Origin of the sequence: Streptomyces sp. NPDC001549 (assembly GCF_042894025.1) — a bacterium.
GTDB classification, from domain to species: Bacteria; Actinomycetota; Actinomycetes; order Streptomycetales; family Streptomycetaceae; genus Streptomyces; species Streptomyces kutzneri.
This window is the reverse complement of the sequence record NZ_JBIAVJ010000002.1, coordinates 171,854-226,468: the sequence shown is the minus strand read 5'-3', so window position 1 is coordinate 226,468 and position 54,615 is coordinate 171,854. Positions and strand designations below refer to the sequence as shown.

Sequence of the window (54,615 nt, the reverse complement as noted above, 5' to 3'; positions counted from 1 at the left end):
AGGGGGGGGGGGGGGGGGGGCGGGGGGGGGGGGGGCGGGGGGGGGGGGGGGGGGGGGGGGGGGGGGGGGGGGGGGGGGGCCCCCCCCCCCCCCCCCCACCACCCTGGGCCGAGCGGCCGTACGGGTCAGGCGATCGAGAAGGTCACGACCGTCTGGTAGGTGTCCGCGAACATGAAGGGCGGGAGCTGGATCATTCCGGCGCCGCCGACGGCGAACTCACCGCCGGTCAGCTCGTCCCCGCCGGCGGCCTGGGAGGCCACCTTCATCGGGACGTCGGAGATCGCGCCGGGCGTGCCCGCGGTGCAGGTGCTCGGGCTGTCCGGGTTGGTCACGGTGCAGGACGGCTGGATGCCGATCTGCGCCTTCGCCATCGAGTGGCCGGTGGTCTGGTTCAGGAACGGCGTACGCGTCGCCGTCACGTCCCAGCCGAGCGAACCGCCGCGGAAGTCCTGGACGGTCGCGGCGTTGAAGACGCCGACCACCGACTGGGCCTTGCCGTTGATGGTGACCGCGCCGAAGCTGACGGCCGGCTGGCCGTCCTTCGGGCCGAGGGCCAGCGGGCCGGGCAGGACCTCGACGTCGACCGGGTTCTTCACACCGGCCTGCTCCTCCAGGAACACGAAGGCCTTGTACGGGGTGATCGAACCGTCGATCCTGATCGCGTCGGCCTTCTTGGTGACCGTGATGTTGCAGGTGGCCGCGCCGGACGCGTCGGCCGTGCCCGCACCGGTGTCACCGGTCACCGCGCCCGCGAGCAGGGCGGAGCAGGTGACGGCACCGGCCGGGAAGTTGGCGCCGGTCACGGCGACGGCGGTGCCCGCCGGGCCGCTGTTGGGCGTCAGCTTCGTGGTGACCGGGTCCTTGGGCAGGGCCTCGACCGCGACCGAGCCGAGCGAGGCGCTCGGGCGCGGCGCCGGGGTGCAGGTGGTGGTGAAGACCGAACCGGAGAGGTCCGCATCGGTCACCGCCAGGTCGAGGGCGACCTGGACGGTCGTGCCCTCGGTGCCGTCCGGGATCTTGACGGTGCCGGAGAACGCCTTGGGATCGAGCGGCTGCCCGGCGATGACCGAGACGGTCTCCGGCGGGCTGGTGACCACCTGGGTGGTGGTCCCGACCTTGAGCGTGATCTTGGAGGTGTTCACCGTGGTGACGGAGAACCCGGGGATCAGCGGGCTCGCGCCCGGGTCGATCGTGATCGGGACGACGTCACCGGCCTTGGCGCCGTCGGGCAGGGTGACCGTCCAGTTCTGGTTGCCCGAGCCGTCGGGCTGCGGCGCCGGGGCGTCGCAGTTCTCGAAGACAGCCGTGGTCTTGGTCGCGGCCTGCGCGGATCCCGTCAGGGCCACCACGCCGCCCGTCAGGGCCAGAGACAGGGCTCCCGCCCCGGCCAGCACTCTTCGTCTGAGCGTTCTCGTACTCACTGGGTCGCGACTCCTTCGTCATGACGAACCCCTCCCCCCACCCGCTGTGTGGGGGAGGCCGAGCCGGTGCGGTGGCCGATATTGACGCGTCGCCGTGATGAGAAGTCAATGACTTGCTTTCGCCCGAAGCACACAGAAATTGATGGGCCATCAGGGAGAGTCTGATGACCCATCGGATACCGACTGGTCGGGGTGGCCGGGGAAGGGGGGACTAGCGCCTGGTGGGGGTGTGGAGCAGCAGGTTCGGGGTGCCGGCCGGGAGCCCGGTGATCCGGTCGGACACGGCGCTGTGCAGCAGTTCCTCGGACACCTGCGCCGGGGTGCGCGCCGTGCCGCGCGCCAGGATGAGAGCGGCGACCCCGGCCACGTGCGGGGCGGCCATCGAGGTGCCGGAGGCGCGGGCCGTGGCGGTGGTGGAGTCCTTCCAGGCCGAGGTGATGCCCACGCCCGGAGCCGAGAGGTCCACGCAGGGGCCGTGGTTGGAGAACGGCGCCCGCCGGTCCTCGGCGTCGGTCGCGCCGACCGTGATGGCCTGGGGAACGGAGGCCGGGGATCCGCCGCAGGCGTCCTTGCCGTCGTTCCCGGCGGCCGCGGTGAAGGTGATCCCGGCGGCCACGGCCCGGACCACGGCCGTTTCGAGGGCGTAGCTGCGGGTGCCGCCCATGCTCATGTTGGCCACGGCCGGCGTGGCGGGAGCCTTGGCGGCGTCCTTCACCACCCAGTCGAGACCCTTGAGGATCGCCGACAGGGACGCGGAACCATGGCAGTCGGCCACCTTCACCCCGACGAGCGAGACGCCCTTGGCCACCCCGTACGTCTCCCCGCCCACGGTCGCCGCGACGTGCGTGCCGTGGCCGCTGCAGTCGCGGGAGCTGCCGAGGAACACCGCGTTGTAGCCGAAACGGGCGCGGCCGCCGAATTCCTGGTGGCTGGTGTTGATGCCGGTGTCGACGACGTAGACGGTGACGCCCTCGGCCCTGCCGGGGTACGTGTACGAGCCGTCGAGCGGGAGTTCGCGCTGGTCGATGCGGTCCAGGGACCAGGGCGCGGGAGCCTGTGGTGCCATCTGCGGTGCGGGGGTGTCGGTGGCTGCGGGGGTGTCGGTGGCTCCGGGGGTGTCGGTGGTGTGGAACTCCGCGTCCGGCTCCACCGAGGCCACCCGGGGGTCGGCGGCCAGGGCGGCGGCCCGGGCGGCCGTGGTGCGGACGGCGAAGCCGTTGAGGGCGGCGTCGTAGACGGGGCCGACCTCGTCGCCGGCGTCCACGGCCTCGGCGGCCAGGGCGCGGGTCGGGGCGCGGGAGGTGGTGTCCTTGAGGACGACGACGTAGGGGGCGGTGCCGGAGCGGGGAGCCGGAGAGGCGCTCGTGACGGGCGTGGTGGCCGTGGTGGCCGCCGCGAGGAGGGCGGCGGCGGGGAGGAGGGCGGCGAGTGCGGTCATGGGGCCGATGCTCCGCGAGCGGGCGCGCGGGCGCGCGGAGGGTGCGCCGGGTGGGCGCACGACACGCCGCCGCGGGGGCGGATCCCGGCCTCGGCCCGGGCCCGCGCGGCCTACCGTTCCGTCAGGCCGCGCGCCAGACCGTCATGTCCGCCATCAGGAAGCTCGGCAGTTCCTTCACCCATGGGGTCGACTTGAGTGTGAGCACGAGCAGCGCGATGTCCCCCGACTGGTGCTTGATGCAGAACTCGCTGCCGGCCGCCGCCGCGGACAGTGTCTGGCTTCTCGTGGGACTGCCTCCGAGGGCGGTCCGGCAGGAGGCGAGGGAGCCGTTCGGCTCGCCCGACAGGAGGGTGATCACACTGGTGTCGCTCTCCAGCGTGCAGCCCACCTGCTCGCAGTCGAGGCGGAGGTCCCCGGCGCGAGTAGCACGCAGAACCGGATCCTTGATGCCGATCGAGTTCTCCTCGTCCAGGCGCAACGAGGGGTAGGGGATGGCCTTCGGGGGTGCGCTCGCGGACGGGCTCGGACTCGGGCTCTGGCTCGGCTTCGGAGCGGATTCGGCGGCTCTCCGGGTCGGGTCGCCGCTCGCCGGGCGGGCCCCACCCGCCGGTGTTCCCTCGGCCGTCGGGGACTTCGCCCGGTCGCGCAGGCCGTCCGCCGTTTGGTCGGCGACCACCCAGAGCGTGCCCAGCAGCACGGCGACGGCCGTCACCGACGCGGCGGTGAGCAGCGCGTTGCGCCGCCGGCGTTTGCGCCGTTGCCCCGGTCCTTCCGGAGTCGCCGGCTCCGGAGGCTGCCACACCTGGCGCATCGTGTGCGGAGAGACGGGACCCGGGGTGGGCGACGGAGCGGGTGCCGGTTCCGGTACCAGCTGCGGGGTCGGCTCGGGTAGGGGCTCGGGTATGGGCTCCGGGACCGTCAGCTCCGGTCCGGTCACCTCGCGCCAGAGCGCCGGGCCGCCGTCCGCGTCGGCGTCCTCGCCCAGTTGCGTCCGGCACCACGCCACGATCTCCGCAGGGGTGGCCCGCTCCTGCGGATCGGTGGCCAGGCACCGGGCGATCAGCCGACGCAGCTCCCGCGGCAGCCGGGACAGGTCGGGCTCGGAGTGCACGATCCGGTACAGCACGGTCGCGGAGGGGCCGGTGCCGTACAGCGGCTCGCCCAGCGCGGCGAACGCCGCCGTCTGACCCAGCGCGAAGACGTCGGCGGCAGCCGTGACCTCACCCGCCGACGCCTGCTCGGGGGACATGTACTGCGGCGTGCCGATGGTGGCGCCCGTGGCGGTGTGCGCGGTGGTGTCGGACGCCAGCGAGATGCCGAAGTCGATGACCCGGGGCCCGTCGGCGGCCAGGAGCACGTTCGACGGCTTCAGGTCGCGGTGCACGATGCCCGCGCCGTGGATGGCCTGCAGGGCCTCGGCCACGCCCGCCATCAGCCACAGCACGGCGGGCACGGGCAGCGGTCCCCGCCGGGCCACGGCCTGCGACAGCGAGGGCCCGGGTACGTAGAGGGTCGCCAGCCAGGGCGGCGTCCCGTCCGCGTCGGCGTCGATCAGTTCGGCGGTGTACGCGCCCCGGACCCGCCGGGCGGCCTCCACCTCACGGCGGAACCGCCGCCGGAACGCCGGGTCCTCGGCCAGTTCCGGGCGTACGGCCTTGATCGCCACCGGCCGCCCGCCCTGGGTGTGCGACAGGTAGACCCGGCCCATGCCGCCCGCGCCGAGCCGGGCCGCGATGCGGTATCCGGCCACGGTGGACGGATCGTCCGCCCGCAGCGGCTCGAACACTTCGGTCGCGCTGTTCATCGGCCTCCCCCGATCCCCCGGTCAACCGATGGGCCGACCAGCGAACACCCTAAGCGCCTGGCAGGGGCCGGAGGTTGCCGGGGAGGCGGCGCGGGGAACGGCCGAGCGGGGCGGCGTGCGGACAGGGCGTGGGGCGGGGTGCGGGTGGGGTGCCCCGGCTACGGGGCGAGGGGCCAGCCGCGCATCGAGAAGACACCCTCGTCGCGGGCACCGGCGGCGTCGTAGGTGGCCAGAGCGGCCTCGTTGTCGGTGTCGACCCCCACCCACATGCCGTAGCAGCCGCGCGCCTTCGCCTCCTCGGCGAGGGCCAGCGTCAGGTCCCGGCCGATACCGCGACGGCGGTACCCCTCGTCCACGGAGAGCTCGTACAGGCACATCTCGGTGCCCTTGTCGGGGTGGCTCATCTCGATGCCGGAGACCATCCCGGCGGGCACGCCGTCGACGTAGGCGATGAGCATCACGTGTCCCGGGGCGGCGAGGAAGCGCTCGGACCACTCCGTGCGGGCAGGCCCGTCGAAGAGGGACTCGGCGGCTGTGAGCTCGGCGGGGGTGAGGGCCCGGCGGATGTCCATGGCGGCCACGATAGTGCGCGCATGACGGATGGTCAGCCGATGCGCGGCACGGCGTGGCGGCTGCGGCACCCCCCTGCGCCTGGGACAGCACTTAGCCTGTTCCGGCTGTCGGACAGCGCTGTCGAACAACTTGAGGGGGAGCATCGTGAGGAACGCCGTGGTCACGCCCGAGGGCGACCGGATCCGCTGGGTCGAGCTGGCGGGGGAGGAGCCGGCCCGGGTGTACGTGCACGGGCTCGGGTCCACCTCGCCCGCCTACTTCGCGGCGAGCGCCACCCATCCGCTGCTGGCGGGACGGCGTTCGCTGCTGGTCGATCTGCTGGGCCACGGGCACAGCGACCGGCCCGAGGGGTTCGGCTACACCCTCGAAGCGCATGCCGACGCGCTGGCGGCCGCCCTCACCGAGGCCGGTGTGGAGGGCGCCGAGCTGATCGCCCACAGCATGGGCGGGGCCGTGGCCATCGTGCTCGCGGACCGGCACCCCCACCTGGTGTCCCGGCTGGTGCTCGTCGACGCCAACCTGGATCCGCAGCAGCCCGGTCCCGTCATGCCGGGCAGCAGCGGGATCGCCTCCTACACCGAGGAGGAGTTCCTGGCCGGGGGCTGGGCCGAGGTACGGGACAGGGTCGGCGCGCACTGGTGGTCCACCATGCGGCTGGCCGGGCGAACCGCCCTGTACCGCACGGCCGTCCACCTGGCCGCCGGCACCACGCCCACCATGCGTGAGCTGCTGCTGGAGTCGAAGATCCCGCGCACCTACCTGCTGCCCGAGGCGGACGGCCCGCTCCCCGGCGCCGAAGCACTCCAGGCCTCGGGCGTGGCCGTGGTGTCCGTTCCCGGCTGCGGGCACAACATCATGCTCGACAACCCGGACGGCTTCGCCCGGGCCACCGCGGAGGCGTTGGCCCGCGACTGAGCGGTCCCGGCCTGCCCGGCCTGCCCGGCCTGCCTGTTCCGCTGGGCGTGCGGAGTGGTCAGCCCTGGGTCCGGGGCGTGGAGGCGGCGCCGTCCCGGGGCCCCGCGGAGCCCGGGGACGGGGTGCCGTCCGTCCAGGCGTAGACCCGCTTGCCACGCACCACGACCTGGTACTGGTGGGCACCCCGGCACTCGGACCGCACACCGTCCCGCAGGCTGCCCGGCCACCATCTGGCGTGCAGATCCGGGGCGTCCACCGGCTTCGGCGTGCCCGCGCCGCACTGAGGGCCGTCCAGCGGGGTCGTGCCGAGGGTGAACCGGATCAGCCGGGCCTCGCCGCTCGTGCGCACCCGTATGCGGACGTCGGTGGCGTCCTTGGGTATCCAGGAGGGCAGGGCGAACGGCGCCTTCTCCCGGGTGGGGGCATCGGCGGCGCTCGCGAAGCGCTTGCCCTTCTCCTTGTACACCTTGCTGTCGATCGTGTCGGTCACAGGGTTGGGCGGCAGATTGGGCAGCGCGAAGGCGGCGGTGGCGAGGACTCCCACGGTGGCTGCGGCGACGACGAGCGGGCGGCGGTTCATGCCTACCAGTCTCGGTGGGCGGGCCCCCGCCGCGCGTCCCTCCTCAGGACGAACCGGGAGTGCGCCGCAAGTCCCATACGGACTCATACCTCGGAGGGTGTCGGGTCCGGTTCCGCCGACGCGCAGTAACCGCGCGGTGCCCGGGGGAGTTGGCCGGAGGTGACCCGTCCGCCCAGGCACCGAGGAACCCCATGCGCCGTCGCCGCCTCGTCCCCGCTCTCGCCACCGCCACCGCAACCGCGGTGTTCGCCCTCGCCCCGGCGGCCTGGGCGACGCCGCAGGTCCCGGCCGACAAGCCGCAGGTGCTGAGCCGCTGGACGCAGACCAGCGCCGCCAGCCACCACGAATGGGCCGAGGCCCGCGAGCACCGGGAGGCCTGGGCCGCGTACGGCTTCGACTGGTCGACGGACCACTGCACCTCGTCCCCCGACAACCCCTTCGGCTTCCCCTTCGCGGACGCCTGCGCACGCCACGACTTCGGTTACCGCAACCACCGCGCGGCAGGACTGTTCCCGGCCGCCAAGGCCCGGCTGGACCTGGCGTTCCACGCGGACCTGAAGCGGGTCTGCGCGCAGTACTCGGGCTCCCGCAGGAGCTCCTGCGACGGCACCGCGTGGACCTACTACCAAGCGGTGCGACTTCTCGGAATTTCCTAGAGGTCACACGGCCGATGCCGCCGCTGACGGGGACGCCCGCTCAGCAGCACAGGACCGGGACGTGCTGGACCAGGTTGTTGCCGAAACCGCCCCGGTTCCAGGGCTGTTCGAGGGGCTGCGTGCCGCCCTCGGCGTCCGTGGCGCGGACGGTGAGCGTGTGGCGGCCCGGCGCCGCCGCCCAGACACAGGACCAGGCCTGCCAAGCCCACCGGTGCGGCCCCGGCGGCGCGACCTCGGCCCGGGTCCAGGAGCGGCCCCCGTCGGCGCTCACGTCCACCCGTGCGACGGCCCCGTGGCCGGACCAGGCCCGCCCCTCCAGCGGTACGGGGCCGGGGTGCACGACACGGGTGCGGGACATGAAGTCGGGGAATCCGGGCGGGACCATCAGGGCGCGCGGCGCGATCCGGGTGACCGGCTCGCCGGGGTCGTCCGGATCGTCGGCGGCCCGCCGGTAGCGGTAGGCCACGGCCTGCTGGAATCCGGTGAACGGCGCGTCGACGAGGGTGATCTCGCGCAGCCACTTGACGTGCGCCATGCCGTACCAGCCGGGGACGACCAGCCGCAGCGGACACCCGTGCTGCGGGGGCAGGGGCAGGCCGTTCATGGCGTAGGCGATCAGCACCTCGGGGTCGTCCCCGGTGGCGGCGGCCACCGGCAGGCTGCGCCGGTAGTCCTGCTCGACGCCGCGTTCGACGCCGTGGTCGGCGCCCGTGAACACGGCCTCGACGGCGTCCGGCCGCACCCCGGCCCCGGCGAGCACCAGACGCAGCGGTACGCCCGTCCAGTCGGCGGTGCCCACCGCCTCGACCAGCCACGGCTGGCTGACCGGCCGGGGCGTCAGGCGGGCCCGGCCGTTGCCCGCGCACTCCATGGTGACGCGGTGGGTGACCGCGGGGAACGCGCGCAGGGCGGCGAGGTCCAGGGTCAGCGGGGTACGGACCCGGCCGCCGACGGTGAGGGACCAGCCGGCCGGGTCGGCGGCGGGTATGTCGTAGTGGACCAGGACGTAGTGCAGTCCGGGCGGTGTGACCTCGTAGCGCAGGGCCTCCAGCGGAAGCCCGTGGTTGCGGGCCGCGAGCGCCAGCTCCTCCGGGCCGATGCCCTCACCGGGCGACGCGATGCGGCCCGGGGTGCTGACATCCTGCACCGACGCCTGCTCCATCTCCTCATGGTCGCGCGTGCTGCCGCTGCCGCGCCACCGCTGCCGTGCCGCCGCCGTGCCCCGCCGCGCGCCACCGCTGCCGTCACCGTGCGACCGGTCAGGCCTACGGCGGCACCAGGTGGCGGGTGAACCAGTCGCGGGCCAGGCCGGCCACCTCCTCCAGGGCTCCCGGCTCCTCGAAGAGGTGGGTGGCCCCCGGGACGATCTCCAGCCGGCTCTCGCAGCGCAGCTCGCGCTGGGCCCGGCGATTGAGGTCGAGCACCGTCGAGTCCCGGCTTCCCACGATCAGCAGCGTGGGGGCCCGTACGGCGGCGAGCCGCGCACCGGCCAGGTCCGGCCGGCCGCCGCGGGACACCACGGCGCCGATCTCGGCGCCCGTCTCCCCGGCCGCCCACAGCGCTGCCGCGGCCCCGGTGCTCGCTCCGAACCAGCCCGTCGGGAGGGACTCTCGGCGGCGCAGCCAGGCGGTGGCGTCCGCGAGCCGCCCGGCCAGGGTCTCTATGTCGAAGACATTGGCCCGGTCGGCCTCCTCGTCGGGCGTGAGCAGGTCGAGGAGCAGGGTGGCGAGGCCCGCCCGGTTGAGGTCCGCCGCCACCGACCGGTTGCGCGGGCTGTGGCGGCTGCTGCCGGAGCCGTGCGCGAACACCACGACCGCCCCGGCATCCTCCGGCAGGGCGAGGTCCCCGGCCAGGACGAGGCCGCCGGCGTCCACCTCCACCTCGGCGGCCCGGACGGGCGGGCGGGTGACGGGGTCGGCCGCCGCCCGCGCCAGCAGGAAGACGACCTCCTCGTCGGGGGTCTGGGAGAAGTCCTGGTACCACTCGCCGACGGCACGGAAGGCGTGCGGTGTGGCCAGGCACACCACCTCGTCGGCCGCCGAGCCCAGCCGGGCGACCGCGTCCGGCGGGGCCACCGGAACGGCCAGCACCACGCGGGCCGCGCCCAGCGCCCGTACGACCTCGCACGCGGCGGCGGCCGTGGCCCCGGTCGCGATCCCGTCGTCCACGACGATCACGGTCCGGCCGTCCAGGGGCACCCGCGGCCGGTCCCCGCGGAACCTCGTGGCCTGCCGGGTGAGCTCCGCCTCCTCGGCGTGCTCGACCGCCTCGATGTCCTGCGGTCCCAGGCGGCTGCCGCGGACGATGTCCTCGTTGATGACGCGTACGCCGCCCTCGCCGATGGCGCCGAAGCCCAGCTCACGGTGGTGGGGGACGCCGAGCTTGCGCACCACGATCACATCGAGCGGGGCGCCGAGCGCGCGGGCCACCCGGTAGGCGACCGGGACTCCGCCGCGGGGCAGGCCCAGTACGACGGGATCTTCCGCCTTCAGGTGCCGGAGCGCTTCGGCGAGCTTCTCGCCGGCCTCCGCGCGATGGGTGAACAGCACGATGGCTCACCCCCAACCCAGGGGAGACGGAAACCACGTACCCATCTCCTTCGACGCAACCGCATCCCCGGCCTTCCCGCAAGTCGGTCGGGGTACGGAGGTCGGGACGAGGTCAGGACGAGGTCAGTACGCGGCCGGGACCCGGCCGAGGAGCCGACCCGCCAGGTCGATGCCCACGACCGCGCCCCCGCCGGGGCTGTTGCCGCGCGCGCCCGCCCGCCAGGAGGCCCACGGCCGGGCGGGGCGCGGCTGCTCGTCGTGGCCGCCGGGGGGTGTGACCGACGGCGAACCGCCGGACCGTGATCTCGTCGAGGCCGAAGAAGGTGTTCGTCAGCCCGGCGGGCTCCAGCAGCGGCTGGTCCATGGCCTTCTCGAAGGACAGGCCGGTGACCGTCTCGGTGATCCGGCCGAGCAGGTTGTAGCCGGCCTGGCTGCAGGAGGCGCGGGTACCGGGCGGGGCGATCAGCGGCAGCTGGGGCAGGTGTGCCACGAAGCCGGCCAGGGTGTCGGCCTCGTCGCCGGTGAAGACGAGGTTCCATTCCAGGCCCGCGGTGTGGTTGAGCAGGTTCAGCACGGTGATCCGCTCCGCGGCGCGCCCGTCGGCGAGCTCCAGCTCGGGAACGTACCGGCGTACCGGGGCGTCCAGCTCCACCCGGCCCTCCGCGACCAGGCGCGTCAGCGCGGCGGCGGTGAAGGTCTTGGTCACCGACGCCAGGTGGAAGAGCGTGTGGTCGTCGACCGGCTGCGGGTGGTCGAGGTTGGTCACCCCGTGCGAGGCGCAGGCCTCCTGACCGTCCATCAGTACTCCGACGCAGGCCCCGGTAATGCCGAACTCCTCTGTGGTCACCTCGACGAACGTGGACAGTTCGCCCCGCCTCATCTCAGGTCTCTCCTGGGGGTGCGTGCCTGGTCCTGCCCGACAGGAGGACGATTCAGCCACCCGCTGACGACCCGCTGACGGCTCGCTGACACCGGTCCACGGCGGCTGTCGGCGGCGGCGGCTGTCGGCGGTCGGCGTTCGGCCGACGGTCGGACGAGCCGTGCGGTGGTGAGCGGTTCGGCGAGTTCGCGCAACTCGGCCTGCCGGCCCGTGAAGCCGGTCATCTGCAACGGGAACCGGCCCGGTACGACGGTCGGTGTCCGGCCGAACTCGCCGCGGAGCAGTGCGAGATGGGCGCACGGTGTCTCGAACGAGGGGCCGGCGCGCGCATCCGCGGCTCGGCCGGCGGCTCGCTCGGCGGATACCCGGCCACGGCGGTCGGCAGCCCGCTGCGGCCGGTTCGACCGCCGCGGCCTCGACCGGGCCGAGCGGAGCGATGCGCGCCGGGATCTCTTCGGCCGAGGCGGGGCGCCCAGCCCACCCCCGTGGGGCTCGGCGCGTTCGAACTGTACAGGTCGGTTCATATGAACTGAACTGATCAGTTCAGGGGCTGCTAGGCTGGCGCCCGACCGGTGGGGGACGGGTCGTGGATGTGAAGGCGAGCGGAGCGGTGATGGAAGAGACCCCGCGGGTGCCGACGGGCGACCGGGCCGCCCGCAAGCGGCTGGCGATCGTCAGGGCCGCGCGAACGGCCTTCGTGCGGGACGGCTTCAAGGTCGGCATGGACACGATCGCCGCGGAGGCCGGAGTCTCCAAGGTGACCGTCTACAACCACTTCGGCAACAAGGATGCGCTCTTCCTGGCCGTCATCGGGGACGCCCTCGAAGAGGCCCTGGGCGCGGCCGTCGAAGGCACCGCCGCCCGCCTGCAGGACATCGACGACCTCCGCACCGCGCTGGTGTGGACCGCCGAGGCCTGGGTGAAGGGCATGATCCGGCCCGACGTGATGGCGCTGCGCCATCTGGTGGTCAACGAGACCATCCGCTTCCCCGAACTGGGCCTGGCCTGGAAGCGGAGCGGCCCCGACCGGGTCCGTCCGGCCCTGCTCGACACCTTCGAGCGGCTCATCGCGGAGGGCCGCCTCGACATGCCGGACGTCGAAGTCGCCATCATCCAGTTCTACTCACTGGTGCTCTACCCGCACCTGATCCACAGCGCCTACGGCGTGGGTCTGCCCCAGGAGACCACCGCGGCCCTGAGCGAGACCGGGGTGGACATGTTCCTGACGTACTACAAGTACCGCCCGGCGCGGGACGCCTAGGGGGTGTCCTGCCGGTCAGGCCGGGCTCCGGGGCGGGTCCGGCGGAGCCGGCCCGCACGAAAGCCCTCCCCGGAGGGAGGGCTTGAGGTGGGACGTGAAGAGTGCCCCCGGCAGGACTCGAACCTGCGGCCAAGTGCTTAGAAGGCACCTGCTCTATCCACTGAGCTACGGGGGCCGGAAGGCGGCCTTGGTGGGCCTGGAGCCCCCGGTGGGGGTGGGGCTGAGGTCCTTGCCGGGTCAAGGATAGGGCTCCGATTGCCTTGTCCCGGCTGCTTCACTCGCGTGCCACGATGTGGAGGTTCGGTGAAGCGGTCCCGATAATCGCAGGCAGGTGCGATTCTCGCATCGCTTTTGCGCCGCGGCGCCCCTGGTGTTGTGCACTCGTTATGCCTGCGCCCCACTCGTCCGCCGTGCCCAGAATGTCCCACTGGAGTCGCGGTCGGCGCGCAGAGGACGTATAAGCTTCAAAAATGGTCCCAAATTGGGCATTCTTCGCATGTGGTGACCTTGGATGTTCGGCCTCAGCTGCTCGATGCCCTGTCCGCCCTGCGCGACCGGGTCGCGTCCGTGCGTCTGCCGCTGCCCCTGCCCGGCGCTCCGCGCGCCCGCCAGACCAGAGCCGAGCTGCTCGCGCAGCTCGACGACTACCTCGTACCCCGGCTGAAGGCGCCCGAGGCGCCGATGCTCGCCGTCGTCGGCGGGTCCACCGGGGCCGGTAAGTCCACCCTCGTCAACTCCCTCGTCGGCCGACAGGTCAGCGAAGCCGGGGTGCTGCGCCCGACCACGCGCACACCGGTGCTCGTCTGCCATCCGGATGACCACCACTGGTTCGCCGGAATGCGCGTACTGCCCGACCTGATGCGGGTCTGGGTGCCGCACGGGGAGGAGGAGGTGCCCCCCGCCGCCAGACCCCGGGCCCGCGACCGCAGACCGGCCGACACCCACGCGACCCGCGAGATGCGGATCGAGACCGTTTCCAGCCTGCCGCGCGGGCTCGCCATCCTCGACGCCCCCGACATCGACTCCCTGGTGGTCGAGAACCGGACCCTCGCCGCCCAACTCATCTGCGCCGCCGACGTCTGGGTGATGGTCACCACCGCCTCGCGGTACGCCGACGCCGTCCCCTGGCACCTGCTGCGCACCGCCAAGCAGTACAGAGCCACCCTCATCACCGTCCTCGACCGGGTCCCGCACCAGGTGCTCGCCGAGGTCTCGCGGCAGTACGGGGCCCTGCTCACCAAGGCCGGACTGGGCGACGTACCGCGGTTCACCGTCCCGGAGCTGCCCGAGTCCGCCGGCGGGGGCGGGCTGCTGCCGGCCAGTGCCGTCGCCCCGCTGTTCGCCTGGCTCGCCCACCACGCGCAGGACCCGGCCGCCCGGCAGTACGCCGTCGGGCGCACCGCGCTCGGCGCGCTGGACTCACTCAAGCGCCGGATGCCGGAGCTCGCCTCCGCCGTCGCCGCCCAGCACGCCGCCGCCGTACGGCTGACCTCGGCCGTCCAGGACGCGTACAAACGGGAGGGCAAGCGGGTCCGGGGCCGCCTCGACCACGGCGCCGTACTGTCCGGGGACGCGCTGACCCGGTGGCGCGGCTACCCGCTCGACACGAGCGCCGACGAACTGCTGGACTCGCTCGCCGAATCCCTCGCCGCGCTCCTCCAGTGCGCCGTCGCCGCCGCCGACGAGCGCATCGCCGAGGCCTGGCGGCGCGAGCCGGCCGCCGGCGCGGTCGCGCTGCCCGCGCCCGACCGGGAGGCGGGCGAGCGCATCGGCATGGCCGTACGCCGCTGGCGGCGGGTCCTGGAGGAACTCGCCGAGGAGGAGGTGGCCAAGAGCGACCGGCAGCCCGCACCCGACCCCGACGGCGTGGCCGCCCTGCTCGTCGCCGCCCTCCTCGGTGGCAAACGGGCCCGGCCCGCGGGGGAGAAGCTCGCCGAACGGATCGGCGCGCAGGCCGCCCTGCGGCTGCGCGACCGGGGCGGGGAACTGGTCGGAGACCACCTCGACCAGGTGCTGCGCGCCGAACGCGACCGCCGGCTCGCCCCGCTGGAAGCGCTCGAAGTGACCCCGGAACCACAGGCCGAGCTGATTGCCGCGCTGTCCGTACTGCAGAAGGAGAGGTGACGCGGTGACCGCCCTGACCGACCGCACCGACGACCGCTGGGACGACGGACTCATCGCGCGCTCGCGCCCCCGGGCCGTGGGCGGGAACCAGGACGAGGAGGGGGACGAGGGGTACGAGGGCGACGAGGGGGACGAGGCCCTCGTGCGGGCCGTCTCCGGCGCGGGCAGTGACGGCGGCAAGTCGACCGCGCCCCCGCTCAGCCCCGAGGGACAGGCCCTGCGGCTGCGCCTCGACGCGCTGCGCCAGCTGGTCGGGCTGTCCCGGACCAGGCTCGACGGAAAGACCCTCGCCGAGGCCGGGCGGGTACTGGACGAGGCGGCCGCGCGCCGGGGGCTGTCGCCCCAGCACACGGTCGTCGCGATCGCCGGAGCCACCGGAAGCGGCAAGTCCACTCTCTTCAATTCACTCGCCGGTGTGCAGATCTCCGAGATGGGGCTGCGCCGCCCGACCACCGCCGCTCCCATCGCGTGCAGCTGGTCGGACGGAGCCGCCGGACTGCTCGACCGGCTGGAGATCCCCGGGCGGCTGCGGCGCCGGCCACGCGAGACCTCGGAGGCGGAGGCGCTGCGCGGGATGGTCCTCGTCGACCTGCCCGACCTGGACTCGGCGGTCGGCGCGCACCGGGACCACGTGGACCGGGTGCTGGCGCTGGTCGACGCCGTGGTGTGGGTGGTGGATCCGGAGAAGTACGCGGACGCCGTGCTGCACGAGCGGTACCTGCGGCCGCTCGCCGGGCACGCGGAGGTGACCTTCATCGTCCTGAACCAGGTGGACCGGCTGCCCGGGGAGGCCGCCGACCTCGTACTGGACGACCTGCGCCGGCTCCTCGACGACGACGGCATCGCCCTCGGCGAGCACGGCGAGCCCGGCGCCACCGTCCTCGGGCTGTCCGCACTCACCGGGGAGGGCGTCGGGGAACTGCGCGAGCTCCTCGGCCAGTTCACCCAGGAGAAGGGCGCGGCCACCCGGCGGATCTCCGCCGACGTCGACCGCGCGGCCGTGCGTCTGCGACCGCTGTACGTGGCCGACGGGCACGCCGGGCCGGAGATCGGGGAAGCGGCGCGCGCCGAGTTCGAGGACCGGCTCGCCGAGGCGGTCGGGGCGTACGCGGCCGGGCTCGCCGCCGAGCGCGCGTGGCGCCGCAATGCCGGAAAGGCGTGCGGGACGCCGTGGCTGCGGCTGTGGCGCTGGTACGAGGGCCGCCGCGCGCCCCGCACCCTGGCGGGTCTGGCCGCCCTCGCGGCGATCGGCGGGCGCGGCCAGGCGGTCGCCGAGGCCCCGGTCGAGGAGGAGGTGACCGCACGTCAGCGGGTGGAGCAGGCCGTGCGGGCGGTCGCCGACGAGGCGGTGTCCGGGCTGCCCGACCCGTGGGCGCAGGCGGTCCGGGAGACCGCGGTGCGCGGCGCGGAGCGGCTCCCGGAGGCGCTGGACGAGATCGCGGTGACCCTCGGGGCGGCGGTCGCGGTGCCGAGCGTCAAACCGCCGCGGCCCACGTGGTGGCCGGCGGCCGTGCTGGGTCAGGCGGCCATGACCCTGCTGCAGATCTTCGGCGGGCTGTGGCTGGTCGGGCAGATCGTCGGGGTCCTGGAGCCGCGGCTGCTGCCGCCGGTGCTGCTGATGGTGGCGGGCATCATCGGCGGGCCGCTCGTGGAATGGTCCTGCTCGATCGCGGCCCGGGGCCCGGCGCGCAGGTACGGGCAGGACGCGGAGCGCAGACTGCGGCAGGCGGCGGCCGGGTGCGGCCGGGCCCGGGTGCTGGAACCGGTGGCGGCGGAGCTGCTGCGCTACCGGGAGGTGCGGGAGCAGTACGCCACGGTGGCCGCAGGGGGGAGCAGGTTGTCCACAACCCGGCAGTAATCCACAGGCCGGAGCGGGGACCGGCGGCCTGCCCCAGCATGGTTCGTACCTCGTACGGACGGTCCGTACGGATGGTCCGTACGAATCCGTACGGACCGGAACCATGGGGGAGGGCGGCCGGGATGTACGACACCCAGGTGACGCTGGTGGGCTATGTGGCGACGCAGATCGACTACAAGGAGACGGTGAACGGTCCGGCGGCGCGCTTCCGCCTCGCGGTGACGCCGAGGTACTTCGACCGGCGCAAGGACGCCTGGACGGACGGGACCACCAGCTTCTACACGGTGTGGGCGCGGCGGGCGCTCGCCGTGAATCTCGCCGGTTCCGTATCCGTCGGCGAGCCGCTGGTGGTGCACGGGCGGCTGCGGGTGCGGGAGGACCCGCCCGACGGAGAGGGCGGCAACCGGTGGTTCTCCGCGGAGATCGACGCGATGGCCATCGGACATGACCTGAACCGCGGTACCGCCGCCTTCCGGCGCGTGGTAAAGACGGAGACACCGCTGATGGGTACTCAGAAGGCGGCGGTGGTCTGAGTGTTCGAGACGGATAGGATTCCCCGGTACTCACGGGCACCTGGGTCTTTGGCCCGAAGGGGAAGACTGTGTCGATTGCCGTTCCCGCATCCTCCGCTCCTGATCCCACTCCTGCGTCCGCACCCGACCCTGTTCCCGCTCCCGCTCCAGATCCTGCTCCTGCTCCTGCCCCGGTTTCTCTCGAACCTCCCGCCGCGGTACGGAATTCCGCGCGGCGGCCGCTGGCGGTGGCCCTGCTGGCCGCGGCCCTCGCCACCGCGCCCGCGGCGCGGGCGGCCGCCGACTCCGGCCCGGTGGCGCCCAGGTCACCCGAGGGTGCGAGGGCCGTGCTGGACGGGCTGAAGACGTTCGGGCAGGCGGTCCTGCGGTCCGGGGACGGCTCGGTCCGGCAGATCCCGGCCGGGCTCTACGAGATGCGGGTCGACGGCGGCGGGATGCTCCAGACGTACGGGGTCGGCGTGACGGGCAACGCCCAGCCCCAGGCCCGGTACACGGAGAGCGGCTGGAGCGGCAGCCCGCTCGCCGGGAACCGGGAGGCGGGCCGGGTCCGCTGGGTCCTGGAACATTCCTACCCGCAGCACAACGATCTGGCCGGGCTCGCCAAGGCGGCCGGGGCCGGGGCCCTCACGGCGCAGAGCGCGGCCGCCGGGACCCAGGTGGCGATCTGGCGGCTGGCGGAGGGGGCGCAGGTCGAGGCCGCGGACCCGGCGGCCGAGAAACTGGCCGACTACCTGCAGCGGGCCGCCGGGCAGCTGCCGGAGCCACCGGCCTCGCTCGGGCTGGATCCGGGCGACGTGTCGGGGGCCGTGGGCACCCGGCTCGGCCCGGTGACCGTGCGGACCGGGGCGCCGAGCGTGTCGGTCATCCCGGACGCGGCGGCGGTCGCGATGGGGGTGCGGGTGGTGGACGCCGAGGGGCAGCCGCTGACCACCGCCGTCAACGGGAGCCGGCTGTACTTCGAGGTGCCCGCGGGCACCCCCGACGGGACCGCATCGGTCACCGTCCAGGGCGCGACCAAGGTGCCGGTCGGGCGGGTCTTCACCGGCGAGCTGCCGGCCCACGCCCAGATCGTGGCCGGCTCCAGCGAGTCCGCGGCCGCCGCCACGGCCACGGCGGTCTGGCCGCAGCCCCCGGTGCCGGCGCCGGGAGGTACCTCGGGCGATGCCTCGGGAGCGGGTTCCGGCTCGGCGGCCGAGGTGCTGGGCGAGCGGTCCGCGGCCCTCGCGACGACCTCCCCGGACGAGGAGCGGCTGGCGACCAGCGGCAGCTCGGCGGCCACCCCGGTCATCGCCTCCCTGGCGGTGGGCCTGGTGGTCCTCGGCGGCCTGGTGGTGCTGCTGCTCCGCAAGCGCCCGCTGGACGAGGAGGACACGCCCTGAGGTCCTGAGGGGTGTCCTGACGGTCGGACCGCGCAGCCGACCGGATGGGCCCGATGGGCCGGGTGGCCGCGCGGACCGGTTCGGATCCGCCGCCCGGGGTAAGGGCAGAAGATGGCTGATCAAGAGCTGACCTGGTCCGGCACCTTCGCCCGGTGGGACCGCCGGCTGTTCGACGCGGTGGCCCGGCGGCACTGGCCCGGGGCCGACCGGGTGCTGCCGCGGCTCGGCCGGGCCGCGAACCACGGGGTGCTGTGGGGCGGGGCCGCCGCGGCGATCGCGGTCTTCGGATCGAACGGCGCCCGCAAGGCCGCCGTGCGCGGGGTCGCCTCGCTCGCGCTGGCCTCCGCGACCATCAACACCGTCGGCAAGTGGTCCGTACGCCGGCCCCGGCCGCTGCTGGAAGGCGTGCCCCTGACCCGGCAGCTGGCCACACAGCCGCAGACCACCTCCTTCCCGTCCGGGCACTCCGCGTCGGCCTTCGCCTTCGCCACCGGGGTGGCGCTGGCCTCCCCGGGCTGGGGGGCCGTCCTCGCCCCGGTCGCCGCGTCCGTGGCGTTCTCCCGGGTCTACACCGGGGTGCACTACCCCTCCGACGTGCTCGTGGGAGCGTCACTGGGGGTGGCCGCCGGGTTCGTCGTACGCCGCCTCGCGCGCGACGCGCAGGAGGCCCGGGTCGTGCCGGGCGACGAGCGGACGGCCGCCGGGGCCCCCGCGCTGCCCGACGGGGCCGGGCTCACCGTGGTGGTCAACACCGGGTCGGGGACGGCCGCCGCCGGGGGTCTCGACATACTGCGCACCCGCCTGCCCGCGGCCGAGGTGATCGAGTGCGAGGGCCCGGAACTGTCCGCCACGCTCGCCAAGGCGGCCTCGCGGGCCACCGTGCTCGGGGTCTGCGGCGGCGACGGCACGCTCAACGCGGCCGCCACCGCCGCACTGCGGGCCGGGGTGCCGCTGGCCGTGTTCCCCGGCGGCACCCTCAACCACTTCGCGATGGACTTCGGCCTCGCCGGAGCCGAGGCGACCTGCGAGGCCGTGGCGCAGGGCCAGGCCGTCCGCGTCGGCGTGGGCCGTTTCTCCCCGGGGCCCGGGGGAGAGCCCGGCTACTTCCTGAACAACTTCAGCATCGGCGCCTATCCGGAACTGCTCGGCCACCGGCTGCGCTGGGCCCCGCGCATCGGCGGCGGCCCGGCCGCGCTGCTGGCGGCCTGGCGGGTGCTGCGCTCCCAGCGGCCCGTGCGGCTGCGGCTGGCCGGACGGCCCCGGAGCGTATGGCTGCTCTTCGCGGGCAACGGCACCTACCACGGCACCGGTCCCACGCCCCGCCGCCGCGACCATCTCGGCGAGGGCCTGCTGGACCTGCGGCTCGTCCACGGCGGTGGCCGCCCCGGCCCGCGGCTCCTGGCCGCCGCCTTCACCGGGCCGCTGAGCCGCTCCCCGATCCACGTGGCCACCCGCCTGCGCAGCCTGCGCATCGGGGACATCCCCGCGGGCACCCCGCTCGCGTACGACGGCGAGTACGCCGACGCCCCGACCGACCTCGTCCTCGACGAGCTCCCCGACGCCCTGACCGTCTACCGCCCCCGCTGACGGGTCAGGTGTCGGTCAGGCGTCGGCGCCGGTCGGGCCCGGACTCACCCCCAGGTCGGCCCGCATGAGGCCGCGCATGTTCTTCCATTGGTTCCCCAGCTGCAGCAGCTCGGTCTGTATCTCCTCGAACGACCAGCCGGGGTGCGGGATGCCGTCCTCCAGGTGCAGGGTGCGGCTGTACACGCCGGCCAGGGTCGCCGTCATCGCGTCCAGCTCCTGCAGCACCGCGTCCGAAGCGACCATCTGGGCCTCCGCGAAGGCGGTGTGCATGGCGTGCCGCGTCTCCTCCAGATCGGCCCGCGCCTGCGCGGTGGCCTCGCCCTTGTGGACGAGCCACAGGTACTTCATGAGCTCGATGCGGTAGCGGCGGTAGCCGGAGTTCGCCGTGACGTAGCAGGCCCGCCGCTTCTCCACCCCCGCCACGCGCTGCTCGCGCACCCACTGGGCGTCGGCCGCCCGCTCCTGCCGTTCGAACTGCTCCGTCTGCACGCGCGCGAGCACGCGCTGGGAGAGGATCGGCGCGAGCAGGGTGCCGGTCACCGCGACGATCGCGCCGGCGAGCGCCAGCAGCGCGTTGTTCACATGTACCTCCGTGTACGGCTGACGGAGGCCGCGCCCCCGCACTCCCCGCCATCCTGCCCGGCCCCGGCCCCGGGCGGCGCGGGGGCCCGTCCCGCGGGGCGTGCGTCCTGGGCTCGCGCACCGACGATGACCGACAGTGACCGGACTCGGAGGCTCCCCCTCCGGTCGCGTCGCAGGTCAGGGACCCCTGACCTACCCATTCGCCCGAGGGTATGGACGTACGGCAAGATGGGGTGTATCTGCCCACCATCGATCTGCCGGACGGTTTCTCTTGGCTGAGTTCATCTACACCATGCGCAAGACGCGCAAGGCGCACGGCGACAAGGTGATTCTTGATGACGTCTCCTTGAACTTCCTGCCCGGCGCGAAGATCGGTGTGGTCGGCCCCAACGGCGCCGGTAAGTCCACCGTTCTGAAGATCATGGCGGGCCTGGAGCAGCCGTCCAACGGTGACGCCTTCCTGTCGCCCGGCTTCACCGTCGGCATCCTCATGCAGGAGCCCAAGCTCGACGAGTCGAAGTCGGTCCTGGAGAACGTCCAGGACGGCGCCGCCGACGTCATGAAGAAGCTCAAGCGCTTCAACGAGGTCGCCGAGCTGATGGGCGTCGAGTACACCGACGCCCTCATGGACGAGATGGGCAAGCTCCAGGAGGACCTGGACCACGCCAACGCGTGGGACCTGGACGCCCAGCTGGAGCAGGCCATGGACGCCCTGGGCTGCCCGCCCGGCGACTGGCCGGTCACCACCCTCTCCGGTGGCGAGAAGCGCCGCGTGGCGCTCTGCAAGCTGCTGATCGAGGCCCCGGACCTGCTCCTCCTCGACGAGCCCACCAACCACCTCGACGCCGAGTCGGTGAACTGGCTGGAGCAGCACCTCTCGCAGTACAAGGGCGCCGTCGTGGCCGTCACCCACGACCGGTACTTCCTGAACAACGTCGCCGAGTGGATCCTTGAGCTCGACCGCGGCCGCGCGCACCCCTACGAGGGCAACTACTCCACCTACCTGGAGAAGAAGGCCACCCGCCTCAAGGTCGAGGGCCGCAAGGACGAGAAGCGCCAGAAGCGCCTCAAGGAAGAGCTGGAGTGGGTCCGCTCCAACGCCAAGGGCCGCCAGACCAAGTCCAAGGCACGCCTCGCCCGCTACGAGGAGATGGCCGCCGAGGCGGACAAGATGCGGAAGCTGGACTTCGAGGAGATCCAGATCCCGCCGGGCCCGCGTCTGGGCTCGATCGTGGTCGAGGTCAACAACCTCTCCAAGGCGTTCGGCGACAAGGTCCTCATCGACGACCTGTCCTTCACGCTGCCGCGCAACGGCATCGTCGGCATCATCGGCCCGAACGGCGCCGGCAAGACCACGCTCTTCAAGATGATCCAGGGCCTGGAGGCGCCGGACTCCGGCTCCGTCAAGGTCGGCGAGACCGTCAAGATCAGCTACGTCGACCAGTCCCGCGCCAACATCGACCCCAAGAAGACCCTCTGGGCGGTCGTGTCGGACGAGCTCGACTACATCAACGTGGGCCAGGTCGAGATGCCGTCCCGCGCGTACGTCAGCGCCTTCGGCTTCAAGGGCCCGGACCAGCAGAAGCCGGCCGGCGTCCTGTCCGGTGGTGAGCGCAACCGCCTCAACCTGGCGCTGACGCTCAAGGAGGGCGGCAACCTGCTGCTCCTCGACGAGCCCACCAACGACCTCGACGTCGAGACCCTGTCCTCGCTCGAGAACGCGCTGCTGGAGTTCCCCGGTGCGGCCGTGGTCATCTCCCACGACCGCTGGTTCCTCGACCGGGTCGCCACGCACATCCTGGCGTACGAGGGCGAGTCCAAGTGGTACTGGTTCGAGGGCAACTTCGAGTCGTACGAGAAGAACAAGGTCGAGCGGCTCGGCGCGGACGCGACCCGTCCGCACCGTGCCACCTACAAGAAGCTCACCCGAGGCTGAGGTCGCGGTCATGGCCAGACACCACTACCGGTGCCCCCTGCGCTGGGCGGACATGGATGCCTTCGGGCACGTCAACAACGTCGTCTTCCTCCGCTATCTGGAGGAGGCGCGGATCGACTTCATGTTCCGCCTCGCGCCGGGGGAGGGCAGTGAGTCCTTCACGGGCGGGTCCGTCGTGGCCCGTCACGAGATCGACTACAAGCTGCCCCTCGTGCACCGCCACGAGCCGGTCCTCATCGAGTCCTGGGTGACCCGGATAGGCGCCGCGTCCCTGACCATCCGCTACGAGGTCAAGGACGAGGCGACCGAGGACGCGCCCGAGACGGTCTACGTACGCGCCGAGACCGTGGTCGTGCCCTACAACCTCGCCGCGGGGCGGCCCCGCCGCATCACGGCCGAGGAGAGGCACTTCCTCGAGGAGTACCTCGACGAACCCGCGACCGGGTCCGAGTCCGGCACCGGCCGGGAAGGGCCCCTCGCGGCATGAACGACCAGCTGCGCTTCGCCGATTCCGGGGAGGCGGCGGACCTCGCCGCCTTCCTGGGCCGGCTGGTGCACTACGACCGCGCCGCCGCCGTACGCCTCCAGGCGGGCGGCGGCGCGCTCGCCGTCTTCGGACGGCCGCCGTCCTTCGACATCCTGGCCATCCGCACGGTGCGGCTCGCCGCACCCGTCGCGATGCCGCTGGACCTGACGGTGTCCGCGGGTGAGCTGCTGGAGTCCGTGGACGAGGCCTCGGCCGAGGCCACCGTGCCCGGGCCGGTCACCGGACCGCCCTGGGCCGGCGTGCTTCCGCCCCGCGGCGGCTGGCGGCAGGTTCCGGGGCTGCCCGGCCCCGAGGCGATGGGAGCGGCCGTGGCCGCCGCCGTCGCCGAGTTCCGGGCCCGGGACGAGGCCCTGCCCGTGCAGCACCGGACCCGGTCCGAGCGCGACCGCATCGGCCGCGAGATCTGGTCCCGCACCCTGGGCGACACCGAGCTCCCGCTGCGCGCCGTGCACGCCGCGCAGTCCCTGGGCTTCCTACGGCCGGTACGGGCCGCCGTGCCCGCCCCCGCCCCCCTGCCCGGCGCCCCCGCCTCCGACCCCGTGGCGCTGCTCGCCGCCGGGACCTGGCTGCGGCTGCGCACCCCGTACGGATCCGTCGCCATGCGCCGCCCCGGCGTCACCGGCGGCCTGGGCGCCCTCCAGGTCCGGCCGGTCTAGTGCTGTGACCCGGTGAACCTTTCCGGTCACAGCACCAGCTCGCGCCTCCGCCGGGGCTGATTGATCCGGGACTACCCGTTGAAGCTGTGGACGTGGTTCGGGCGGCTCACGACGAACTCGTTCATGAGGATCGTCCGCGAGGTCGAGTCCGAGGTGTTCGAGCACCACTCGAAGGCGCGGTGCGGGACCACCTCCTGATAGCGGTCCCGCCATTCGGCGCCGTCGGGCGCGTAGGCGTAGCAGTACCAGATCGGGTTGAAGTTGACGTCGCCGCCGAAGACCGTGGAGCTCTGCCCGGGGCCGATCCTCCACCAGCCCTTCTTCACCCAGCTGCTGCCGTCGGAGCAGTTGGGCTGGTGCCACTCGACCATCGTCCAGATTTCCGTGTGGTAGTTGTTCTGGAGCCTCAATGACATGACGCGCCTCCTACTCGGATTCCGGCTGCCTGCGGGCGGCCGGGCTGCCGTCGGACCGGACCGGGGTCGCCGGCCCCAGACTGGGACTCGATGCGCTCGTGCTCACCGCTTGTGCCTGGCCGGAGCCGGCAGCAGGCCGGCCCGAGGTGAGCACGCGTTCCAGTGCCTCTTCGTCCGCATCGGTAGTCGGATCCGCACCGTCGGTAGTGTCGTGGGACATGAGTCTCCTGCTCTCCGTGGGTTGGTTGGTGCGCAGGAGAGGTTCCCGGCAGGAGAGCCGTGTATCGCGAAGAGCGCACTCTTGCCCCGTACGGGCCCCAGGGGGGGTGTCTTGCCGATCAGGCCGGGCTCGTGCTCTAGCCGGCCGTGTTGATCATCGACGCGGCGGCGTACGTCAGGTACTTCCACAGCTGCGCCTCGTGCTCCGGCGCCAGACCCAGCTCGTCCAGCGCGACCCGCATGTGCGTCAGCCACGCGTCGTGGGCGGCCGCGTCCACCTGGAACGGCGCGTGCCGCATCCGCAGGCGCGGGTGGCCGCGGTGCTGGCTGTAGGTGGTCGGACCACCCCAGTACTGCATCAGGAACAGCGCGAACCGCTCCTCGGCGGGGCCCAGGTCCTCCTCCGGGTACATCGGGCGCAGCAGCGGGTCCTCCGCGACCCCCTGGTAGAAGCGCCGGACGAGGCGGCGGAAGGTGTCCTCGCCGCCCACCTGCTCGTAGAAGGTCTGCTCCTGAAGCGTGCCCCGCGGAATCTCATTCACCCGACCATCGTCTCAGACGCCCGGATCCAGGACCGAGGTCCTAGGACCATCCCCCGAAGCCCTCGCAGGCCCCCTCAAGCCCCTCAGCCCCCTCAAGACCCCCGTGCCCCCTCGCGTTCGCACCCGGCGGCCCGGCGCAGGACAGTGGAGGCATGGCCGCACACACCGCGCACACCGAGACACGGGACCTGCGGGAGACCGCGCACGCCGCCCAGGTGCGGGAGCTGACCGCCGCCGGCGTGCTGGAGGACCCGCGCTGGCGGGCGGCCTTCGCCGCCGTGCCCCGGCACGTGTTCGTCCCCTACTTCTGGACCGGCCGCGGCGCCGGCCACGAGCGGCTCTGGGCGCAGGACCCCGACCCCGAACGCCGGGCCCGCTGGCTGCGCGGGGTCTACGTCGACACCCCGCTGGCCACGCGGATGCGCGACGGCCTGCAGGTCTCCTCCAGCAGCCAGCCGTCCCTGATGGCGAAGATGCTGGCCGCCCTGGACGTGCGCGACGGCGACGACGTCCTGGAGATCGGCGCGGGCACCGGCTACAACGCGGCCCTGCTCTGCCACCGGCTCGGCGAGGAGCACGTCACCACCGTGGACCTGGACGAGGAGATCACCGAGTCCGCGCGGGCGCACCTGGCCGAGCTCGGCTACCACCCGGTGGTGGTCACCGGGGACGGGGCGCGCGGCTGCCCCGCCCGGGCCCCGTTCGACCGGATCATCGTGACCTGCACGCTGCCGCTGATCCCGCACGCCTGGCTCGGCCAGTGCCGGCCCGGGGCACGGATCCTGGCGCCGCTGTCGACCGGCCTGATCGCGCTGACCGTCCAGGACGCCGGCTTCGCCGAAGGCAACTTCCTGCACACCTCGGCGTACTTCGTCCCGCTGCGCGGTGCCACGGCCGCCCCACCGCCCTACCCGGCCGGTACGGAGTACGGGCTCCCGTACGAGCTGGTGGAGAACGAGCGCTTCCAGTTCATGCTCGTGCTGACCGCGGGCGTACTGCACCCCCGCGAGGCGCTGGACCTGTGGCGCCGCGAGGGCCGCCCGGCCCGGGAGCGCTTCGGGGTCTCGGTCAGCACCGAGGGCCAGTGGTCGTGGCTCGACGATCCCCAGGGGCCGTACGTGTGGCCCCTGGGGGAGGGGTGAATCAGCCGCGGCGGATCGTGATCGTCGTCCAGGCGCCCACGTGGACCCGGTCGCCGTCGGCGAGGGGGACCGGGACGTAGGGCTGGATCGGCTCCTCGCCGCCGTTGATCGTGGTGCCGTTGGTGGAGTTCTGGTCCACCACCGCCCAGCTGAGGTCGGGCTGCTGGACGAGCACCGCGTGCTGGTGGGAGACGCCCGGGTCCTCCGGGGGCACCGACAGGTCGATGTCGGGGGACTCGCCCGTGGAGGCGCGGCGGCGGCCGATGGTGATCTGGCCGCCGGACAGCGGAAGGTGCTGCTCCGGGGAGTAGGCGGGCAGGTTCAGCCCGGCGGCCTCGGGGCCGCTGCGCTGCATCATCGCCATGAAGTACGAGCGGTCGGGCGCGATCGTCGCGCTCCAGGCGCCCCCGCCCTGGGGCGGGAAGGGCTGGTGCTGCGGCGGAGGCTGCTGCTGGTACTGCTGCTGGGGCGGCGGTCCCTGCTGCTGGTACTCCTGCTGGTACTCCCGCTGTTGCTGCGGCGGGGGCTGCTGCTGGTACTGGGGCTGCGGGGCCCGCTGGTACTCCAGCGGCGACTCGTGCGCGGGCGGCGGCAGCAGCCAGTCGTCCTCGCGCTGCAGCGGCTCGGCCGGCCGGTTGACCCGGGACGGCCGCGAGCCCTGGTATTCGAAGTGGTCCTGGGCGTAGGTCCCGGGAGCGGGCACGGGCGGCGGAGGCGTACCGCGGCCTCCGGCACCGCCACCGACGCCGGCACCCGTCGCCTGGGGTCCCGGTTCCGGGGCCGGCGGGGCGTACGCAGTCGGCGTACGGGTGAGGAAGTTGTAGCGGCATTCCTCGCAGAACGGGGCCATGGCCTCGCGCGGGGTCCGGCACTGCGGGCAGAGCTCGGCCTGGGCGGTCGGTTCACTGGCGGTCGGGGGGAAGCCGTAGCCGTAGGACGGCACCGGGGGCGGGCCCTGGGAGGCAGCCATGCGGTGGCCGCAGACCTCGCACCAGTCGTCGGACGCGGACTGGTGCCCGTTCGGGCAGGTCGGCATGGCGGCGCTTCCCCCTTCTTCTCCCTGCGTCATCACGTCAGGTCTTCTCAGGTCTTCTTCACTCGGACGGTCTGCGTCGAACGCGTGTCAAGAGTCATCTCGTCGGCATCGGCAACCTTCGCTTTCAGCCGCACAGTACCCGCCACCGCGTCCACCACATCCACCACCTTCGCCAGGAGTCGCGCTGTGTCGGCGTTTCCGGAGGAACTCGCCAGCTGTACCGCACGCCCCAGCTTGGCCGTGGCACCACCGACATCGCCCATTTTGCGGGCTTCCAAACCTTGCTGGATAGCCTCTGCCAGCTCCGCCTGTCCGGTGTAGTGGGCGACCTGCGCGTTGATGGCGGTGGACGCCGCCAGATCGTCCGTCCACACCGCGCGCACCAGGCCCTGGGCCAGGACGGTCGGTTTCTCGTCCGGCCCGCCCGCCGTGGCCGGCAGCACGAGCGTGGCGCGGGCGGCGAGCATCTCCTGGCCCACGGTGGCCGTCGGGACGCGGACGCACACGTGGTACTCGCGGGACTCGTCGCCCCACGACCCGGTCGGGTAGTCGCCGGCGCGCGGGCCCGCCTCGGTGCGGCGGTCGGTCAGGTCCTGGAGGACGGGAGCCACCTGCTTGACGTACTGGATCTCCACGCCGACCGGGGTCCACAGGCGCAGCGCGACGTCCGCGACCTCCTTGCCCATGACGTTCTCCATCATGCGCGTGAAGTCCTCGGCGAGATGGGCCGGGTCGGCCACGATGTCGGCGGAGCCGAGCAGCGCGTTCGCGATCCCGGTGACCTCCTTGACGTCCCAGTCGGTGCCCACCCCGCGGGCGTCGCAGGTGAAGCGGCCCGCGCAGGCGTCGAGGGTGGCGCGGAGCACGGCCGGCTCCTCGTGCTCGTTGCGGCCGTCGGTGAGCAGGACGCCGTGCCGGATGGCGGCGGTGGAGCCGCGCAGCAGGCCGTCGGCGAGGCGCAGCCAGGTGCCGATGGCGGTGCCGCCGCCGGAGCTCAGCCCGCGCAGGGCCTCCTTGGCCTGGGCGCGGGTGGTCGCGTCCGCGACCGCGAGGCGCCCCTGGCCGGGGTAGACCTCCTTGGCCACGTGCGTACCGGCGATCACGGCGAAGGCGGTGCCGTCGCGCAGGGTGTCGACGGCGGCCGCCGTGGCCTCACGGGCGCCGCGCATCTTCTCCGGCGGGTACTCCATGGACCCCGAGCAGTCGACCATGAGCACCACGGCCGCCGTGCCGTCGGCGACCGGCGTGCGCGTGGCGGCGGCACCGCCGGTGGCGGTCACCGTGACGATCGCGTGGACGTCCCGTCCGCCCTCGGGGAGAAACTCGTTCTGGTACACCTCCACGCTGAACCGCGGGGCACTCGGCTTGGCGAAATTCGCCATCGGTTGGACTCCTAGGGGGCTCGGGCAGGCGGGTCAGACCTGCGGGCGCGCTTCCACTTCCTATTCCGGTCCTGCCGCCGGGCCCGGCTCCGCATCCGGTCCCGGTTCCTGCTCGGGGTGCGTGGCGAACGGCACGACCGCCACGGTGACGTTGTCGTGGCCGCCGCCGTCGAGTGCGTACCCCACCAGTACCTGGGCGCTGTGCAGCGGGCGGGTCGCGGCGTCGGCGGGTACCACCTGGGCCATCTCCCGCGCGGATTCCGCGTAGTTCCACAGTCCGTCGGTGCAGACCACCACCACCCCGGGGTGGTCGGGCTTGAAGATCGCGGTGTGCGGTTCGAGGTCGTACGCGTCGGCCCCCAGCCAGCCGGTGATGGCGTGCGCGCGGACGTCCGCGTAGGCCTCGGCCTCGCCCATCAGACCGGCGGCGACCATCTGGGCGGCCCAGGAGTCGTCCTCGGTGAGGCGGCGGGGCAGGGCGGCGCGGTCGTCGGGGACCCAGTAGGCACGGCTGTCGCCCACCCAGCCGATGGTCAGCAGGCCGCCGCTCACGACGGCGCCGACCAGGGTGCAGGCGGGGGCGTTCTGCGCGCCGGGGGTCTCCGGGGCCAGGGCGTTCACCGCTTCGGCGGCGGCCAGGATCGCCTCGTGCATGGCCTCCTGGGGGTGGGCGCCGCGCGGGAGCGCTTCGAGCAGTGCCTCGTTGGCGGCGACGGCCGCGGCGGCCGACGCCTCGTCGGGGCGGCTGGCGGAGGAGACGCCGTCGCAGACGATGGCCACGGTGGCGGCGGAGCCGTCGGGCAGGGCGGTGGCCGACACGGCGAACGAGTCCTCGTTGCGGTGGTGGCGCAGGCCCCGGTCGGTGACGGCGGCGACGCTCCCGAGCTCCTCCTCGATGTGGTCGCGCTCGCGGGGCTGCGCGTGCCCGCAGTGCTCGCAGTACCCGTCGGTGTCGACGTGCCCGGCGCGGCAGGCGACGCAGGTCTTCCCGCCGGCCGGTCCGCCGGCCGGTCCGCCGGCCGGTCCGCCGGCCGGTCCGCCGGGATGGGGCGGATTCTCGTACGGGGCCTCGCCCGTGCCCCAGGGCGTCCCCTCCCCAGGTGTGCCGGGGTCGCCGCCGGGCCGGTCGTGGCGGGTCTCGGGGCCGTCCGCCGCGCCGTACGGGTGCTCGGCCGCGCCCCACGGGGTACCTTCCGGCGGGGTGCCGGTGCCGTACGGGTTCCCGTGGCCCGAGGCCGCGTAGGTGACCCCGGCCGGACCCTGCCGCGGCTCCGGTTCCGGCTCCGGCTCCGGTTCCGCCGGGGCGGTGACCCAGGCGGCCGGGTCGCCGACCAGCGTCGGCGCGGCCGCGGCCACGCTGCCCCAGCCCGGGGCGGGCCCGGCGGCGGCATGCGGGACGCCGGGAGCCTGAGCGGGGGCCGGACTCCCGTAACCGCCCGCCGTGCCGCCCGCGGCGGCCGACCGGGCTGGCGGCGCTGGTGGGATGGGGATGGTCGGGTGGTCCACGGCGGCCGGGGGAGGAGCGCTCACGGCGTGGCCGCAGACGCCGCAGAAACGGTCACCCTCCTCCAGGGGTTCCGCGCAGCTGGGGCAGCCCGACAGCCGATGCATCGACATCACTCACACCCACGTCCGGGGACGGAAACGGTTTGCCCGCTCCACCAGTTCGATCCTCTCCTCGCCACGCCGCGCCAGCCGTGCGAGGACGCGGTACGAGCGCTCCAGTCCGAAGCGCAGGCCCCGCTCGTCCAGTTGACTGCCGAGCAGCGAGGTCCGACCGGGGTCGGAACCCCGGCTACCCGACAGTACCCAGTCCAGGGCCGAGCCCAGAACCTCCGTCGCCAGCCGCTCCTGCCGCTCCGGGTCCAGTCCGAACCGCCGCAGGGCTTCCACCTGGTCCGCGGCGGCCGCCAGGTCGGCCAGCAGCGGCTCCTGCGGGGACCGGTCGCGCAGACGTGCGCGTACGGCCGCCACCCGCGCGGCGGTGTAGTGGATGGACGCCTCGGGTACGGACTCCAGGGTGCGCACGGCCGCGTCCCGGTCCCCGGCGGCCAGCTGGACGCGGGCCAGCCCGAAGGCCGCGCTCACGAATCCCGGGTCGGTGATCCACACGAGCCGGTAGTACTCGGCGGCGTTGTCCAGCTGGCCCAGCACCTCCGCGCACAGTCCCAGCGCCAGCTTCGGCGCGGGCTCGCCCGGGAAGGCGTCGTAGATCGCGTCGAAGGACAGAGCCGCTATCTCGTCGTCACCGGTGGCCAGCGAGGCGATGCCACGGGCCCACACCACCCGCCAGTCGTCCGGATGCCGGGCCTCCAGATCCGCCAGAGTGTGTCCGGCCTCGGGCAGTTCGCCGAGCTCCAGGCGGGCCCGCAGCTCCCGCAGCCGCAACTCGGCCGAATCGGCCGGCGCCGCGCTCAGGGCGCCCAGCAGGTCGCCCGGCGCGGAGGCCAGCAGACCCGTCAGGAAACCGGCGTTCGGGTCCGCCGCGTCCACCAGCGGTACGGGCAGGGCCAGCGCGGTGTCGCGCCCGTCGAGGGCCGTCGCTCTCGCGGAGGCCGGCTCCGGGGACAGGAGTACGGGTACGGGTGCGGCCCCCGCGCCCTGGACCGCAGCGGGCGGCGCGGGTCGCGGACCCGGCACGCCCGTCACCCGCGTGGCGGTGGTCCCGAGCCCGGTCACGCCCGCGCCCGATCCGCCGGTCGCGGGTGCCCACGTACCCGGCATACCGCCGCCGGCCGCCCCGGACACGGGCGTGCCGCCGGGCGGGGTGCCGCCGACGGGTGTGCGCCCCTGCGGGCCGAGCGCCCCGGTGGCCGCCGCCCCGGGCAGGGCGGTGCCACCGGCCGCGTGCGCTCCGGCCGCCGCCCGGCCGCGGCCGGCGAGCCCGAACAGTCTGCCGCCCCGCCGCGAGGCGATCGGCCGGTGGCCCAGCCGGGAGACGACGGTGTCGGCCGCGTCGGCGAACAGCTGGGTGTCCGGAACTCGAAGTTCCGGTCCGAAGAGGGTCGACAGCTGCGGCCGCGGCCGGCCCGTCTGCAGGGCGACCACTTCCCGCAGCACGCCCGTCAGCTGGTCCGCCATCTCCTGCGCCGACGAGAACCGCCGCCCCGGGTCCGGATCGGTGGCCCGGACCAGCAGCCGGTAGAAGGACTCGTACCGCCGGAACACCTCGATGTGCTCCGGATCCGGCAGCGAATCCACGAACACATTGGTGTAGCCCTGGAAGTCGAAGGTCAGCACGGCCAGCGTCCGCGCCACCGTGTAGAGGTCGGAGGCGACCGAGGGGCCCAGCTCCGCGACCTCGGGAGCCTGGTAGCCCACCGTGCCGTAGATGGCCGACTCGGCGTCGTCCATCCGCCGTACCGCGCCCATGTCGATCAGCTTCAGCTGGTCCTGCTGCTGGATCGCGTTGTCGACCTTGAAGTCGCAGTACAGGAGGTTCCTGCTGTGCAGGTGGCCGAGCGCCTCCAGCGCCTCGATGCCGTAGGCGCACGCCTGCTCCACCGGCAGCGGGTCGCGCCGCCCGTCCGGCCGGCGCCGCTCGTTCGCGATCTCCTTCAGCGATTTGCCGCCGACGTACTCCATGACGATGTACCCGTCCAGCGAACCGGTCCGCTGGTCCAGGTGCTCCACGAAGTTGTAGATCCGCACGATGTTGGAGTGCTCGATCTCCGCGAGGAAGCGCCGCTCCGAGATCGCGGCCTCCATCGCGTCCTGGTCCCCGGTGTCCAGCAGGCCCTTGAGCACCACCCACCGGTCCGCGACCGCCCGGTCCACCGCCAGGTACACCCAGCCGAGGCCGCCGTGCGCGAGGCAGCCCGCCACCTCGTACTGGCCGCGCACCACATCACCGGAGCGCAGCTTGGGCACGAAGGAGTACGGGTGCCCGCACTTGGTGCAGAACCCTTCCGTCCGGCCCGGCCGGTCGCCCCGGGAGCGGCCCACCGGGGCCCCGCAGTCCGAGCGCGAGCAGAACCGCTTGCGCTCCGGCACCTCCGGGTTCTCCAGGACCGCGGTCGAGGGATTCGGACGCGGCACCTCCGGCACGTTGACCAGCCCGGCACCCAGCCGGCTGCGGCCCGAGGCCGCCGAGCCCGAACTGCGCACCGACACCGAACGGGTGGACGTCGTCCCCGACACCGAGCGCGACAGCCGTCCGGACACCGAGCGGCGCGAGGAGGAGGACCGGGAGGACCGTGCCGAGGCCGAGGACCGCGCCGAGCCGTGGGAGCCCTGCGAGCCCATCGAGCCACGGGACCCGCCGGAGCCCAGGGAGCCCCGGGCCGCGCTCGTCATCCCCGTCGGCGGCGACACCAGCTCGTCCGCGCCCGCCGCGACCGAGCCGATGGGCGCCAGCCCGCACGTGTCGCAGTAGACCTCGCCGCCGCCCATGTCCTCGTACGCCCCCGGGCAGCCGGGACGAACGCAGGCGGTTCCGATCAGGCTCATGCGTCCTCCTCCCCGGGCCCGTCGGGCCGCTGTTCCTGGTGTCGTGCTGGGTCGGGCCGGTCCTGGGGCGGCATCAGCGACTCCGCCGTCGCCTGCTGGTAGCGCAGGACGGCCTGTTCGGCGGCCCGCAGGTCGCAGGGCGCGCTCCACAGCATCCGCCGGGCGGTGTCGTACCGCTCGATCAGCAGGGGGTCCTCCGCCATTCCGTGGCGGGCCACCTTCGCCTTGTACGCGTCGAGCCGCCCGCGCAGCTCGGCCCGTACGGCCAGGGGCGCCGTCACCGCGGTCAACGATTCACGGGCCCGCCGCAGTTCCTCCTCGGCGCGCTCCTCCAGCGATTCCAGCAGCGGCGAGAGCCGGTGCCAGCGCGCCTGGCGCCGGTGCTCGGCCGCCGCCGCGAGCTGCTCCTGGAGCACCGTGGGCGGGCCGCTCACCGCGGGCACCTCGGACGCGGCGATCTTCGCCAGCACCTCGCCGCGTGCGGTCCGCGCCTCCGCCAGGGTCCGGTCGGCCCGCGAGAGCACGTCCCGCAGGGCGATCAGCCGCTGCTCGGCGTCCTGCCGTACGTCCAGCACCGCCTCGATCTCGCGGCGTACGTCCTCCAGCGCGAGCGCGGCCCGGTCGTAGCGCCCGGTGTCCGGACGGCCGCCGCCGGGCGCCGAGCTGCCCGTCGCCGGGAGCCAGAAGGCCAGCGGGTCCGCGATCACCTGGGTGCGCAGCTCCGTCAGCTCGGCGGTGATGTACTCCAGGTCGTCGCCGGAGGGGTGCTCGCCCGGCCGCACGCCCACCGAGTGGGCCAGCGAGCGGGTGCGGTGCAGCTCGGCGGCGAGCAGGTCGATCCGGGCGGGCAGCGCCGACCACACGGCGTCGGCGGCGACCACCACGTCGAGCGAGCGCGCGTACAGGCCGTTCATCCGGGCCACCAGCTCGGCGAGCGAGAGCCGCTCCGCCAGCGCGACACCCTCGGCGCCGGCCCCGGCGATCAGCACTCCGGGCCCGCGCAGCCGCTCGGTCAGCTCGATCAGGTCCTCGCGGTTCGGCCAGCGGCGCCGCTCCCGTACCTCCCGGGCGGCGGTCAGGGCCCCGCTGTAGGCGTCGAAGTACGTCCACAGCCGGGTGATGTCCGCGTCGGCGGCCGTCCACCGCTCCTTGGTGGTCCCGCTCAGCGCGGCGCCCTCCAGCAGCCGGCGCCCGGCGTGGTCCTGGAGGGCGAGCAGCGAGGTCTCGACGGCCTCGTGCTCCGCGCCCAGCCGGGCCAGGGCGCGGTCGACGTCGTCCCGGTCCATCACTGCAGACCCCACCTCCACCGGCTGTGCCTCCGCTTCCGCCGCCTCCGTGTCCGTCCTCGTATCCTGCCCCGTGCCCGGTCCCGTGTCCGAAACCGTCACGGGCCTCAGCCGTCCCGGTACTTGGGTGCGGGGGGCGCCGTCACGCCGGGCAGCACGGGCTGCAGGTGCTTGAGGTACGCCTTCATCCACGGGCTGTCACCGCCGCCCGCGCGGTAGTTCTCCAGCACCCTGTTGACCCGGCGGACCAGGTCCGAGGCGTCCTTGTTCATCGCCACCCCGTAGAACTCGCGGGTGAAGGGCGAGCCCACCAGCTGCACCGACGGGTCCTGGGCGGCCTGACCGGCCGCGAGGGCGTTGTCCGTGATGATGCCGTCGACCTCGCCGAGCTGCAGCCGGACCAGGCAGTCCAGCTGGTTGGCGACGGTGACCGGCACGGAGCCGTACGACTGGGCCTTCAGGGCCGCCTCCGCCGTGGAACCGGCCGCGAAACAGATCCGCCGGTCCTTCAGCGAGGGGTCGTACCCGGTGATCGGCGATCCCTTGGGCGCCAGCACCTGCTGCCCGGCCTCGAAGTAGGCCGTCGAGAAGGCGACGTCCTCCAGCCGCTTGCAGTTGATGGTCATGGTCCGTACGACGATGTCGACGCGCCCCTCCTGGAGGGCGGGGATGCGCTGACTGGTGGGGATGGCCCGGTAGATGACCGCGTTCTCGTCGCCCAGGATGTCCTTGGCGATGGCCTTGACCAGGTCGATGTCGAAGCCGTCCAGGCGGCTGCCCTCGGCGGTCTGGTTGCGGTAGCCCCAGCGGAAGCTGTTCTGGTCCACGCCGGCGACGAGCTTGCCGGCCGCCTTGATCCGCGCGATGGTCGCCCCGTCCACGTCGGAGGGGCGCAGGCTGGCCTCGGGGTCCTGGCAGGTGTCGGTGAGGGCCCAGGGCGCGGCCGGGGCCGCCGCCATCGACGCGGGCCGGCGGACCACCGGCCGGCCGGTGTCGGGCGTCGCGTGGGCCAGCGGCAGCAGCACGACGGCGGCGGTCGTCGCGCAGGCGACGGCCATCGCGCTCACCCCGCCCCAGCCGCGCAGCCGGCCCGCGGCGCGGCGGATGCCGGAGGCCGCGCCCGCGGTCGCCGCCCGCCCGGTCCGGCCCGCCCGGCTCTCCCGGCCCTCGTGGCTCTCGTGACCTTCGGCGGCCCGCCTCGCCCGTATCCGCATCGCGCTCACCTGTACTCCGAAAGCCTGCGGCCGATGCCGAGCAGGGCCGCCGCCGCACCGATGACCACCAGGGCCGCGGCCCCCGTCACCAGACCGCCCAGCGCGCCGAGCCCGTTCTGGGCGGCCCGGGTGAACTCCCGCTGCTCGTGTGCGACGGCCTGTTCCAGGGAGGTGTCCACCGTGTCGAAGGCGGCGCCGCTGCTCTCCTTGTGCTCCTGGTCCCCGACGACCTGGGGCAGCGCGGCCTCGTAGTCCCCCTTCAAGTCCGCCTCCCGGGCCGCCGTGTGCCGCTGCTTCCACTGCTTCACGCCGTCCGCGGCCCGGCTGACGGGGTCCCGGCCGGCCGCGTCGTCGGCAAGCCGCAGCGCGGTCGCCAGTCCGGCGTCCAGCTGCTTCATGTTGTTCGTGAAGTCCACGTCGTACTTGTCGGACTTCTTGTCCTCGGCCAGTACGGCGCCCCGCGCGATCAGGGTCAGGTTCTCGCCGGCCCGCGCCTGCAGGGAGGCGATCCGCGCGTCGTTGAGCACCTTCATCGACTCCTGCCCGTCCGCCCGGGCCTCGCTCAGCGAGGACCGCGCCACCGTGTGCCCCACGGTCAGCCACAGCAGGACCACCACCGACGCGGCCGTCGCGGCCACCAGTCCGTGGTTGAGGACCCGGTTCGTGTGCCGGTAGTTGCGCCGCTGCGCCCAGACCAGGGCGGCGACTGCGAGCAGGCCCAGACCGATCGAGGCCAGCGGCCAGGACCGGGCGTCGTCGTGGTCCGTGTAGAGCCGCTTGGTCTCCGACTCGTACAGCCGCTGGGCGGCGGGCAGCAGCTGGGTGGTCATCTGCTCGTTGGCGTAGCGGAGGTAGGCGCCGCCCAGCGGCAGGCCCTGCCGGTTGGTGGCCCGGGCCTGCTCGATCAGGCCGGTGTAGCGCGGGAGCTGCTCGCTCAGCACGGTGATCTGCCGGCGGGAGTCCTCGTTGCCTTCGGTGTTGGCGGCCGCGCTCACCAGCAGCTTGGAGGCGTTGGCGATGTCCTTCTCGTACCGCTGGCGGACCTCGCGCGGCTCCTGGGCGCCCAGCAGGAACCCGCTGGAGGAGGTCGTGTCGGCATCCGCCAGGGAGCGGTAGATGCTCGCCGCCTCCGCGCTCAGCGGCTGGCTGCGGCCCACCACGTCGTCGGCGGCCGCGGCCCGGTCGGAGATCTCCCAGACGCTCGCCGTGCCGAACAGCACGATCAGGGCGGCCAGTACCGCGCCGATGATCCGCAGCCGGCCCGGCTCGGTGGTCGCCGCCTCGCGCAGCCGCTCCACGCCCTCGGCCCAGGCGGTGCCCCGCCCCGGCGGCCCGTCGGGCGGTGGCGCCGTCGGCCCGGCGGACGGCACGGAAGCACCGCCCCCGGGCGCGGGCGCGCGTGATGTGATCGCCACCGTGACCTCCCCCTCGGTCCTGTCGTCCTCCAGCCGACGCTGGGAGGTACCCCCTGCGCAGCAGTATGGCCGTAGTGCCGGTCGACCACAGCACCCGGTGCTGGATCCAGGGCGATCCGTCCCCGAGGGCCCCCTTCGTCGCCCCTTCACCGTCAATACGTCCGTATGGGCGCCACGGTTCCAGACCGGAGGACTTCCGGGGCGGGTTCACCCGAAATGGGTACGGAGTTTTTCATATGCCTCGGGCGGGGACCCGAGCGCGTCCAGGCCCAGCAGCCCGGCACCCAGCACCGGCGGCGCCGTGATCACGGAGATCCGGGCGCGCGGGGCCCGTTCGGCGAGGCCCGCCGCGATCCGGTCGTTGAGCTGCGGGTGTCCGGCCGCCAGCACACTGCCGCCCAGCACCACCGGTACCTCCTGCTCCAGCAGACCCAGGCGACCCAGCGCCACCGACGCCATGGCCACCACCTCGTCCGCCTGCCGGTGTACCAGCGACAGCGCCACCGGGTCCCCGGCGGCCGCCACCGCGAACAGCACCGGTGTCAGCTCGTGCCGCCGCGCCTGCGGCACCCGGCCCAGGTGCATCGCCTCGATCAGCGAGGCCATCGACGCGTGGCCGAGGTAGGCGGGCAGGGCCCGGGCCAGCTCCGTCGGCCCGCCCCGCCCATCCTCGGCCCGGGCCGCGAACCACAGGGCCTCCTCGGCCAGTCCGCCCCCGCCGCCCCAGTCGCCGGAGATCCGCCCGACCGCGGGGAAGCGCGCGGTCCGCCCGTCCGGGGCCATCCCGACACAGTTGATGCCCGCCCCGCACACCACCGCGACCCCGCACGGATCGGCGCCCGTCGGCAGCCCGGAGCGCAGCAGCGCGAAGGTGTCGTTGTGCACCGCCGTCGCACGGCCCCAGCCGCGGCGCTCGATCTCCCGCGCCAGCTCCCGCTCCTCCACCGCGAAGTCGGCGTTGGCCAGGCACGCCGACACCCGCTCGGCCCACGGCCCGGCCGCCGGGTCCGCGCGCAGCCCGGCGTCGGCCATCGCCTCGGCCAGCACGTCGACGGCCGCGGCCACCCCCGTGCGCGGCGGCTGGAAGCCCCCGGCCTGGCCGGAGCACAGCACCGAGCCGTCCGGGGCGAGGAGCGCCACGTCCGTCTTGCTGTTGCCCGCGTCGATCGCCAGCACCGAGGGGAGGGTCACGCCCATGGCAGGTGCTCCTTGTTGTGCGCGAGGAGCCGGTCGGTCAGCCCTTCGGCCAGGTCGAACTGCCCGATGAGCGGATGCGCCAGCAGTGCCTTGAAGACCCGCTCGCGCCCGCCGCGCAGAGCCGCGTCCAGCGCGAGGTCCTCGTACGCGCTCACGTGCGAGATCAGCCCGGAGAACAGCGGGTCCAGCCGGGGCACCGCGAGCGGAACGGGGCCGGATCCGTCGACGCGGGCCTGCACCTCGATCACCGCGTCGTCCGGCAGGAAGGGCAGCGTGCCGTTGTTGTACGTGTTGACCACCTGCACGGCCGGCCCGCCGTCGCCCAGCAGGGAGGCGGCCAGGTCCACGGCGGCCTCGGAGTAGAAGGCGCCGCCCCGTTTCGCCAGCAGCGCCGGCTTCTCGTCGAGCGCGGGATCCCCGTACAGGGCGAGCAGTTCGCGTTCCATCGCCGCGACCTCGGCGGCCCGTGAGGGCTTGGTGCCGAGCTCCCGGACGACCTCGTCGTGGGCGTAGAAGTAGCGCAGGTAGTACGAGGGCACGACACCGAGCCGGTCCAGCACCGCCCGCGGCAGCCGCAGGTCCCCGGCGACGGCCTCGCCGTGCGCGGCGAGCAGGGTCTCCAGCAGGTCCTCGCCGTCCGGGCCGCCCCGGCGCACGCCGAGCTCCCAGGTGAGGTGGTTGAGGCCCACGTGGTCCAGGTGGATGTCGGCCGGCGCCAGGTCCAGCAGGGCCGCGAACTTCCGCTGGAGGCCGATGGCGACGTTGCACAGCCCGACGGCCTTGTGCCCGGCCTGCAGGAGGGCCCGGGTGACGATCCCGACCGGGTTGGTGAAGTCGATGATCCACGCGTCCGGGTTGGTCCGCCGGACCCGCTCGGCGATGTCGAGGACCACCGGGACCGTGCGCAGCGCCTTGGCGAGCCCGCCCGCGCCCGTGGTCTCCTGGCCGACGCAGCCGCACTCCAGCGGCCAAGTCTCGTCCTGCAGCCGGGCGGCCTGTCCGCCGACGCGCAGCTGGAGCAGGACCGCGTCGGCCCCGGTGATGCCCGCATCGAGGTCGGTGGTGGTGGTGACGCGGCCCGGGTGGCCCTGCCGGGCGAAGATCCGCCGGGCCAGGCCGCCGATCAGCTCCAGCCGTTCGGCGGCCGGGTCGATCAGCACGAGCTCGCTGACGGGCAGGGTGTCGCGCAGCCGTGCGAACCCGTCGATCAGTTCGGGGGTGTAGGTGGAACCGCCGCCCACCACTGCGAGTTTCATCGTCGTCAGCCTTTCACTCCGGTCAGGGTGACTCCCTCGACGAACGCCTTCTGAGCGAAGAAGAAGAGGACGATCACCGGTGCCATGACCAGTACGGTCGCGGCCATGGTCAGGTTCCAGTTGGTGTGGTGCGCCCCCTTGAAGGACTCCAGTCCGTAACTGAGGGTCCAGGCGGCGGGGTTGTCGGAGGCGTAGATCTGCGGGCCGAAGTAGTCGTTCCAGGCGGAGAAGAACTGGAAGAGCGCGACGGCGGCGATTCCGGGCCGGGCCATCGGCAGGACCACCCGCAGCAGGGTGCGCACCTCGCCGCAGCCGTCGACGCGGGCCGCGTCCAGGTACTCGTCGGGGATGGTCAGCAGGAACTGGCGGAGCAGGAAGATGGAGAAGGCGTCGCCGAACGCCATCGGGACGATCAGCGGCCACAGGGTGCCCGACAGGTCGAGCTGCTTGGCCCAGAAGAGGTACATGGGGATGACCACCACCTGCGGCGGCAGCATCATCATGGCGATCACGAGGAGCAGCGCGAGCCGCTGCCCGCGGAAGCGGAACTTGGCGAGGGCGTACGCGACGGGCACGGAGGAGACCACGGTCAACAGGGTGCCGAGTCCGGCGTACAGGAGCGTGTTGCGCCACCAGGTCAGGAAGCCCGGGGTGTGCCACACCTTCGCGTAGTTGCCCCATTCCCAGGTGTCGGGCCACAGGTCGCGGGTCAGCGCCTGCCGGTCGCCCATCAGGGAGGTGAGCAGGAGGAAGACGAAGGGAAGGACGAAGAAGAGGGCGGCGGCCACGCCGAGCGAGTGCACCCCGACCCAGTGCAGTACGGCCTTGGAGGATCTCCGGCCGCCGGTGTGCGCGCTGCTCATCGACCTGCTCCGATCAGACCGCCACGGCGCCGCATCAGGAGCGCGGTGAAGGCCATGGAGAGGGCGAACAGGACGAGCGCGACGACACACGCGGTGCCGTAGTCGAAGCGCTGGAACCCGAGGTTGTAGACGAGCTGGGGCAGCGTCAGGGTGGACTTGTCGGGGTAGCCCGGCTCGAACTGCTGGCCCGAGCCGCCGATCACCCCGGCCGCGACCTTCCCCGCCACCAGCGGCTGGGCGTAGTACTGCATGGCCTGGATGACCCCGGTGACGACGGCGAACATGATGATCGGCGAGATGTTGGGCAGGGTGATGTGCCGGAACCGCGCCCAGGCGCCGGCCCCGTCCAGCTCCGCGGCCTCGTACTGCTCCTTGGGTACGTCGAGCAGCGCGGCCATGAAGATGACCATCAGGTCGCCGACCCCCCACAGGGCGAGGGCGGTCAGGGCCGGCTTGGACCAGTCGGCGTCGGTGAACCAGCCGGGGGTGGGCAGTCCCACCGTGTCCAGCAGGGTGTTGACGGGTCCGGTGCCGGGGTTGAGCAGGAAGACGAAGGCCAGGGTCGCGGCGACCGGCGGGGCCAGGTAGGGCAGGTAGAACAGGGTCCGGAAGATCCCGGTCCCCGTCTTGATCTTCGTGATGAGCAGGCCGATGCCGAGGCCGAAGGCGACCCGGCAGGTCACCATCACCAGGACCAGCCACAGCGTGTTGCGCATCGCCGGCCAGAAGAGCGGATAGTCCGTGAAGACGTAGCTCCAGTTGTCCAGGCCGTTGAAGGCGGGCCGGCGGAAGCCGTCGTACCGGGTGAAGGAGAAGTACAGGGTGGACAGCAGCGGGTAGACGAAGAAGACGGCGAAGCCGAGCAGCCAGGGGGACAGGAATGCCGCGGTCCGCAGGGCGGAGCGCCGCCGCTTCGACCGCAGGGGGTGGGCGCCGGTCATCGGGCTACTTCGCCTTCGCGATGTCCGTGTCGATCTGCTGGCCGGTCCTGGCGAGACCGGCCGGGATGTCGGCCACGTCTCCCTTCTCGACCCCGTACGCGAAGTCCTCGAAGGTCAGCTGGTAGGTGCCGCCGTCGGCCCGGGCCGGGGTGGTGCTGGACTTCGGGTGCCGGGCGATGTCGAGGAAGGTCTTGAACTCCGGGGTCACCTGCAGGTTCGGGGACTCCAGGGCGGCCAGGGTGGAGGGCACGTTGTGGATGGCGTTGGCGAAGGCCACGACCGCCTCGGTGTCGCTGGTCATGTACTTGACCAGCTCCCAGGCGGCGTTCTGCTTCTTGCTGCCGGAGGCGATGCCCATGATCGTGCCGGAGAGGTAGCCCTTGCCGTAGTCGGCGGCCTGCTCGTCGGGGACGGGCAGCGGGGCGGTGCCGATCTCGAAGGCGACGCCGGCCTCCTTCGCCATCGGGGCCCGCCACTCGCCGTCGATCTGCATGGCCACCTGGCCGGTGTGGAAGGGGTGCTCGGCGCTCCACTCGTCACCGAAGGTGTTGCGGAACCTCTCCAGCTTCTCGTAGCCGCCGAGCTTGTCCACCAGGTCCTTCTGCGCGGTCAGCATCTTGGCGAAGGCCGGGTCCCCGGCCAGGTTGGACTTGCCGTCGGCGCCGAAGTACGTGGCGCCCCACTGCGCCGCGAGCCGCGTCGGCTTGGTCTCGTAGCCGTGGAAGGTGGGCATCAGGCCGACCTGCTCGTACGAGTGGCCCGACGAATCCGCCTTGGTGAGCCTCTGTGCGACCTCGGTGAACTGGCTCCAGGTCTTCGGGGGTTCGGTGATGCCGGCGGCCGCGAAGGCGGTCTTGTTGTAGACGAGGCCGTACGCGTCGTGCAGCAGCGGCAGCGTGCACTGGTTGCCGTCGAACTGTGTGTACTCCAGCAGGGTCTTGGGGAAGACCTTCGTCTTGTCCATCCCGGACTTCGCGAGGAAGGGGTTCAGGTCGGCGAAGGCGCGGGAGTTGCAGAACTTGCCGACGCTGTCGGTGGTGAAGGAGGAGACCACGTCGGGGGCCTTGTCCCCGCCCGCCCGCAGCGCCTGGTTGATCTTGTCGTCGGTCATGTTGCCGGTGACCTGGACCTTGATGTTCGGGTGCGCCTTCTCGAACCGGGCGATGTTCTCCTCGATCGCCTTGGCCTCGCTCGGCGCGGACCAGCCGTGCCAGAAGTTGAGGGTGACGTCCGCCTTGGGATCGTCGGAGGCGGTGTCCGCGCCCTGGCCCGTACAGGCCGTGGCGAGGGCGGATATCGCCGCGAGGACGGCGGTCGCGGTGGTCAGGCGTCCGGTTCTGGGCATGGCGGGGCTCGCTCTCTCGGGAGGAACTTCCGTGGGGGGTGCCGGTGGGGGTGGCGGTGGGGTGTGCGGGCGTGCGGGGGTGCGGGGGTACGGGGTGGCGGGGGAGGGTGCGGACGGCGGGCGCCGGGCGGTTCAGCCCGAGGTGTCGAACACTTCGTCCCGGGTGGCGGCCAGCGCGCTCTCCAGCGCGCCGTGCAGGACAGGCCGCTCCCGCACCTCACCGGGGACCAGCCGGGGCCGGGAGGGGGCCAGTTCGGCGAGTTCGGCCTCCAGCAGAGCGCGCAGCGGCTCGCCGCCCGCACTGATCGCCGCGCCGGACAGGACCACGATCTCCGGGTCCAGCACGGCGACGACCGAGGCGAGACCGGTGGCCAGCGCGGTGGCGTACGACTGGAGGAACCGCAGGTGCGCCCCCTCGGGCGCGGCGGCGGCCCGCGTGAGCAGGGCGACGGCGGCGGCGACCTCCGGTCCGTGCGGGGCGCCGACGGCCTCGGGCGCACCGGGGACGTCCGCAGGCTCCACGCCCAGCTCCGCGGCGAGCCGGGGCAGTCCCTCCACACCGGCCAGCTCCTGGTAGCCGCCGGAGTTGGCCCGGGTGACCTGCCGGACCAGGGGCCGGCCCGGCACGGGCAGGAAGCCCACCTCGCCGGCGCCGCCGGTCCAGCCGCGGTGCAGCCGGCCGCCCAATACCAGTGCGGCGCCGAGGCCTTCCTCGTTCCACAGCAGGACGAAGTCCTCGTGGCCGCGGGCGGCGCCGAGCCGCTGTTCGGCGACGGCGGCGAGGTTGACGTCGTTCTCGTACTCGACGGGCATCGGCAGGGCCGCCGCCAGCTCCTCCAGGAGGGTGGGGGAGTGCCAGCCGGGGAGGTGGCTGGCGTAGCGCAGGCGGCCCGTCTGGGGGTCGAAGGCGCCCGGTGTGCCGATGACCACCCGGCGCAGGTCGGTGCGGTGCAGTCCGGCGGCCTCGACGGCCCCGCCGAGTGCCTTGGTCACCTGGTCGACGGCCTCCGCGCCCTCGGTGTAGGGGACCTCGTGGGTGGCGACCACCGTGCCGGTGAGGTCGGCGACGGCCGCCAGCACCCGCTCCGGGGTGACGTCGAGACCGCCGACGTGGGCGGCCCGCGGGTTGATCGCGTAGAGCTGGGCGCTGGGGCCGGGGCGTCCTCCGTCCGTGCCGGTGGCCACGACGAGCCCGACCGCTTCGAGGCGGGCGAGCAGTTGGGAGGCGGTGGGCTTGGACAGCCCGGTCAGGTGCCCGATGCGGGTCCGGGACAGCGGGCCGTGCGTCAGCAGGAGTTCGAGTGCGGCCCGGTCGTTCATGGCGCGCAACAGGCTGGGCGTTCCGGGCGTGGCGGCGGGCATCGAGCGGCTCTCCCTCACCGAGGTGATCTGTTAGGTAAGTTTCCTATCACCTGTTGAAGTGTGTCAATGCCGCTGCCCCGCAGGCTGTGTCATTTCACGGATGACCTGCGGGGCAGTGGGGCGAGCGGGACTCGTGCGACGTGCGGGTACGCGGCTGCGCGGCTGCGCGGCCACCCGGTTACCGGGCTACGCGGCTACTTCGTGATCCGCGGGCCGGCCGGCGGCGGGATCGGGGCCGTGGCCAGCGACTGCGGGGAGGCCGGGTTCGCGAGGGCGGACGGCGGGGCGACCGAGGCCGACGGGTCCGCCGGGGCCTCCTCGTCCTCGTCGGGAGCCGGCATGCCGCCGATGATCCGGATGCCCGCGGCGTCGAAGGCCTCCTTGATCCGCCAGCGCACCTCCCGCTCCACCGCGAACTGCTGGCCGGGCATGGTCTTTGCGGACACCCTCACGGTCATCGAGGCGAGCAGCACCTCGTCCAGGCCCAGCACCTCCACCGGACCCCACAGGCGTTCGTCCCACGGGGACTCCTTGGCCATGGCGTCGGCGACCTCCTTGACCACCGCGCGGATCCGGGACAGGTTCTCCGAGGGCTTGACCTGGACGTCCACGCCCGCGGTCGCCCAGCCCTGGCTGAGGTTGCCGATCCGCTTGATCTCGCCGTTGCGCACGTACCAGATCTCGCCGTTGTCCCCGCGGAGTTTGGTCACGCGCAGTCCGACCTCGATGACCTCGCCCGAGGCCACACCCGCGTCGATCTTGTCGCCGACGCCGTACTGGTCCTCCATGATCATGAAGACGCCGGACAGGAAGTCCGTCACCAGGTTCCGGGCGCCGAAACCGATCGCCACGCCGGCCACACCGGCACTCGCCAGCAGCGGGGCCAGATCGATCTTCAGGGCGGCCAGGACCATCAGCGCGGCCGTGCCGAGGATCAGGAACGAGGCCACCGACCGGAGCACCGAGCCGATCGCCTCCGAACGCTGGCGCCGCCGCTCCGCATTGACCAGCAGTCCGCCCAGGGCGGTACCCTCCACGGCCTCGGCGCTGGTGTTCATCCGGGTTATGAGCTTGGTCAGCGCCTTGCGGACCGCCGAGCGGATCACCGCCGCTATCACGACGATCAGCAGGATCCGCAGGCCGATGCTCAGCCAGGTGGCCCAGTTCTGTTCGATGAAGCTGGCGGCCTCGGTGACGCTCTCCTGCGCCTCCTTGACCGATGCGGGCGCGTCCGGAACGTCGGCTGCCAGCGGCAGCAGAGCGGCGGGCCAGGGCACGACGGGAACCTCCAGGTGTAGCGGTCTGCCCGCGGAACCGGGGGACCCCCGGACGGATCCGGGGATATGCGGGACAGACCAACCACACTAACGGGGCAATCCCTTCACCTTGGTGCCGTGTTCGAGGGAGAGACCAGACTCACCTGGGGATGACTGACTGTGGTTGAAAACACCTCGGACCCGTTACGGGCGAGTGGTGGCGTTTCGACCAGCCGTAAGGAGAGACTGGAGAGCAGATCGTCCCGGCGCGAGCCACGCGCCGCCGACGTACAAGGAGGCAGTCCGTGCCGCACGTCCTGGTCCTCAACGCGTCGTACGAGCCCCTCGGCGTCGTACCGCTCCGCCGCGCGCTCGTCCTCGTCCTGGAGAACAAAGCAGTCTCCCTGGAGGAATCCGGCGCCTATCTGCACAGCGCGACAAGGGTCGTCCCCGCGCCCAGCGTGGTACGGCTCAAGCGCTTCGTGCGGGTCCCCTACCGGGGGCCCGTTCCACTCACCCGGCGCGCCCTGTTCGCGCGGGACGGCGGTCGCTGCATGTACTGCGGAGCCGTCGCCACCAGCGTCGACCACGTCATTCCGCGCAGCCGGGGCGGCCAGCACGCCTGGGACAACGTCGTCGCCGCATGCCGCCGCTGCAACCACGTCAAGGCCGACCGGCACCTGCTGGAACTCGGCTGGCGGCTGCGCCACCAGCCGGCCCCGCCGTCCGGGCTGGCGTGGCGGATCATCGGCACGGGGCACCGGGATCCGCGGTGGATGCCGTATCTCCAGCCGTACGGGGCCGAGGATGCGCTGGACCGGATCGGGGTCGCCGCCAGCTAGCTCCGCAGGGCCGCCGGTTCCGTGTGGGGCTGCGCCCGCCGTGGACCTGCGGCCCGGCCGTCCGGGGCGCCGCCCCGGACCCCGCGCCTCAAACGCCGGCGGGGCTGGAGTTGCGGGGCGCCGCCCCGGACCCCGCGCCTCAAACGCCGGCGGGGCTGGAGTTGCGGGGTGCCGTCCCGGACCCCGCGCCTCAGACGTCGGCGCGGCTGGGTTGTGCCGGCGGGGCTGGGGTGCCCGCGCAGCCGGGAGAGCGGGGCTGGAACGGCGGGGCTACGGGGTGACCGCGTAGGCCTCAGCCGACCAGAGGGAGCAGCCGTACCGCGTCGCGCGGGTCTCGCACGTGATCCGCAGGAAACGGGTGTCCGGGACGTCCATCCGCAGCGACTCGTGGCCGCCCCGGGAGGCCGTCACGGCCGCCGCCGGGCGCCAGGTCACCCCGTCTGCGGAGGTCTCCACCCGGTATGCCGACGGGTACGCGTCCTGCCAGTGCAGTTCCAGCCGCCCCACCCGCGCCGGGGCGGGCAGTTCCGCCCGCCACCACGCGCCGTCCACCGCCGGCGACGACCAGCGGGTGGCCGGGGAACCGTCCACGGCCGCCGAGGCCGGGAAGTCGGGGGTCTCGTTCGCCGAGGAGGTCGCCCGCGCGGTCCGCAGCAGATCGGGGCCGCCGGTACGGGCCACCGCACGCACCGTCAGGGTGCGTGACTCCCCGTCGAAGGTCACCGGCACCTGGTAGCTGCCCGGCCGGGTGCCCGCGGCGACGCTGACCTCCAGCGGGATCGACACCTGGCCGCCCCGCGGGGCCACCGCCGTCGACGGAAGGCGGACCTCGATGCCCGCCGGCGGCCGCGCCGACAGCGGTCCGCGGACCTCTGTCGGACCCAGCGCGGACAACTGCGCCGAGACCCGCTGCGCGGCGCCGCCGATCTCGGCGTCGGCCGCGGCCCCGTCCGCCAGCTCGAAGCGGGCTCGCGGGCCGTCCCCGAACCACGGCACGACCTGGTGCACCGCGGGCGCGGACCCGGCCCAGGACAGGCGCACCGCGTCCGCGTTCAGCCCCGCCGTCTCCACCTGGGTCCAGCCCGAGGCAGCGGCGTCGGCGACCTTGCGCCAGCCCTCGCCGGGTACGTGTGCCTCCACCACGGCGCCCCGCGCCCCGGCGGGGAGCGGGTCGGTCATCACGGTCACCGCCGACACCGGGCGCGGGGCGTCCAGCCGTACGGTCCAGGCCCCGGCCTCCTTCGTCACCGTGCCGGTCTCACGGGTGGCACCGGTCCAGGCGTCGGCCTCGGCCACCGCCTTCGTCAGGAAGGGGTCCAGGACGGCCTTGTCCACCCGGGCCGGTCCGGGCTGCGCCAGCGCCGCCCGGACCTCGGTCAGGGCCCGGGAGGCCTGCCACGCGGCCGTCCCGTCCCCGCGGGCCTGGGCCTGCAGGACGTCCACCGCCAGCTCGCCCGCCGTCCCGTAGCGCGCCAGGCGCTCCAGCCAGGGACCCGCCTCGCCCGACAGGGCCGGCAGCCGGTCCTTGGCCTCGCGCAGGACCGTGAACGCCTTGCGCAGTTCGGTTCCGGCCGCCGGATCACCCGCGGCGCGGGCCTTCCAGAACTGCTCGACGAGTGGCTTCAGATACGCCGACTCCTCCTGCTTGAGCCCGGACGACGCGGTGTTCCCGGCGAGCGCCGCCACCGCCTGGCGCGTGCGCGGGTCGGCGCCCGTCAGCTCGCGCACCGCCGCCGCCCAGGACTCGCCGGCCCGGTAGCCGCGCGGGTTCCACGCGAAGTCCGCCGCCGTGAAGAGCGGGATCCGCGACAGGGTGCCCTGCGGCATGGCGTTGGCCATCAGTGCCGCCGAACCGCCCGCCACCGCCGGCTCGCGGCCCGCGTACGGGCCGAGGAAGATCCGGCCCGGATCCCAGTCGTTCACCGGGTAGTTGTCCATGGTGATCAGCGGATGCCCCAGCGCGGCGCGCGCGCCGGCCAGCTCCTTGCCCGTGATCGTGCGCGGCACCACGCCCACGCCCGTCCAGGCCACCTCCACGCGCGGGTCCAGCGCGCCCGCCAGGGCCGTCCGGTAGGTGGTGGCGCCTTCCTGGTAGTACTCCGTCGGCAGCAGCGACAGCGCCGGCGCTCCCGGATACCGGGCGGCGAGGTGCGCGGCCAGTCCGCCCGCGACCTCCGCGTGCGCCTTCGCGGCCGCCGCCGGGCCCTTCCCGTACCGCTCCCGGTCGGCCTTGCAGCCCCACTCGGTGTAGCTGACGTCCTGGAACTGCACCTGGAAGGCGCGGAAGCCGAGGTCCCACATCGCGTCCAGCTTGCGCGCGAGCGCCGCCCGGTCGGCCTCCGAGGACAGGCACATCGACTGCCCGGGGGTCACCGCCCAGGCGAGGACGACCTGGTTGGCGCGGGCCCGTTCGGCCAGCGCGCGGAATTCCGCCTGCTGCTCCTGCGGGTAGTCCTGGCGCCAGCCCGTCGTGCGGTACGGGTCGTCGCCGGGCGCGACGAGCAGCCGGTTCTGCTTGGTGCGTCCCATGAAGTCCAGCTGCGCGAGGCGCTGTTCCTGGGTCCACGGCTGCCCGTAGAAGCCCTCGGTGATCCCGCGCACCGGCGCGGCCGGCCAGTCCCGCACCAGCACTCCGGGCATCTTCCCGCCGCCCGCGGCGAGGAGTTGGCGCAGCGTCTGCGCCGCGTGGAAGAGTCCTTCCGCGCCTATGCCGGCCAGCGCGATCGTGTCCCGGCCGGCGTGGCGGCCCGCGGCCAGCCGGTAGCCCCCGGCCGGCAGGTCCGACGGCACGGCCGCGCCCAGCGCCCGCAGCGCTTGGTCCGCGTCCGCGTCCTGGAGCCGTACGACGGTGCCCCGTGCGGGCAGCGGGGCGCCGGGGGCCGGCTCGTGGACGGTCCGGACGCCCGCCGCCCGCAGGGCGTCCCGCACCACCCGGACGGCGTACGGATCGGCGTCGGCCGCCGCGACGAGTACGGCCTCGGTGCCCAGCGGCAGCTCGCGCGCCGGATCGGCGGCCATCGACTGCGGCCGGGGCCACACGGCGGGGCCCTCGGAGGCCGCCCGGGGGGTGTCGGCCCCGGGGTCGAGCACCGGCCCGGCGGCGGCGGACACGGGGGTCGCTCCGGGGCCCGCTCCGGGCGCCGGTCTGTCCGGTGTGGTGGGCGCCGCGAAGGTCCCGGGTGGCGCGGACGACACGGCACCGCCCAGCAGCGTGCCGATCACCGCCACAGCGGCAGCGGTGTTCCGCCTCCTACCCCTGAGCTGCACGGAGCCTCCTCGTCCCGAAACGTCCCCCACTCGTACGAATGAGCCTGAGCCCACCATCCGTGCGGCTGGAGTGTCAATGCGGGTGGGTGATCTGCCCCGGATGCGACAGGAATGCGGTGCCTCCGAGTGGGTATGGACGCGGTGTTCCCCGGCGGCGTCCCACCCTTGTGAACCACCCTTGTGCCCCCATCATCTGACTCATCCTCATGCCCTGATGCCCGCACGCACGAAGGAGCGCCCGCAGATGGACGACCTGGCCCGGCTCGCTGCCCAGTACGGAGTCGCCACCGACTACCGGCCCGCCGCGGACGTCACCGTCCCGGTACCGGAGGCCACCGTCAAGGCGGTCCTCGGACTGCTGGGGGTGGTCACCGACGACGCGGAGAGCATCCGGGTGTTCGCCGAGTCCGCCGCACAGGAGGCGGCCGGGCGGCTGCTGCCGCCCACGGTGGTGCTCTGGCAGGGGGACCGGGTGGCTCCGGAGCCCGCCGGGCTGCCCCCGGGCACCCGGGTGCGGGTGGTGGCGGAGGAGACGGGGGAGGTGCTCGCGTGGGGCCCCGCACTGCCGCTGGGCATCCACCGGCTCATCGCCGAGGCAAGCGACGGACGCAGCGCCGAGGCCACCCTGGTCGTGGCCCCGGAGCGGGCCCCGGCCGCGCCCGAGCGGTCCCACGGGCTGCTCGTCCAGCTCTACTCCCTGCTCTCCGAGCGCTCCTGGGGCATGGGCGACCTCGGCGACCTCGCGGAACTCGCCCGCTGGGCGGGCCGTACCCATGGCGCCGGGTTCATCCAGGTCAACCCGCTGCACGCGGCCGTGCCCGGGGCCCCGACCGATCCTTCCCCGTACCGGCCGTCCTCGCGGCGCTTCCCGGACCCGGTCCACCTGCGGATCGAGGACATCCCCGAATACGCCGACTGCCCCGACCGCGAGGCCCTGGAGGGGCTCGCCGCCCGCGGCGGGGAACTGCGCCGCCAGGTCCTGGAGAAGGGCGCGCTGATCGACCGGGACGCCGTCTGGGAACTCAAGCGGTCCGCCCTGGAACTGCTGTACGCCGTCCCCCGCACCCCCGAGCGCGAAGCCGCCTACCGGGCGTTCTGCGCCGAACAGGGAGTTCCGCTGGACGTGCACGCCACCTGGTGCGCCGGGCACGCGGGAGCGGAGGACCCGAAGGAGCGGGCCGACTTCCACCGCTGGCTGGTCTGGCTGACGGACGGCCAGCTCGCCGCCGCGCAGCGGACCGCCCTTGAGGCCGGCATGACGGTCGGCATCGTCCACGACCTCGCCGTCGGGGTGCACCCGCAGGGTTCCGACGTCTTCGGGTCACCCTGCTACGCCCGGCACATCTCGGTCGGGGCCCCGCCGGACGCCTTCAACGCGCGCGGCCAGGACTGGGGGCTGCCGCCGTGGCGCCCGGACGTGCTGGCCGCCACCCGCTACGCCCCCTTCCGGTCCCTGCTGCGCGGGGTGTTCCGCTACGCGGGCGCCCTGCGGATCGACCACGTGATGGGTCTGTTCCGGCTCTGGTGGATCCCGGAGGGGACCCCGCCCGCGGAGGGCGCGTACGTCAGCTACGACGGCGAGGCCATGCTGGCGATCCTGGTCCTGGAGGCCCACCGGGCGGGCGCGCTGGTCATCGGCGAGGACCTCGGGACGGTGGAGCCGCGGGTCCGTCAGGAGCTGGCCCGGCGCGGGGTCCTCGGCACCTCGGTGCTCTGGTTCGAGCGGGACTGGGACGGCGCCGGGGACCCGCTGGCCCCGCAGGCCTGGCGGGCCGACTGCCTGGCCACCGTCACCACGCACGACCTGCCGCCCACGGCCGCCAAACTCGCCGGGGGCCATGTGGAACTGCGCGACCGGCTCGGCCTGCTGACCCGCCCGGCCGAGCTGGAGCGCGCCCAGGACGCCGCCGACACCGCCGAGTGGCTGGAGCTGCTGGACGGGCTGGGGCTGGACACCAAGGGCGAGGAGGCCGCCGTACGGGCCCTGTACGCCTTCCTGCTGCGCACCCCCGCGCGGCTGGTCGGCGTATGGCTGCCGGACGCGGTGGGGGACCGGCGGCCGCAGAACCTGCCGGGCACCTGGGACCAGTACCCCAATTGGCGGCTGCCGGTCGCCGATGCCGCGGGGCGGCCGCTGACCCTGGAGCAGCTGGTGTCCTCGCCCCGGGCGAACGCCCTGCTGAGCGCGGTGGGGGAGGGTGTACGGCCTCGTACGGCACCCCCGGGCGCGCGCCCCGTTTAGGTGTTCGCTACGTTTGCACCGTGGACAAGAAGAACGCTCTGCGCGCCGGCGCCGTCACGGCCGGAACCGCGCTGATGATGCTGCTGATGACGTCTCCCGCCCTCGCGCTCACCCGCGACGACGGTGACGACCCGGGTCCGGGCCTGAGCGTCGGCGAGACGGTCGGCCTGTACGTGGCCCTGCCCATCGCGATTTTCCTGGGCATCGTCGGTCTCGTGATGGTCCTCGACAAGTCGTCGGACCGGAAGCCGAAGCAGGCCTGAGCCGGTCCGGCCCCACGGGGCCGGGACCAGCAGACTTTCCCGGGCGCCGGGGGTCCGCACCGCCGATTCGATTCGGCCGTGCCGCGACCCCCGGCGCCTTGTCGTACCCTCAGACGGCGGCCAGGAGCCGGCGGAGCAGGCCGGTGAGTACGGCGGTCTCGTCGTCGGTCAGCCCGGTGAGCGCGGCGCGCTGTACTTCCAGGCCGGCGCTGACGGCCTCGTCGATGAGTGCGAGGCCGCGGTCGGTGATCGTCACCTGGAGCCCCCGCCGGTCGTGCGGATCGGGCTTGCGGCAGAGCAGCCCGGCCTTCTCCAGCTTGTCCAGACGCCCGGTCATGCCGCCCGTGGTGAGCATGAGGGTGGCCGAGAGCTGCCGGGGCGAGAGCGTGTACGGCTCGCCCGACCGGCGCAGCGTGGCCACGACGTCGAACTCGCCGCGCGAGATGCCGAAGCGCGAGTAGCACTGCTCCATCGCGTCGCCCATGCCCTTGGCGATCCGGTAGATGCGTCCGAAGACGGCCATGGGAGCCGTTTCCAGGTCGGGGCGCACGGCGAACCACTGGGCCGTGATCGCGTCCACTGCGTCCTTGTCGTCACTCATGTGTGCAGTATCCGGCTTCCCCGAGATCGTTCGCAAGAAAGTTGCTTGACGGTAAGTAGCTTAGCGATAAGCTACTTACCAGCAACCAAATCCGGGGGAGAGGTCATGGCCGTGTTCATGAGGAAGACAGCCGCGTCAGGGGAAGCGAAGGTCGCGGGGGAGCGGTCGCTGCTCCTCGGAATCGGTATCAGCTCGGTCGGGATCGGTATGTACATCCCCTTCTCGCTGGTCTTCTTCCACCACGTCACCGGCCTCTCCCTCACCGTCGTCGGCCTGGTCATGACGGTCACCGGGCTGGCCGGGCTGGCGTTCATGCCGCTGGCCGGCACGGCCGTCGACCGGTTCGGCGCCAAGCGGGTCAACCTGGCGCTCTACGGGATACGGGCGCTCGGCTTCGCCCTCTACCCCTTCGCGAGCTCCCTGCCCGCCTTCGCGGCCGTCGCCCTCGTCGCCGCGCTCGCCGACCGCTCCTTCGGCGCCGTCCAGCAGTCCCTGATCGGCGAGGTGGCGCGGGGCGCCGCCCGCGACCGGCTCCAGGCGTCCACCCGGGCCCTGCAGAACGCCGGGATGGGCGCGGGAGCCCTGCCCGTCTCCGGGGTGCTGGCTCTGTGTGGCGCCGGCGGGTTCACGTACACCGCCTGGGGCAACTCCCTGGCCTTCGCCCTCGCCGGACTGCTCGTCGGCCGGGTCCGGCCCGTGCGCGACGCCGGGGACGCCCCCGCGAAGCGCCCGACCGCCGGCTACCGGACGGTCCTGCGCGACCGCCCCTTCCTCGGGCTCACCGCCGCCAACTTCCTCACCGCCCTGGGCTACTCCGCCCTGCCCGTCCTCTTCCCCCTCTACCTCTCGACCTGGCTGACGGCCCCCGACTCCCTCACCGGAGCCGCCTTCACCGTCAACACCGTGCTGTGCGCCGCGATCGGCGTACTGGTCGCGGGCCGGGTCCGCCGCTCCGGCGCCCGCCGCACCCGCTCGGCCGCACTCGGCGCCCTGCTCTTCGCCGCCGCCTTCGCCGGGCAGATCGTGCTCGGCACCCTGCGGCCCGGCCGGACCGCCACCCTGATCGCCCTGCTGGCCATCGTCGTCGTCTACACCCTCGGCGAGCTCGTCCACAGCCCCTCCGGCGGCGCCCTGTCGGTCTCCGCCGCCCCCGAGGCCGTCCGTGGCCGCTACCTGGCCACCTACCAGCTGTCCTACTCGCTGGCCAGTGCGCTCGCCCCCTCCCTCTTCACCACCCTGCTCGCCGTCGACGGCCGCCTGCCCTGGGCCGTCCTGGCCGTCGCCGCCCTCGGCACGGCCCTGGCGCTGCTCCGGCTGGAGCGGCACCTGCCGGCCGAGGCCGTGCACGCCGAGCCCCCGGTGGTCCTCAAGGCCTCCGCCGCGGCGCCGGTCCCCGTGACCGCCGCCCCCTGAGCCCCGCCGGTCCTCCCACCCGCTTCCCCCGTCCGAACCAGGAGCCACCCGCCATGAAGCGTTCAGCCACCGTCGCCCTGACCGCACTCGCCCCCGTCTCCTGGGGCTCCACCTACGCCGTGGCCACCGAGCTGCTGCCGCCCGACCGGCCGCTGTTCACCGGGGTCATGCGGGCCCTGCCCGCCGGCCTGCTGCTGACCGCCCTGGCCCGCACCCTGCCCAAGGGCCGGTGGTGGTGGAAGTCCGCCGTCCTCGGCATCCTCAACATCGGCGCCTTCTTCCCGCTGCTGTTCCTCTCCGCCTACCGGCTCCCCGGCGGGGTCGCGGCCGTACTGGGCGCCGCCGGCCCGCTGTTCGTCGTAGGGCTGGCCGCGCTCGTCCTCGGGGAGCGGGCGAGCCTGCGCACCGTGCTCGCCGCCGTCGTCGGGGCGTTCGGCGTGAGCATGGTCGTCCTGACCGCCGAGGCCCGGCTCGACGCGGTCGGCGTCATCGCCGGTGTGATCTCCTCCGCCTCCATGGGCGCCGGCACCGTGATGACCAAGCGCTGGGGCCGCCCCGAGGGCGTGGGCCCGCTGGCGATGACCGGCTGGCAGCTCACCGCGGGCGGACTGTTCATCATTCCCGTCGCCGCCCTCGTCGAGGGTGCCCCGCCCGCGCTCGACGGCAAGGCATTCCTCGGCTACGGCTACATGATGCTGATCAGCACCGGGATCGCGTACTGGCTCTGGTTCCGCGGCATCGGAGCCCTCAGCGCCACCTCGGTCACCCTGCTCGGCCCGCTCTCCCCGCTCACCGCCGCCGTCATCGGCTGGGCCGCCCTCGGGCAGGCGCTGTCGCCGGTCCAGCTCGTCGGGATGGCGATCGCCTTCGGGGCCACCGTCGCCGGTCAGCTGGCAGCCGCCCGCAAGCCTCAATCGTTCAGTTCTGCTGAAAAGAACGATCAGAACATTTCGATGGACCTGACGGATGAGGCGGTGCGACGGTAGTCCACACACCCCACCAGCCCACCCCGAGGAGCAGACCCACAGTGGCCGTCATGGACCGCGTCCGTACCGTCTCGCAGACCGAGCCCGGCAGCACCGCAAGGAAGGGTGCCGCCGGGCTCGGCGTGCTCCTCGCCCTGCTCGCGACGGTCGTCTGGTCCGGCAGTTTCGTCGCCACCCGGGGCATGGCCGAGACCGTGCCACCCGTTCAGGCGGTCTTCTGGCGCTGGATCATCGCCCTGCTCGCCGTCGCCCCCTTCGCCGCCCGCCAGGCCTGGCGGCAGCGGGCCCTGATCCGGCGGCACTTCGGCTTCATCGCCCTCGCCTCGCTGTTCGGCGTCACCCTCTACAACACGCTCGTGCACCAGGCCGGACTGACCACCTCCGCCTCCAACATGGGCATG

The 54,615-nt window shown here is 73.6% G+C and carries 45 protein-coding genes and 1 tRNA gene (1 of these 46 running past the window's edge); 18 read left to right on the top strand and 28 right to left on the bottom strand.

The window, feature by feature from the left end; translation table 11 throughout:
- Positions 1–125 precede the first annotated feature (125 nt).
- From ACFY04_RS03890 to ACFY04_RS03875, 4 genes are all read right to left on the bottom strand, one after another.
- Positions 126–1,421, bottom strand: coding sequence for a hypothetical protein (locus ACFY04_RS03890; RefSeq protein WP_389114067.1), 1,296 nt, complete (start codon positions 1,419–1,421; stop codon positions 126–128).
- A gap of 211 nt (positions 1,422–1,632) precedes the next feature.
- Positions 1,633–2,859, bottom strand: coding sequence for a S8 family peptidase (locus ACFY04_RS03885; protein ID WP_389114066.1), 1,227 nt, complete (start codon positions 2,857–2,859; stop codon positions 1,633–1,635).
- Positions 2,860–2,980: 121 nt separating this feature from the next.
- Positions 2,981–4,663 (bottom strand): serine/threonine-protein kinase, encoded by a 1,683-nt coding sequence (locus ACFY04_RS03880; protein ID WP_389114065.1) that lies wholly within the window; start codon positions 4,661–4,663, stop codon positions 2,981–2,983.
- A 158-nt stretch (positions 4,664–4,821) separates the two neighbouring features.
- Positions 4,822–5,235 carry a GNAT family N-acetyltransferase gene (locus ACFY04_RS03875; RefSeq protein ID WP_389114064.1) on the bottom strand — a complete coding sequence of 138 codons (414 nt, stop codon included), beginning with the start codon at positions 5,233–5,235 and terminating at the stop codon, positions 4,822–4,824.
- Between the two features lie 145 nt (positions 5,236–5,380).
- Here ACFY04_RS03875 and ACFY04_RS03870 point away from each other — a divergent pair, with 145 nt between their 5' ends.
- On the top strand, positions 5,381–6,151 hold the full coding sequence (locus tag ACFY04_RS03870) for an alpha/beta fold hydrolase (protein ID WP_389114063.1): 771 nt from the start codon (positions 5,381–5,383) through the stop codon (positions 6,149–6,151).
- A gap of 58 nt (positions 6,152–6,209) precedes the next feature.
- Here ACFY04_RS03870 and ACFY04_RS03865 read toward each other — a convergent pair whose 3' ends face one another.
- Positions 6,210–6,731, bottom strand: a complete 522-nt coding sequence (locus tag ACFY04_RS03865; RefSeq protein ID WP_389114062.1) for a hypothetical protein — start codon at positions 6,729–6,731, stop codon at positions 6,210–6,212.
- A 191-nt stretch (positions 6,732–6,922) separates the two neighbouring features.
- Between ACFY04_RS03865 and ACFY04_RS03860 the strand changes: the two genes are divergently transcribed.
- Positions 6,923–7,387, top strand: a complete 465-nt coding sequence (locus ACFY04_RS03860; RefSeq protein ID WP_389114061.1) for a phospholipase — start codon at positions 6,923–6,925, stop codon at positions 7,385–7,387.
- Positions 7,388–7,427: 40 nt separating this feature from the next.
- Here ACFY04_RS03860 and ACFY04_RS03855 read toward each other — a convergent pair whose 3' ends face one another.
- From ACFY04_RS03855 to ACFY04_RS03845, 3 genes are all read right to left on the bottom strand, one after another.
- Positions 7,428–8,549 carry a sulfite oxidase gene (locus ACFY04_RS03855; RefSeq protein WP_389114060.1) on the bottom strand — a complete coding sequence of 374 codons (1,122 nt, stop codon included), beginning with the start codon at positions 8,547–8,549 and terminating at the stop codon, positions 7,428–7,430.
- Positions 8,550–8,652: 103 nt separating this feature from the next.
- Complete coding sequence (locus ACFY04_RS03850; RefSeq protein ID WP_389114059.1) at positions 8,653–9,936, bottom strand: phosphoribosyltransferase family protein; 1,284 nt, start codon at positions 9,934–9,936, stop codon at positions 8,653–8,655.
- Between the two features lie 112 nt (positions 9,937–10,048).
- Positions 10,049–10,816, bottom strand: coding sequence for a serine hydrolase domain-containing protein (locus ACFY04_RS03845; RefSeq protein ID WP_389114058.1), 768 nt, complete (start codon positions 10,814–10,816; stop codon positions 10,049–10,051).
- Positions 10,817–11,429: 613 nt separating this feature from the next.
- On the opposite strand from ACFY04_RS03845, the gene ACFY04_RS03840 reads away from it, so the two are divergent.
- Positions 11,430–12,077, top strand: coding sequence for a TetR/AcrR family transcriptional regulator (locus ACFY04_RS03840; RefSeq protein ID WP_389114057.1), 648 nt, complete (start codon positions 11,430–11,432; stop codon positions 12,075–12,077).
- Between the two features lie 102 nt (positions 12,078–12,179).
- Here ACFY04_RS03840 and ACFY04_RS03835 read toward each other — a convergent pair.
- Positions 12,180–12,252, bottom strand: a tRNA-Arg gene (locus tag ACFY04_RS03835).
- A 332-nt stretch (positions 12,253–12,584) separates the two neighbouring features.
- Here ACFY04_RS03835 and ACFY04_RS03830 point away from each other — a divergent pair.
- The 5 genes from ACFY04_RS03830 to ACFY04_RS03810 all read left to right on the top strand — a co-directional run bounded on the left by ACFY04_RS03830 (position 12,585) and on the right by ACFY04_RS03810 (position 19,558).
- Positions 12,585–14,201, top strand: coding sequence for a dynamin family protein (locus ACFY04_RS03830; RefSeq protein WP_389114056.1), 1,617 nt, complete (start codon positions 12,585–12,587; stop codon positions 14,199–14,201).
- Positions 14,202–14,205: 4 nt separating this feature from the next.
- A complete protein-coding gene (locus tag ACFY04_RS03825; protein WP_389114055.1) occupies positions 14,206–16,059 on the top strand; it encodes a GTPase in 1,854 nt (617 codons plus the stop codon).
- Positions 16,060–16,181: 122 nt separating this feature from the next.
- Positions 16,182–16,592: a single-stranded DNA-binding protein gene (locus ACFY04_RS03820; RefSeq protein ID WP_389114054.1), complete on the top strand. Its 411-nt coding sequence runs from the start codon at positions 16,182–16,184 to the stop codon at positions 16,590–16,592.
- A gap of 227 nt (positions 16,593–16,819) precedes the next feature.
- Entirely contained in the window at positions 16,820–17,971 is a 1,152-nt protein-coding gene (locus ACFY04_RS03815; protein WP_389114053.1) for a thioester domain-containing protein, read from the top strand.
- A gap of 111 nt (positions 17,972–18,082) precedes the next feature.
- Positions 18,083–19,558: a bifunctional phosphatase PAP2/diacylglycerol kinase family protein gene (locus tag ACFY04_RS03810; protein WP_389114052.1), complete on the top strand. Its 1,476-nt coding sequence runs from the start codon at positions 18,083–18,085 to the stop codon at positions 19,556–19,558.
- Positions 19,559–19,573: 15 nt separating this feature from the next.
- On the opposite strand, the gene ACFY04_RS03805 is transcribed toward ACFY04_RS03810, so the two are convergent.
- Positions 19,574–20,140, bottom strand: coding sequence for a hypothetical protein (locus tag ACFY04_RS03805; RefSeq protein ID WP_389114051.1), 567 nt, complete (start codon positions 20,138–20,140; stop codon positions 19,574–19,576).
- A gap of 271 nt (positions 20,141–20,411) precedes the next feature.
- On the opposite strand from ACFY04_RS03805, the gene ettA reads away from it, so the two are divergent.
- The 3 genes from ettA to ACFY04_RS03790 are packed head-to-tail and all read left to right on the top strand — an operon-like array spanning position 20,412 to position 23,279.
- Positions 20,412–22,076 carry an energy-dependent translational throttle protein EttA gene (ettA, locus tag ACFY04_RS03800; protein ID WP_314244655.1) on the top strand — a complete coding sequence of 555 codons (1,665 nt, stop codon included), beginning with the start codon at positions 20,412–20,414 and terminating at the stop codon, positions 22,074–22,076.
- Between the two features lie 10 nt (positions 22,077–22,086).
- Positions 22,087–22,563, top strand: coding sequence for a thioesterase family protein (locus ACFY04_RS03795; RefSeq protein ID WP_314244657.1), 477 nt, complete (start codon positions 22,087–22,089; stop codon positions 22,561–22,563).
- Positions 22,560–23,279: a hypothetical protein gene (locus ACFY04_RS03790; RefSeq protein ID WP_389114050.1), complete on the top strand. Its 720-nt coding sequence runs from the start codon at positions 22,560–22,562 to the stop codon at positions 23,277–23,279. Before ACFY04_RS03795 ends, ACFY04_RS03790 begins: the two co-directional genes overlap by 4 nt.
- Positions 23,280–23,350: 71 nt before the next feature.
- Here the strand turns inward: ACFY04_RS03790 and ACFY04_RS03785 are convergent, their stop codons facing one another.
- Together ACFY04_RS03785 and ACFY04_RS03780 are read right to left on the bottom strand one after the other, a co-directional pair.
- Positions 23,351–23,695, bottom strand: coding sequence for a DUF1036 domain-containing protein (locus ACFY04_RS03785; RefSeq protein WP_389114049.1), 345 nt, complete (start codon positions 23,693–23,695; stop codon positions 23,351–23,353).
- A gap of 356 nt (positions 23,696–24,051) precedes the next feature.
- Positions 24,052–24,456 carry a globin gene (locus ACFY04_RS03780; protein ID WP_389114048.1) on the bottom strand — a complete coding sequence of 135 codons (405 nt, stop codon included), beginning with the start codon at positions 24,454–24,456 and terminating at the stop codon, positions 24,052–24,054.
- A gap of 152 nt (positions 24,457–24,608) precedes the next feature.
- On the opposite strand from ACFY04_RS03780, the gene ACFY04_RS03775 reads away from it, so the two are divergent.
- The gene (locus ACFY04_RS03775) at positions 24,609–25,598 is read left to right on the top strand and encodes a methyltransferase domain-containing protein (RefSeq protein ID WP_389114047.1); all 990 of its coding nucleotides are present in this window, start codon (positions 24,609–24,611) and stop codon (positions 25,596–25,598) included.
- A 1-nt stretch (position 25,599) separates the two neighbouring features.
- Here ACFY04_RS03775 and ACFY04_RS03770 read toward each other — a convergent pair whose 3' ends face one another.
- The 14 genes from ACFY04_RS03770 to ACFY04_RS03705 form a co-directional block, all read right to left on the bottom strand.
- Positions 25,600–26,634, bottom strand: coding sequence for an FHA domain-containing protein (locus ACFY04_RS03770; protein WP_389114280.1), 1,035 nt, complete (start codon positions 26,632–26,634; stop codon positions 25,600–25,602).
- 47 nt (positions 26,635–26,681) lie between these two features.
- On the bottom strand, positions 26,682–28,016 hold the full coding sequence (locus ACFY04_RS03765) for a VWA domain-containing protein (RefSeq protein WP_389114046.1): 1,335 nt from the start codon (positions 28,014–28,016) through the stop codon (positions 26,682–26,684).
- Positions 28,017–28,076: 60 nt separating this feature from the next.
- Positions 28,077–29,633 carry a protein phosphatase 2C domain-containing protein gene (locus tag ACFY04_RS03760; RefSeq protein WP_389114045.1) on the bottom strand — a complete coding sequence of 519 codons (1,557 nt, stop codon included), beginning with the start codon at positions 29,631–29,633 and terminating at the stop codon, positions 28,077–28,079.
- Positions 29,634–29,636: 3 nt separating this feature from the next.
- Complete coding sequence (locus ACFY04_RS03755; RefSeq protein WP_389114044.1) at positions 29,637–32,465, bottom strand: tetratricopeptide repeat protein; 2,829 nt, start codon at positions 32,463–32,465, stop codon at positions 29,637–29,639.
- On the bottom strand, positions 32,462–33,751 hold the full coding sequence (locus ACFY04_RS03750; RefSeq protein ID WP_389114043.1) for a hypothetical protein: 1,290 nt from the start codon (positions 33,749–33,751) through the stop codon (positions 32,462–32,464). The genes ACFY04_RS03755 and ACFY04_RS03750 overlap by 4 nt, the downstream gene beginning before the upstream one ends.
- A 107-nt stretch (positions 33,752–33,858) precedes the next feature.
- A complete protein-coding gene (locus tag ACFY04_RS03745; RefSeq protein ID WP_373042097.1) occupies positions 33,859–34,809 on the bottom strand; it encodes a glutamate ABC transporter substrate-binding protein in 951 nt (316 codons plus the stop codon).
- A gap of 161 nt (positions 34,810–34,970) precedes the next feature.
- On the bottom strand, positions 34,971–36,380 hold the full coding sequence (locus tag ACFY04_RS03740) for a hypothetical protein (RefSeq protein WP_389114042.1): 1,410 nt from the start codon (positions 36,378–36,380) through the stop codon (positions 34,971–34,973).
- A 207-nt stretch (positions 36,381–36,587) separates the two neighbouring features.
- Positions 36,588–37,577, bottom strand: coding sequence for an N-acetylglucosamine kinase (locus ACFY04_RS03735; RefSeq protein ID WP_389114041.1), 990 nt, complete (start codon positions 37,575–37,577; stop codon positions 36,588–36,590).
- On the bottom strand, positions 37,568–38,833 hold the full coding sequence (locus ACFY04_RS03730; protein ID WP_389114040.1) for a 6-phospho-beta-glucosidase: 1,266 nt from the start codon (positions 38,831–38,833) through the stop codon (positions 37,568–37,570). The genes ACFY04_RS03735 and ACFY04_RS03730 overlap by 10 nt, the downstream gene beginning before the upstream one ends.
- A gap of 5 nt (positions 38,834–38,838) precedes the next feature.
- A complete protein-coding gene (locus tag ACFY04_RS03725; RefSeq protein WP_389114039.1) occupies positions 38,839–39,696 on the bottom strand; it encodes a carbohydrate ABC transporter permease in 858 nt (285 codons plus the stop codon).
- On the bottom strand, positions 39,693–40,637 hold the full coding sequence (locus tag ACFY04_RS03720) for a carbohydrate ABC transporter permease (protein ID WP_389114038.1): 945 nt from the start codon (positions 40,635–40,637) through the stop codon (positions 39,693–39,695). Before ACFY04_RS03720 ends, ACFY04_RS03725 begins: the two co-directional genes overlap by 4 nt.
- A gap of 4 nt (positions 40,638–40,641) precedes the next feature.
- Entirely contained in the window at positions 40,642–41,982 is a 1,341-nt protein-coding gene (locus ACFY04_RS03715) for an ABC transporter substrate-binding protein (RefSeq protein WP_389114037.1), read from the bottom strand.
- A 132-nt stretch (positions 41,983–42,114) separates the two neighbouring features.
- Positions 42,115–43,344, bottom strand: a complete 1,230-nt coding sequence (locus tag ACFY04_RS03710; protein ID WP_389114036.1) for an ROK family protein — start codon at positions 43,342–43,344, stop codon at positions 42,115–42,117.
- A 194-nt stretch (positions 43,345–43,538) separates the two neighbouring features.
- Positions 43,539–44,621 (bottom strand): mechanosensitive ion channel family protein, encoded by a 1,083-nt coding sequence (locus ACFY04_RS03705; protein WP_389114035.1) that lies wholly within the window; start codon positions 44,619–44,621, stop codon positions 43,539–43,541.
- 284 nt (positions 44,622–44,905) lie between these two features.
- Here ACFY04_RS03705 and ACFY04_RS03700 point away from each other — a divergent pair, with 284 nt between their 5' ends.
- Complete coding sequence (locus ACFY04_RS03700) at positions 44,906–45,442, top strand: HNH endonuclease (protein ID WP_301371082.1); 537 nt, start codon at positions 44,906–44,908, stop codon at positions 45,440–45,442.
- A gap of 270 nt (positions 45,443–45,712) precedes the next feature.
- Here ACFY04_RS03700 and ACFY04_RS03695 read toward each other — a convergent pair whose 3' ends face one another.
- Entirely contained in the window at positions 45,713–48,709 is a 2,997-nt protein-coding gene (locus tag ACFY04_RS03695) for a beta-N-acetylglucosaminidase domain-containing protein (protein ID WP_389114034.1), read from the bottom strand.
- 214 nt (positions 48,710–48,923) lie between these two features.
- Here ACFY04_RS03695 and ACFY04_RS03690 point away from each other — a divergent pair, with 214 nt between their 5' ends.
- Entirely contained in the window at positions 48,924–50,951 is a 2,028-nt protein-coding gene (locus tag ACFY04_RS03690) for a 4-alpha-glucanotransferase (protein ID WP_389114033.1), read from the top strand.
- Between the two features lie 20 nt (positions 50,952–50,971).
- Positions 50,972–51,214, top strand: coding sequence for a hypothetical protein (locus ACFY04_RS03685; RefSeq protein WP_389114032.1), 243 nt, complete (start codon positions 50,972–50,974; stop codon positions 51,212–51,214).
- A gap of 109 nt (positions 51,215–51,323) precedes the next feature.
- On the opposite strand, the gene ACFY04_RS03680 is transcribed toward ACFY04_RS03685, so the two are convergent.
- Positions 51,324–51,815: a MarR family winged helix-turn-helix transcriptional regulator gene (locus tag ACFY04_RS03680; protein ID WP_389114031.1), complete on the bottom strand. Its 492-nt coding sequence runs from the start codon at positions 51,813–51,815 to the stop codon at positions 51,324–51,326.
- Between the two features lie 117 nt (positions 51,816–51,932).
- On the opposite strand from ACFY04_RS03680, the gene ACFY04_RS03675 reads away from it, so the two are divergent.
- The 3 genes in view from ACFY04_RS03675 to ACFY04_RS03665 are tightly spaced (at most 53 nt apart) and all read left to right on the top strand, a layout consistent with a single transcriptional unit that may run on beyond the window.
- Entirely contained in the window at positions 51,933–53,228 is a 1,296-nt protein-coding gene (locus ACFY04_RS03675) for an MFS transporter (RefSeq protein ID WP_389114030.1), read from the top strand.
- A gap of 53 nt (positions 53,229–53,281) precedes the next feature.
- The gene (locus ACFY04_RS03670; RefSeq protein WP_389114029.1) at positions 53,282–54,214 is read left to right on the top strand and encodes an EamA family transporter; all 933 of its coding nucleotides are present in this window, start codon (positions 53,282–53,284) and stop codon (positions 54,212–54,214) included.
- Positions 54,215–54,264: 50 nt separating this feature from the next.
- Positions 54,265–54,615 carry the 5' end (the start) of a DMT family transporter gene (locus ACFY04_RS03665; protein WP_389114028.1) on the top strand. The gene runs 570 nt beyond the window's last position, so 351 of the gene's 921 nt are visible here — the first part of the coding sequence; it begins with the start codon at positions 54,265–54,267; its stop codon lies off the right edge, out of view.

Excerpts from the sequence above, each read along its gene's own strand:
- ACFY04_RS03860 (WP_389114061.1), top strand. The coding sequence starts at position 6,923 with ATGCGCCGTCGCCGCCTCGTCCCCGCTCTCGCCACCGCCACCGCAACC.
- ACFY04_RS03755 (WP_389114044.1), bottom strand. The coding sequence starts at position 32,465 with ATGAGCCTGATCGGAACCGCCTGCGTTCGTCCCGGCTGCCCGGGGGCG.
- ACFY04_RS03735 (WP_389114041.1), bottom strand. The coding sequence starts at position 37,577 with ATGGGCGTGACCCTCCCCTCGGTGCTGGCGATCGACGCGGGCAACAGC.
- ACFY04_RS03765 (WP_389114046.1), bottom strand. The coding sequence starts at position 28,016 with ATGGCGAATTTCGCCAAGCCGAGTGCCCCGCGGTTCAGCGTGGAGGTG.
- ACFY04_RS03875 (WP_389114064.1), bottom strand. The coding sequence starts at position 5,235 with ATGGACATCCGCCGGGCCCTCACCCCCGCCGAGCTCACAGCCGCCGAG.
- ACFY04_RS03810 (WP_389114052.1), top strand. The coding sequence starts at position 18,083 with ATGGCTGATCAAGAGCTGACCTGGTCCGGCACCTTCGCCCGGTGGGAC.
- ACFY04_RS03680 (WP_389114031.1), bottom strand. The coding sequence starts at position 51,815 with ATGAGTGACGACAAGGACGCAGTGGACGCGATCACGGCCCAGTGGTTC.
- ACFY04_RS03770 (WP_389114280.1), bottom strand. The coding sequence starts at position 26,634 with ATGCCGACCTGCCCGAACGGGCACCAGTCCGCGTCCGACGACTGGTGC.
- ACFY04_RS03725 (WP_389114039.1), bottom strand. The coding sequence starts at position 39,696 with ATGAGCAGCGCGCACACCGGCGGCCGGAGATCCTCCAAGGCCGTACTG.
- ACFY04_RS03840 (WP_389114057.1), top strand. The coding sequence starts at position 11,430 with ATGGAAGAGACCCCGCGGGTGCCGACGGGCGACCGGGCCGCCCGCAAG.
- ACFY04_RS03750 (WP_389114043.1), bottom strand. The coding sequence starts at position 33,751 with ATGGACCGGGACGACGTCGACCGCGCCCTGGCCCGGCTGGGCGCGGAG.
- ACFY04_RS03710 (WP_389114036.1), bottom strand. The coding sequence starts at position 43,344 with ATGCCCGCCGCCACGCCCGGAACGCCCAGCCTGTTGCGCGCCATGAAC.
- ACFY04_RS03865 (WP_389114062.1), bottom strand. The coding sequence starts at position 6,731 with ATGAACCGCCGCCCGCTCGTCGTCGCCGCAGCCACCGTGGGAGTCCTC.
- ACFY04_RS03675 (WP_389114030.1), top strand. The coding sequence starts at position 51,933 with ATGAGGAAGACAGCCGCGTCAGGGGAAGCGAAGGTCGCGGGGGAGCGG.
- ACFY04_RS03845 (WP_389114058.1), bottom strand. The coding sequence starts at position 10,816 with ATGAGGCGGGGCGAACTGTCCACGTTCGTCGAGGTGACCACAGAGGAG.
- ACFY04_RS03885 (WP_389114066.1), bottom strand. The coding sequence starts at position 2,859 with ATGACCGCACTCGCCGCCCTCCTCCCCGCCGCCGCCCTCCTCGCGGCG.
- ACFY04_RS03790 (WP_389114050.1), top strand. The coding sequence starts at position 22,560 with ATGAACGACCAGCTGCGCTTCGCCGATTCCGGGGAGGCGGCGGACCTC.
- ACFY04_RS03820 (WP_389114054.1), top strand. The coding sequence starts at position 16,182 with ATGTACGACACCCAGGTGACGCTGGTGGGCTATGTGGCGACGCAGATC.
- ACFY04_RS03690 (WP_389114033.1), top strand. The coding sequence starts at position 48,924 with ATGCCCGCACGCACGAAGGAGCGCCCGCAGATGGACGACCTGGCCCGG.
- ACFY04_RS03760 (WP_389114045.1), bottom strand. The coding sequence starts at position 29,633 with ATGTCGATGCATCGGCTGTCGGGCTGCCCCAGCTGCGCGGAACCCCTG.
- ACFY04_RS03775 (WP_389114047.1), top strand. The coding sequence starts at position 24,609 with ATGGCCGCACACACCGCGCACACCGAGACACGGGACCTGCGGGAGACC.
- ACFY04_RS03855 (WP_389114060.1), bottom strand. The coding sequence starts at position 8,549 with ATGGAGCAGGCGTCGGTGCAGGATGTCAGCACCCCGGGCCGCATCGCG.
- ACFY04_RS03785 (WP_389114049.1), bottom strand. The coding sequence starts at position 23,695 with ATGTCATTGAGGCTCCAGAACAACTACCACACGGAAATCTGGACGATG.
- ACFY04_RS03715 (WP_389114037.1), bottom strand. The coding sequence starts at position 41,982 with ATGCCCAGAACCGGACGCCTGACCACCGCGACCGCCGTCCTCGCGGCG.
- ACFY04_RS03730 (WP_389114040.1), bottom strand. The coding sequence starts at position 38,833 with ATGAAACTCGCAGTGGTGGGCGGCGGTTCCACCTACACCCCCGAACTG.
- ACFY04_RS03670 (WP_389114029.1), top strand. The coding sequence starts at position 53,282 with ATGAAGCGTTCAGCCACCGTCGCCCTGACCGCACTCGCCCCCGTCTCC.
- ACFY04_RS03745 (WP_373042097.1), bottom strand. The coding sequence starts at position 34,809 with ATGGCCGTCGCCTGCGCGACGACCGCCGCCGTCGTGCTGCTGCCGCTG.
- ACFY04_RS03880 (WP_389114065.1), bottom strand. The coding sequence starts at position 4,663 with ATGAACAGCGCGACCGAAGTGTTCGAGCCGCTGCGGGCGGACGATCCG.
- ACFY04_RS03720 (WP_389114038.1), bottom strand. The coding sequence starts at position 40,637 with ATGACCGGCGCCCACCCCCTGCGGTCGAAGCGGCGGCGCTCCGCCCTG.
- ACFY04_RS03795 (WP_314244657.1), top strand. The coding sequence starts at position 22,087 with ATGGCCAGACACCACTACCGGTGCCCCCTGCGCTGGGCGGACATGGAT.